This is a genomic window from Neoalteromonas arenosi (assembly GCF_030362855.1).
In the GTDB taxonomy this organism is placed as follows: domain Bacteria; phylum Pseudomonadota; class Gammaproteobacteria; order Enterobacterales; family Alteromonadaceae; genus Alteromonas_E; species Alteromonas_E arenosi.
Window position 1 is genome coordinate 807402 of the sequence record NZ_JAUCBP010000007.1, and the last position, 57671, is coordinate 865072.

The following is a 57671-nucleotide window of genomic DNA, read 5'->3' on the forward strand; positions in this document are numbered from 1 at the left end:
AAGACCACATCAGTAGCAGTAAATGCTTCTGCTTCAACAAGCAAAACAGGCTGTTCAACTGGCTTTTTTTCAGGCGCTTGGCGCATGCTCCCCAGGACCACAAACCCGACGGCAGCAACCACTAAAATAATAATCGGAAGTCCAGCTTTTCTAATCGAACTGCTCATATTTATCCTTGCCAGTAACTAAATGTAAGTGTGCAAACGTATTCTATCGCAGGTCGGACGAGAACCTAATCAATAGTTTGTTAAATATTATTTCAAATTGTTTCTGCCCTTTACGTATCAGTAAGCACCTTTGGCCAGAATTATTATTCTGAATTTCAATAAGTTGCTACCAGTTTCACTGAGTAAAAGATGCGCTTTGTTAATACCCTGTTAATTTTAGCCGCAACTTCAAACATATGTGAAATATTGCAACATTTATTTCACATTAAACCCACATAATAATGCTTGATCTGGTTATTTTATCGCCGTATTTTGAAATTTTATTACACCACTTGGGTACACACACATGATCGCGAAAAAACAATTTCTTAAGTCAAAGCCTGTTTGTAAGGTCACTTTCAAACTTTCACCAGAAGAAGCAAAATCAGCTGAAACGGTTCGTTTAGTTGGTGAGTTCAACGATTGGGATACCGCAGTAGCGCCAATGAAAAAACTGAAAGACGGCAGTTTTTCGCAAACGGTTAGCCTTGAAACAGCAAAAAGCCACCAATTCCGCTATTTATTAGACGATAAAGAGTGGGAGAACGATTGGCAGGCAGATGCCTATGTGCCGAGTGAGTTTGGTTACGAAGAGAACTCTGTCGTAGCGCTTTAAGCGGCATACAGGGAGGCGAAGCCTCCCTAGCTTTTGTTTTACAGTGAACTTTCCAGTTCAGGTAAGACTGTAAATAAGTCACCCACTAAGCCGTAATCAGCAACTTGGAAGATAGGCGCTTCTTCGTCTTTGTTGATCGCCACAATGACTTTTGAATCTTTCATACCTGCCAGGTGCTGAATCGCGCCTGAGATACCAACAGCAATGTACAATTGTGGCGCAACGATTTTACCCGTTTGGCCAACTTGCATATCGTTGGGTACAAAGCCGGCATCAACCGCAGCACGCGAAGCACCAATGGCTGCACCTAACTTATCAGCAATACCGTTAAGTAAGGCAAAGTTCTCACCGTTTTGCATTCCTCGGCCACCGGAGATAACAACTTCAGCGGCGGTCAATTCAGGACGCTCTGATTCTGTAAGCTCTTCTTTCACAAATGCCGATTTACCCGCACTTGCACCAACGCTAACAGACTCAACGCTTGCACTCCCTTCTTCACCAGCAGCGTCAAAAGCTGCTGCGCGCACGGTAACAACTTTAATTGCATCACTGCTTTGTACCGTTGCTATCGCATTACCTGCATATATAGGGCGCACAAATGTATCACTGGATTCAATCGCAATTACATCTGAAATCTGCGCAACATCAAGTAACGCAGCCACACGAGGCATAAAGTTTTTACCCGTCGTTGTTGCCGCTGCAACGATATGACTGTAATCACCAGCCATACCAACGACCAAGTCTGCAACATCTTCAGCCAGTTGATGTTCAAGCGATGCATCATCGGCGAGTAATACGTTATTTACTCCAGAAATCTTGGCTGCTTGCTCTGCAACGGCTGCACAATTTGCACCCGCGACCAATACTGTAATGGTGTCACCTAATGAAGCTGCTGCGTGAACTAGCTTATGGGTTTCGGTTTTTAATGCCTGATTATCGTGCTCGGCATAGATTAAAATACTCATGAAATCACCTTTGCTTCATTTTTCAACTTATCAACTAACTCAGCAACGTCAGCCACTTTTACACCACCTTCACGAACGGGTGGCGGCGTTACTTTTAACGTAGTCACATTTGAGGTTAGGTTAACACCCAAATCCGCAGCATTAATCACATCTAGTGGCTTGCGTTTGGCCTTCATGATATTGGGCAACGAGGCATAACGTGGCTCATTTAAACGAAGGTCAGTGGTAACAACCGCTGGTAGTGAAAGCTTAACGGTTTGCAAGCCGCCATCGATTTCACGTGTAACCGCAACACTGTCGCCATCAACAGCAACCTCTGAAGCAAAGGTACCTTGCGGCATCTGCGTCAGGGCCGCTAACATTTGACCGGTTTGGTTGTTGTCTGAATCGATTGATTGTTTGCCTAGAATAACCAATTGCGGCGCTTCCTGTTCTACCACTTTTTGTAGAATTTTAGCCACTTGGAGAGAATCTAAGTTCTCGGCTGTATCGACTTGGATACCGCGATCTGCACCTAAGGCTAATGCAGTACGAATTTGCTCTTGGCACGCCTTGTCACCAATAGAAACAACCACAACCTCTGTTGCTACACCCTTTTCCTTTAGGCGAACCGCCTCTTCAACTGCGATTTCACAGAAAGGGTTGATTGACATTTTAGCGTTAGTTAAGTCAACACCGCTGTTATCGGCCTTTACTCTGACTTTAACGTTGTAATCAATTGCGCGTTTTACCGCTACTAATACTTTCATTTTAACCTCGATGATGGGCTTTTTCGTGCCCTGCTTCGTAACTTTTTAGAGCAGGAATGAAGTTCGCGTCAATGTACTTACAGTTGACGTAAACGTCAACCGCAATTACCCTGCATCACAAGAACTAATTTACCTGTTTTTAATAGGGTAAATTATTTGTTTAATCAATAATTCACTATAACAACCTTGAAGAAATAGGAGCATGTTGTGGAAAGAGAATCGATGGAATTTGACGTTGTAATAGTCGGTGCAGGACCTGCGGGCCTCTCTACTGCATGCAAACTAATGCAACTGGCGCAGGAAAAAGAACAAGAGTTGATGGTCTGCGTCGTTGAAAAAGGCAGTGAAGTCGGTGCGCATATTTTATCGGGTGCGGTTTTTGAAACCAAAGCGATGGACGAATTGTTTCCAGACTGGAAAGAAAAAGGCGCGCCAATCACGACGGCTGTGACCGAAGACCATATTTATTTGCTGAATAGTGAAACTAAAGCGCGCAAGCTACCCAATGCTATCACGCCAAAAACCATGCACAACCAAGGCAATTACATCGTCAGTATGGGTAACGTTACGCGTTGGCTCGCCGAACAGGCAGAACAACTCGGGGTTGAAGTATTCCCAGGCTTTGCTGCAGCCGAAGTTATTTATAATGAAGACGGCAGCGTTGGTGGCGTTATTACTGGCGACATGGGCATCGGCGAGAATGGTGAGCAAAAAGACAGCTACATGCCAGGCATGGAGTTGCGCGCTAAGTACACCGTATTCGCAGAAGGTTGCCGTGGTCACCTCGGTAAAGAGCTGATTAAGAAATTCGAACTCGACAAAGACGCGTCTCCACAACACTACGCCATTGGTTTTAAAGAAATCTGGGATATTGATCCTGCCAAACACCAAGAAGGTTTGGTTGTGCATACCGCAGGTTGGCCGTTAAATGATGCCACGGGTGGGTCATACCTCTATCATGCTGAAAACAATCAAGTATTAGTTGGCCTCATTGTCGATCTTAACTATACAAATCCGCATTTAAGCCCGTTTGATGAGTTTCAACGGTTGAAACACCACCCTGTACTTGCGCAATACTTAGAAGGCGGCAAGCGCGTCTCCTACGGAGCGCGTGCTATTGCTAAAGGTGGTTATAATTCATTACCGAAGATGACCTTTCCCGGCGGTTTATTGGTTGGCTGTGATGCAGGCACTCTGAATTTTGCTAAAATCAAAGGCAATCACACAGCTATGAAAAGCGGCATGCTGGCTGCTGAAGCGTTAATCGAGGCCTTAAGCACTGAACAAGCACATACGGAACTGACTGGTTTCACTGACAAGTTTGAGCAAAGCTGGTTGTTCGACGAGCTTTATCGCTCACGAAACTTCGGTCCTGCAATTCACAATTACGGAACCTTCTGGGGCGGCGTATTTAATACAATCGATCAAAACTTCTTCAACGGTAAGATCTTCATGAACTTGACCGATGAAAGTCTCGATCATGCCAATATGCAGTTGGCTTCAGAAGCCACTAAAATTGATTATCCGAAGCCGGATGGCAAATTGAGCTTCGACAAGTTGTCATCAGTATTTTTATCCAATACCAACCACGAAGAAGATCAACCCTGCCATCTGCAATTACAAGACAAGAGTATCCCGATCGAAGTCAACCTTGCGAAATTTGATGAGCCAGCGCAACGCTATTGCCCTGCGGGTGTGTACGAAGTTGTTGACGGTGAAGACGGTAAGCCGAAATTCCAAATTAATGGTCAAAACTGTGTTCACTGCAAAACTTGCGATATTAAAGATCCCTCTCAAAATATTCGCTGGGTAGTGCCTGAAGGCGCTGGTGGCCCGAATTACCCGAACATGTAGTCACTGCAACATGTTGCATTATGAAGTGCGAAAAACCGCACGAGATTCGGAAGCTAAGCCGTGGTTAGTTTTGATCCACGGCTTATTTGGTAGTTTAGATAACCTCAATGGCATCGCACGCTCGTTAGCTAATGATGTCAACTGTGTGCTGGTTGATTTACCTAATCACGGCCTATCTAAAACAATCGAGTTGATTGACTATCCAGACATTAACCAAGGGTTAGTTAATATGCTTGCTGAGCTAAGATTGGCTCGCGCACATTTCCTCGGTCATTCTCTGGGTGGCAAAGCCGCCATGTATTTTGCTTTGCACAACCAAGCGGCGTGTGAAAGTTTGATTGTCGCAGACATTGCACCGGTTAGTTATCCTCATCGGCATCAGGCGGTTTTTGAAGGTTTACAAAATGTCGACTTGGCGTCTGTTACCAGTCGCCGAGATGCACTAAAGCAACTGAGTGAACATGTAAAAGAGCCTCCCACACAACAGTTTTTACTCAAGAGCTTGTATCAACACGAAGATTCTTGGCAATGGCGGTTTCGCGTTGATGAGATTATCGCTAGCTACCCTGCACTCATTGACTGGCCGAGTATCGATGAACAGTTTACCAACCCTACACTCTTTATTGTCGGAGGTGATTCAGATTACGTCACGCCCGACCACCAAGCGACGATCCGCTCGCTGTTTCCCAACGTAAAAGCTAAAGTTATTCATGGTACAGGACACTGGTTACATGCCGAAAAACCGACGGCGTTTAACAAGATCGTCAAGGACCATATACAAAAACTGTCAGTTTAAGACCGTTTGACGATTTTCCCCGCGAGTACTTCGTGGTATATTCGGCGCCAATTTTTTTAAGGCTGTGTAGTTCAACAACATGATCGCAGACAATTACGAGCAAATAGAAGCAATCGTTCTCAATGTGTCGCTTCTCGCATTGTTCCTCTTGATGGGTTATGCGGTGCATGACGTATTACAGAAGAACGATGTGCCCAAAGTCGGCCGTTATGTGGCCTATGGGGTATTGTTTTTGGGTTCATTAGGATTTATTGCAAAAGGCATAATCCAACTGTTCTTTACCAGTTCAGGCGTTTAACGCAAATCTGTTTAATTGAGGTGGAATAAATGGCAAGTGTTGGCCTATTTTTTGGCAGTGACACTGGCAACACAGAACATGTTGCCAAGATGATTCAAAAAGAGTTGGGCAAGCAGCTCATTGATGTGCACGATATTGCAAAAAGTACCAAAGAACAGATCGCTGAGTTTGATCTGCTCATTTTCGGTATTCCTACGTGGTACTACGGCGAGCCACAGTGTGACTGGGACGATTTTTTCCCAGAGTTAGAAGAAATTGACTTTGAAGATAAGCTGGTTGCTATCTTTGGTTGTGGCGATCAAGAAGACTACGCAGAGTATTTTCTAGATGCCATGGGCATGATCCGCGATATCGTAGAGCCTCGTGGTGCCATTTTGGTTGGTCAATGGCCAATTGAAGGTTATGATTTTGAAGCGTCTAAAGGCATGGCGGATGACGAGCACTTTGTTGGCTTAGGTATCGATGAAGACCGCCAACCGGAATTAACGGAAGAGCGCGTAAAAGCGTGGTGTAAACAAATTCATGAGGAGTTGTGCTTAGCTGAGCTAGCATAGTTCACAACGCCATCATAAAAGCCCGCTATTGCGGGCTTTTTTTCGCGCAGTAAACGGGTGTTTACGTGGATGACAGGGATTACTCGCGTCAAAATTAAACCTTAAACTTATCGACTGCTTGTTTCAAACTCGCCATTTGTTGCTCGATTTCAGCGGTAACTTCCGATGATTTTTGCGTGCTCGAGGCAGTGTTTTCGGCTAACTCTACGATTTGATCCAAGGTTGTTGCGGCTTGATCTAACAGCACATCCTGTTCTTTTGAATCAGCGACTATGCGATCATTAATTTGCGTTAACGCATTGACAATTTGTGTAATTTCACTGACTTGTGCATCCACTTGCTGCGTTACTTCTACGCTTTCCTGAGCTTTCAATTTACCTTCATCAATCGCTTTAACTGCCTGGTTCGCATCTGTCTGTAGCGATGCAATCATTTTTTCGATTTCTTCAGTTGAATCGTGAGTTCGGTTTGCTAGCGTTCTCACTTCATCTGCAACCACAGCAAAGCCACGCCCTTGTTCACCGGCCCGCGCGGCTTCTATTGCTGCGTTTAGGGCTAATAAATTAGTTTGCTCGGCAATCGTTTTAATAACATCCAATATGCTGCCAATATTGCGGCTATTCTCGTCTAGGCGACTAACAATTTGCTCTGACTGTTCAGCTTGTTTTGCTTGTGATTTAACCTGTTGGCGGCTGCGCTCAAGCAGCTTGATCACCTGTTCACTTTGCTCGTTAGCCAACTGCAGTTGCTGAAGAGACTCTTCAACTTGTTGCAGATTACTTTGGCTTTTCATGCGCACTTCGTTGGTATTTTCACTGGTACGCTGAATTTGTACACGCTGCTTATCGACTTGCTCAAGACTCAAACGTGCCATTTCTCCACTGCGCTTAGTAACATCATCAAGAATGTGCTCTTGTTCGAGGATGTTACCTACCAGCGTTCTTAAGCTACCCGAAAGTTCATTCACTTTACGTGCAAGACTAGCAAATTCACAATGCCCATCCTCGTTGAGTCGCGTAGTAAGGTCACCATCAATGAGCTTATTCAGCCCTTTATTTATCCGACCTAATGGTACAGCGATACTGCGAGTGGCAAGAAACGCTAAACCAACAACCGCAGTCAAACCAACAATAGAAATAATCAGGCTTTTCAGAATATTCAAATCAACGTTGTCGAGGATCTCGTTTTGGCCTTCGAGCGTTTGTTGGCTGATTTCGTTGAACAACGCATCAATATTCGCCAACCCTTGATCGAGTTCCTTCCTGGCAGTTTGATAATTGGTGTCAGCTTCTGCGATTGCCGCAAGTTTCTCGCGTTGTGTTGCAAATAAACCGTTAGGGTTTTCCAACGCATTCTTAAGGGCGTCAAACTGCTCATTAAACATTTCAACAATACCTTCATCATCGATAGTTTCTGCCAGCCTATTCGCATAGTCTTTATCGACTTCTATATTGCTAATAGCGTATTGCAAATCATCGAGAATTACGCTGCTGAGTTCTGGATCATCAGAGGCTATCAGTTCCTTTGTCGCTCCAAGCATCGGCGCGAGTTTGTTATCAATACCGGCACCAGCGCCAATCAGGGTTTGCAAACCTGGATCATCGCTACTTAAATACGACAAATCGATCATCAATGCACTGGCTTCATCGGCATAATCGATTACTTCTTGCCCAACAACCTGTGCGTCGGCGCGCAAGGCTAAGTGACGCGCTCGAGCAATATACATTTGCTCGCTGGCTGTCAAAAACGCTTGCATGGGTTGTAATTGTTCGAGTTGATCGGCGTTTATTAAAGTAGAAAGTGCGGCTATCACTTCGTTAAATTGATCGCGGTTAGCATCGAATAGCTGCTTATTTGTAGCAAGCTCCGCGCTGTTTCGCTCGTGAAAACCGTTAGTGGTGATGTTGGCCAGGCGCAATGCACCCGCTTGAATGTCAATGACTTCGGCCTGAACCGGCATTTTTTCTTTAACAACGGACTCAGCGGCTTGGCTAATATCCTTAAGGCCCAGATAACTCAAAAAGCTCGTCAAAAGCAACAATAGACCTAATGCAAGAAAGCCGAGAACTATCTTTTGAATGACCGTCAGTTTCATGCTTAAATTTTCACTACTTTATCATTAGATTTATACACGTTAGCGTTACATATTTTCAACATTGTTTCAATTCTCATCGTACCAGTAAAACTCAATAAAATTCGAGGTTTGCAGCGAAATCCGACGTTACTGATTAAAGATTAGACAAATATTTAACATTTAGCATTATTGATTAACTATTTATCGTCTGAAGCTGTTAAATCTTGATAGTTGCCCTATAATGAGCGCAAACTTTTCGCATAGAAATACCGATGGATCAGAATAGAGAACTCAAAAAAGCTGGCCTCAAGGTCACACTTCCTAGACTCAAAATCCTTGAAATCCTACAAGAGCCTGAAAATCAACATATCAGTGCTGAGGATGTATATAAGATTTTAATTGATCAGGGAGAAGAGATAGGTCTGGCTACGGTTTATCGCGTGCTTAACCAATTTGACGATGCCGGTATCTTAAATAGACATCACTTTGAGGGTGGAAAGTCAGTTTTTGAAATTAGTCACAAGGCGCATCACGATCATTTAGTGTGTTTACGTTGTGGCAAGGTAGTTGAATTTGAAGACGAAATCATTGAAAAGCGTCAGGAAGAGATCGCCAAACAAAACAACATGACACTGACGCATCACAGTCTGTATTTGTATGGCGACTGTACTGTTGCCGATTGCGAAAACAATAAAGAAGACGAATAATTAAAAGCTAAATTTATGAGTATGGTAGCTCTTTGCTACCTGCTCCCAAACCTCACCCACAACGCCATTACCCACAGCCTGGTTATCAATCATCACAACAGGTGCAACTTCCTTACTTGAACTGGTTAGCCAAACCTCATCGGCACCTTTTAATTCTTCGAGTGTGATTTGCCTCTCTACCAGCTGATACTGGCCATCTTTGCGGATACTGTTGATTAATATGTGTCGCGTAATGCCGGGTAATAGTTGGTTGTCGAGTGGCGGTGTCACAATCTCGCCATCAATCACTGCAAAAACGTTACTCACACTGGCTTCAGTTACCATACCGTCTTGATTGTATAGGACGGTTTCATTTATGCCTTTACCAAAGCTGTCTTGAAAATGCATAACATTGCCTAACAGAGAGGTTGATTTAATGTGGCAACGACGCCAACGCAAGTCTTCCTGTGTTTGTACGTGCAGTCCCTTGGCTTGTGTGCGATCGGGTACAGCCGATGGCGCAATGCTGAATGCAAAGGCAAAAACTGTCGGCTTTACTCCTTCAGGGAACGCGTGGAAGCGTTTGGTGTCTGCGCCTCGGCTTACGTGTATGTAGATGCCTACATTTTGGTCGGGCAAATGGTCTAGGTTGCGGGCAAGTAACCCTTCTGCGATTGCTACCCAGTTACTCTCTTCTGCTAAAACCTTAATGCCAATTTCAGACAAACCTCTATTCATACGCTGCGCGTGAAGGTTGCCGGCGACTAATTTCCCAGCATAACTAGGCACCACTTCATATATGCCGTCACCAAAAAGAAATCCGCGATCCATCGGTGAAATCTGTGCTTGCTCAAGAGGCTTAAACTCACCGTTTAAGTATGCGATTGTCATTTTTTGTCCTTTGCTAACGATTAAAGCAACTGTCGATTTGTTGCAGGGTGTGTTGTAACAGAAAACGTGCCTGCGCAGTATCTGATTCGACAAAGCATATGCTCGAATCAATTGGCATGCTAGCGAATAATGGCCAGTCTATGCGGCAAACATTGGCGAGTTTTGGATAGCCTCCCATCGTTTGATGATCGGCATTCATAATAATCGGTTGGCCATTGGGTGGCACTTGTATACTGCCCTGCACTAGTCCTTCAGAACGCATTGACACGGAACGCCTACAAAGAGGTGGGCCAACCAATCGGCTGCCCATGCGCGAATGCTCTGCTGTTAATCTATATTCGCCGCATAACAATGTTGCCCAGGCTTTTCGACCTAAAACGGCTAGCTGATTACCAGCGCTTACACGCAGCGGTCGAGACTGGTACATATACTCGACCAAGGCCATAAGTTTATTAACATTAAAAAGACCGATGGAAATCTGATTTAGTCGCGCGTTTCCCTGCGTTAATATATCGCCACTGCATAGCGGTTGACCTTGATTAGCTAAACCACCAACTTGCTCACGCATTACGGTACAGCGGCTGTCATACGTGGTGGGGGCATCAACTCCATCAGCGATCCCAAAGTATGCAACCTTACCTTCTGATGTTGTTTTGATTGAAACTGTGTCGCCTTTACTAATACTAAAAGGCGCCCATGAACTTTTTTCTTGCCCATTTACACCTACCATAACCCCATAACCGGTAGCTGCGCATGTCATCGAAGTACCTGACTCGAACAACAATTCTCCCTGATGGATTTCAATGCAGGCACTGTCATGTGCGTTTGCCAATAATCGATTATTAATATCGTAGGCAAACCAGTCCATCGGCCCGCTAGGGGTGATACCTTTGTGCATCAATCCTCTCCGACCGGCATCGACAATAAGACTGAGTAAGGATGTCTGTAGCACGCGTAGGCTCATAAGGTTATGACCTTGTGATGGAATGGGTCTTAAACTGGATGCGATCGCCGACGCTTAAATCAATAGCAAGAAAGGCGTTAAGATCAGTGACAGTACCTAACAACTGCCATCCGCCAGGAGAGGATGCAGGATATACTGCCGAGTAATTATCGGCAATAGCGACTGCACCAGCCGGCACAGCGACTCGAGGTTTACTCAAACGAGCAACCTTCAATTGCTCAGGTAACTCTCCCAAATACGCAAAATGCGGCGTAAAACCAATCGCAAATACACGCAGCTGTTGGCGTTGATGCAGGTCAATGACATCCTCAACTGATAGCGCTAACTCGTCACTGACATTGTTCAAATCAAAGGCTGAACTTAACCGATAATCAACCTCTATGTGATACAGCTTACCTTCGTAAGCTATATCTTCACTGTGCCGCAGTTTCGCAAGCCAGCCTAAAACACCATACAAGTCTAGCGAAGCAATATCGTAGACCAGCATAAGGCTATCGAATCCCGGTACCAAGTCCCTCAACCATTCGGGCTTATTAGTGCTTAAAACCTTGCATAAAGAGGACACGTTGCGGTTTTGATCGCGTAAATTTTGCCCTGAAAAATATAAAATCAGCGCTGATTCACCGCATTCTGAATAACTATGTATATTCCATTGCGCCAACGCTTGATTCATTAAACCCTGCTCTTTTCAATGAGTTTTCGGACTTCTTGCGCCAACCCCAAGGCGACTGAATTATCACCGTGTATACATAATGTGGATGCCATGACTGTTAGTGGCTGTCCCGACTGTGTGGTCACCTTTTGCTGCTGAATCAATTGCTGAGCTTGTGTTAATGCCTCCTCAACGGTTAACACTGCACCAGGCACACGCCGGCTGGTTAAATAACCATCATCGGTGTAGCGACGGTCAATAAAAGCTTCAAATTGAAGTTCGATATCGAATTGCTGCGCTTCTTTGATAAACATTTCCTGCCATGGCCCTGCCTGTAGCATTAGTTGCAAGCTGCTAAACTCGGCAATAACAGTCATCACACAGGCTCGAATACTCTCGTTTTTCACTAAATCATTGTACAGCGCACCGTGTGGCTTAACGTAATCTAAATTACTGCCATGCAATTCACACAATCCCTTTAACGCAGAAATCTGATAGCGTAAACACGCCTGTAATTCCGGCGCTGACATGGCAATGTGTCGACGGCCAAAACCAACCAAATCTGGATAACTTGGATGCGCGCCAATACTCACATTATTATCGACGGCATTTTTTATCGCGGTTTCAATTGCTAACGGGTCGCCGCCATGAAAACCACAGGCAATGTTAGCCTGATCAATCACTTCCATGATTGCCGGTTCCACGGACATTTTCCAGGCACCGAAATCTTCTCCTAAATCGCAATTGAGTAGAATATTTTGCATCAAATTGTCTGATACCGTTTTGGCTTTGCTCACAGGTTGCGTATGATATTACGATGTTATCAAAATAAAACTCAAACAATGATTAAAGTTGGCGCAATCAATCGTTTAACGGTCGCTGAAGAATTGCCGTTCGCTTGGCTACTACAAGATACTAAAGGTAATCAAACCGCCCTATTAGCTAATGTTAATGCTCCCAAGGACATTCGACCCGGTATGCAATTAGAGGTCTTTGTTACGTATGACGAAGACGGGCAACTTGCCGCCACCACGCAAACCCCCAAAGCTAAAGTGGGTGATTTAATAAAACTCAAAGCCGTTGGTGTGACCGATTTCGGTGCTTTTTTTGATTGGGGGTTAGAGCGCGATTTACTCGTTCTCAAGCGCGATCAAGAGCGACCGATAGCCGAGGGACTTGAGTATTTCGTGCATATTTATCACGACGAAGAGTCTCAGCGCATCCTTGGGAGTACACGTCTACATTACTTCTACCCAGAAAAGATACAAGCTGAGAAACCATTGGAAGAAAAGCAGCAAGTGTCAGCTAAGGTTTATGCCAAAACCGAACTCGGTCTAAAGGTTATTATCGATGATTACTACCTGGGATTACTGTTTCATTCTGAAGCGCTTACCAAGCTAAAAGTTGGTGATTCGTTTACCGGTAGCGTTAAGCAAATACGCAGTGACGGTAAAATTGACGTCACGATGCATCAGGCGGGTCACGCAGCACGCCGATCGTTAGAAGAGATGATTTTAGATGATTTAGAGGCTCATGGAGGCTTGTCTTCAATCACAGATAAGAGTACCCCAGAAGAGATATACGCTCATTTTAAAGTCAGTAAAGGCGCGTACAAGAAAGCCATTGGCACCTTGTATAAGCAGCATAAGATTGTGCTGAGCAAAACCAGTATAAAGTTAGCGGAGAAGTAAGCATGCAAGCAAAAGTCGAATGGCGTGGTGGATTGTCATTTCATGGTAAAACCGACAGCGGATATGAAGCCACAATGGACGGTGATGGCAAAGCTATCTCACCAATGGAATCGGTATTGGTCGCCGTTGGCGCCTGTTCATCTGTGGATGTTGTTGAGATATTGCGTAAGGCCCGTCAAGATTTGCAAGCCTGTCACTGTGAGTTAAGTGCAGAACGCGCAGCAGAGCCACCACGAGTGTTCACCAAAATTCACGCTCACTATGTGGTTAAAGGTAGTGATATTAAAGAAAAACACTTAGCTCGTGCCGTGCAGTTGTCTGCAGAGAAATACTGTTCAGTCATGTTAATGCTGCATGAAACAGTCGACGTAACAACTAGTTACGCTATTGAATCAGCATAATTTCTATTTGTTACTTTTTAAACAATGGTGGCGAAAACATTCATTAGATAGTCAAATTCGCCACCTTGATTTTTCACCGCAAACTGTGTGAACAACTCGAAATTCCCCTAGACTATTGTTTTAATTAGATTTATTTCATTTTTTGAAAACTGGCACAAGTGATGCTCTAAGTCGCGTATACATACAATAGGGCTAACACTATGACATTCACAAACGCATCAAACAGCTTCAAACCCGCAATTTTACTCTCCACAGTTCTACTTAGCACTGCACTCCTTAGCGGCTGCGGCGAGGCCGACGCAAATGCCGCCGAGCAAGTTACCGAAAAAGAAGAGCAAGTTGTCGCTATTCCTGTTGAAGCGCAATCAGTTCAGTTAGGTGATATCAGCAGTCACTATGCAACGACTGCTGTATTAGAAGCCAAAGAGGAGGCCTTTGTTGTTGCTCGAGCATCAGGCATCATCGACGCAATCTACGTAGAAGAAGGTGATTATGTTGAAAAGGGTCAAGTATTAGCAACCCTTGATGCGCAACGTTATGAACTTAACCTCGAGCGTGCTCGTGCTGAACTTGTAGGATTGGAACAAGAGCTCGCCAAAATTAAACAAGTGCATCAACAAAACGTCGTTAGTGATGACGTTATTGATAAACTTACTGCCCAGTATACAGCGGCAAAAGCGTCGCTTGCGATAGCCGAACTCGATTTAGAGGAAGCCACCATCACCGCGCCAATCAGCGGTTACATTGCCGAACGCAATGCAAAAGTAGGTAACCTTACTGAAAGCTTCCAACGTGAAAGAATGTTCCATATCGTTCAACAAAAAGAGTTGCTCGGTATCGTTCATTTACCTGAAAAAGAGTTAACCAATATTCGCACCAACCAAGTTGCTTCCCTGTCTATCGCAGCAATTGGTGAGCAAACAGTAAACGCCTATGTGGAAAGAATTAGCCCGGTGATTGATTCCAGAACCGGTACGTTTAAAGTGACGTTGCGGGTACCAAACCCAGATAATGTTTTACTCGCGGGTATGTTCGCAGAGGTCGCGCTTGAGTACGCAACTCATGAAAATGCAACTCTATTACCGCGTCGTGCACTTTTATCCATCGATAACACTGATAGCGTGTTTGTGGTTAACGATGGGATCGCCCAAAAAGTAAGTGTTACTACGGGCTTTCAGGATGCTCAGTACGTCGAGATCCTCTCTGGATTAACAGGTTCTGAAACGGTTGTCACAGCTGGTCATCACAACTTAAAAGATCAATCGCCTGTTGAGATCATTGCAGCTCATAACGTCGGCTAACGCCAGTTCCACAAGAGAAGGATTTGAATTATGAAAATCGTGGATTTAGCCGTAAAGCGTCCAGTTGCAATCAGTATGTTTACCTTCGCGATCCTGCTGTTTGGCATGGTTTCACTGTCGCGTTTGTCAATCAGTTTGTTACCAGAACTGTCCTACCCGACGCTCACTATTCGTACTGATTACACTGGTGCTGCACCAGTTGAAGTTGAACAGCTGGTGTCTAAGCCCATTGAAGAAAGTATCGGTGTGGTCAAGGGGATTAGGAAAGTTACGAGTACTTCACGCCCCGAGCAATCGGATGTGGTACTGGAGTTTAGCTGGGGCACAGACATGGATTTTGCCAGTCTAGAAGTGCGTGAAAAACTCGATGTTTTATTTTTACCCTTAGACGTCGATAAGCCCAGACTATTGCGGTTCAACCCAACCCTGGATCCCATTATGCGTTTGGGACTGGGTTTTGCCGAAAACACTGATCAATCATCGGTTACCGCCCTTAAACAACTGCGCTTATATGCTGAAGAACAAATCAAGCGGCGTCTGGAATCAATTGAAGGCGTTGCATCGGTAAGGATCGGTGGTGGTCTTGAAGATCAAATTCAAATTCAAGTGGACCAAGTCCGCGCCAGCCAGCTCAACATTGATGTTGCGACTGTGGTTGCAAGACTAGAGCAAGAAAACGTTAATGCAGCCGGCGGTCGAATAGATGACGGCGCTCAAGCTTTCTTGGTTAGAACAATTAATCAGTTTGGTACGCTAGCCGACATTGAAAATCTGTATATCGCCACACGCGAAGGTCGCAGTATTCGCCTATCAGATATTGCAACGGTCTCGTCAGCCTATAAAGAGCAAGACTCAATGACCCGCTTTGACGGCTTTCAAGGCAGTGAAATTGCGATTTACAAGGAAGGCGATGCCAACAGCGTAACAGTGGCAGAACGCGTACAGCGTGCCCTTCAAGACGTACAAAATCAGTTACCCGCTAGCTATCAATTATCGCTTGTGTATGACCAGAGTGAGTTTATCAGTCAAGCGATAAGCGATGTCCAGTCAGCGGGTATCATTGGCGGTATTTTGGCCATGCTGATCATTTACTTGTTCCTGCGTTCATTTTGGCCAACTCTGATTATTTCGGTATCAATCCCAGTATCGATTATTGCCACATTTAATTTGATGTATGGCAATGATATTTCTTTAAATATCATGAGTCTCGGTGGTATCGCGCTAGCCATTGGTTTGTTGGTAGACAATAGCATCGTGGTGCTTGAGAACATCGACCGTAAGAAACGCGAAGGTGCTGATAATCAAAACGCAGCTGTAGATGGCACCAAGCAAGTTTCAAGTGCTATCTTAGCGTCAACGCTAACGACAATGGCGGTATTCTTTCCGCTGGTATTTGTCGAAGGGATTGCCGGCCAGTTATTCCGCGACCAAGCATTAACCGTAACCTTTGCCCTGCTCGCCTCGCTAATCGTTGCCTTGACGTTAATTCCGATGTTGGCGAGTCGAACCAATAAAAAGCAAATTGCGCATCACGATACTTTTGGCAATGCAGAGAAGGTTCGCATTGCAGAATTAAAAGGCTTCGCTAAGTTCCGCGCCATACTCGCGTGGCCGTTTAGCAAGCTTATGTGGTTATTGTTTATCGCAATCCCTGGGGCACTGATGACCGTGTTGATCTTAATCTGGCGCTTAATCAGCAAAGGTTTACATATTGTATTTAAACCCTTGGTTTGGCTGTTTTCGGTGTCTTTCAACGGCTTACAAAAGTTCTATGCGAGCACTTTGTCGGTGGCCTTGCGCACTCGCGTTGTTACCTTTGCCGTTTTAGTCGCGTTAAGTGTAAGTGCATTGTTACTGCTACCGCGCTTGGGTATGGAGCTTATTCCGCGTATGGCGCAGCAAGAGTTTTATGTAGATGTGAATCTGCCTGCAGGTACACGTTTAGATACTACCGATGCGACGCTGAACCAAATCGCTAATTACGCAAAAACGCTTGATGCTGTTGAGCGCACATACTCGTTAGCCGGGACTGGTAGCCTGGTATCTGCATCCCCTGAACAAGGTGGCGATCATTGGGGTAAAATTAACGTGGTGTTACGCGATGGCGCAGATGAAGATGCAGTAGCGGCAACTCAAGAGCAACTGCGTCAGTTTGTTGCGCGTCTTCCCGGGGTTACTGCCAAGATCGCGTATCCAGAACTCTTCAGTTTTGCGGACCCGATCCAAATAGAGGTGAGTGGCTATGATCTGAATACGTTACAAAGCCAGGGCCAAATCATCGCGGCAGCCTTGGCCGATAACGATCGCTTCACCGATATAAGTACAACGCTGCGTCCAGGAAATCCTGAGCTATCAATAACGTTCAATCACGCTTTGCTAAACCAATTGGGCTTAAACGCTGCGACTGTCTCTCAATTGATTGCAACGAAGATTGGTGGTGATGTGGCAACCCAATACAGTATTGATGACCGTAAAGTTGATGTATTGGTTCGGACCAATGAACGTCAACGCGACACTTTGGCTGATATTGGTAATATTATAGTCAACCCCAATGCCGCTGAGCCGATTCCACTAAGTGCAGTAGCAGAGCTGAATATGGATATTGGCCCTAGTGAAATCACCCGTGTTGGTCAACAGCGCGTTGCAATCGTGACGGCTAACCTAGCGTACGGAGACGTTCAACAAGGCGTTTTAGCGACACAGTCGATACTAGATAAGCATACTTTACCCGTAGGTTTCACTGCGCGTATTGCCGGCCAAAGCGAGGATATGCAAGCCAGCTTTACCAGTTTGCAATTTGCCCTAGCACTTGCAGTTTTCTTGGTGTACTTAGTGATGGCTTGCCAGTTTGAATCACTGTTTCAACCCTTGTTAATTTTAGTTGCTGTTCCACTTGCTGGTGCAGGCTCCATTTATGGACTGTGGTTAACAGGTACCAATGTAAGTGTAGTGGTGTTTATTGGCCTAATAATGTTGGCGGGTATCGTAGTTAACAACGCTATAGTACTCATCGACCGTATTAATCAATTACGCAGCGACGGCATAGCGAAAACCGAAGCGATCCATCAAGCGGCTGTCCAGCGCTTACGTCCTATCGTGATGACAACCCTTACAACGATCTTAGGATTATTACCAATGGCGATGGGATTAGGCGAAGGCGCAGAAGTGCGTACACCGATGGCAATCACCGTTATTTTCGGATTATTGTTCTCGTCAATGCTCACTCTGATTCTACTACCCATTATGTACAGCTTGTTCGAGCGTAAGACTTTTGCCACGCCGCAAACTAACGACAATGTACAAGCAACTACTGGAGAACACGTGTATGGATAAGTTCGGTAGTGCGGGTGCAGCACTTGCGCGGTTTGCAATGCGTAAACCCGTTACAGTATGCATGATATTTCTAAGCTTGATGGTGTTTGGTGTTATCTCTAGTCGGCTTTTGCCGCTGGAGAAGTTTCCTGGCATTGATATTCCAGAAATGATTATCCAAGTTCCCTATCCTAACTCAACACCTGCTGAAACCGAGCGGATGATCACCCGCCCTGTTGAAGAGGCTGTTGCGACAATGTCGGGAATTAAGCGCATGTTTGCCAATAGTTTTGAAGATCGTGCGGAGATTTATATTCAGTTTGCGTGGGATGAAAACATCAAAGCGAAAAGTATTGAAGCGCGGGAAAAGATTGACGCGATTCGTCACTTACTTCCCGATGATGTTGAACGTATATTGGTGTTTAAATTCAATACCAATGACATGCCCATTTTCCAGTTACGTGTGTCAAGTGAACGCGATCTTTCGAATGCTTATGACTTGTTGGATCGCAACCTCAAGCGCCCGATTGAACGCGTTGCAGGTGTTTCCAAAGTTGAACTGTACGGTGTATTGAAAAAAGAAATTGTTATTCGAATCTCTCCCGAACGGATTGCAGCGTTAAATGTTGATGTAAATCGCTTGAGTGCTACTCTGCGTAACGCCAACTTCTCAATGAATGCGGGTCACATCTATGATTTAGGCCAAAAGATTTCACTGATGCCGCAAGGGGATTTCCGTAGTTTAGATGACATACGCAATCTGATCATTCGCAATGGGGTTGTGTTGTCAGATATTGCGGAAGTGAACTATGAAACGCCAGAACGCAATGAAGGTCGTCATCTAGACCAAACCTATGCCGTTGGTTTCAATATCTATCGCGAATCTGGCAGTAACTTAGTGGAAGTATCTCAGCGTGTGATGCGAGTGATCGACCAAGCGAAAACAGATCCCGCATTTGATGGTATCAGCTTATTTGTAATGGACGATACAGCCACGTCTGTTACTGATTCACTAAGCGACCTTATTGCCGCGGGACTGCTCGGTGCTGCACTTTCGATTGCGATTCTATTTGTATTTCTGCGCCAACTAACCACTACCTTGGTGGTCGTGTTGTCTGTGCCCTTTTCGATTTGTATTACCCTGGGCATGATGTACTTGTTTGGTTATTCATTAAATATTTTATCGTTGATGGGGTTGATGTTAGCGGTAGGTATGTTGGTCGATAACGCTGTTGTTGTGACTGAAAGCATATTCCAGGAAAAACAAAGCGAAGCTGATGCAGTTGCTGCAACCGAAAAAGGTGTCAGTAAAGTGAGTTTAGCAGTGATTGCTGGTACAACGACTACGGCAATTGTTTTCTTACCTAATATTGTCGGTGTTAAAATTGACGTTACCGTGTTCCTTGAACACGTTGCGATCGCGATTTGTATTTCGTTGTTTGCATCACTGTTAATCGCGCAAACCCTTATCCCACTGCTTGCCAGTAAAATCAAACCACCCAAGCCCCGCAGCAACAATACGCAATCAGGACAATGGTTACAGCGTTACAGAGACATTCTGCGTTGGACCATGAATAAGCCCGGCAGAGCGTCTTTAATTGCTGTGCTTATACTGGTCAGCACTGCGATCCCCATGCAGTTTGTTACCCAAAATGGTGATGGCAACAACAACGACGAACGCATCTGGTTGAACTATCACATGCAAACTAACTACACCTTGGAAGAAGTTGAGAAAACCGTTACCAAAATGGAAGAGTACTTATATGCCAATCAAGAGCGCTTCCACATTAAACAGGTATATACCTATTTCAACCCGGGTTTTGCGGTATCTGGCATAACACTAAACGACGATCTTCCTATTCCCGTAGGTGAGCTGAAAGAAATGATCCGTGATGAAATGCCGCAGTTTGTGCGCGCACGTCCGTCGTTCCAATGGGATACCGGTAATGGTGGTGGCGTGAAAATCACATTACTCGGTGAATCATCCGATCGCCTATTGAACTTATCCGAGCAAATAGTGCCGATCTTAGCCAATATCGACGGCCTTTCTGACGTACGTGCTGATACTGGAGCGATGCGTGAAGAACTGCAAATCCGAGTTGACCGTGATAAAGCCTTTCAGTACGGATTGAATACGTCAGAGATCGCTAATATCGTCAGTACCGCATTGCGCGGCTCCAATTTGCGGACATTCAGACACGACCCATCGGGTGAAATCGATATTCGTTTAATGTATGGCCGCGATCTGCAATCGTCATTGAGTAAGCTCAAGGGCCTCGTGTTGCGTCGCAATGGCTTACAGCAAGTGACTCTCGACCAAGTTGCCGATATTCAAGTTACCCAACAACTATCACAAATAGGCCGCAGTTATCGTCAGACAGCATTGAGTATCGGGGCTAATTTGGATGAAGGGTTCACCATCGAACAGGCGCGTGACCAAATACAACGCACATTGGATTTGATTGAACTACCAACCGGCTATCGGTGGACCTTTGACGGCAGTTTTCAACGTCAGGATGAGGCAAGTGCAGTGATGCAAATGAATATGTTGTTAGCTATCTGCATGATTTATGTCGTTATGGCGGCGTTATTTGAGTCTCTGTTATTACCTACGGCAGTTATTACTTCTCTGTTGTTCTCATTTACTGGCGTATTTTGGGCATTCTTTGTAACAGGCACCCCCATGTCAGTTATGGGCATGATAGGCATGTTGATATTAATGGGTATCGTCGTAAATAACGGGATTGTGCTGGTAGATAGAATTAATCAGTTGATCAATCAAGGTATGTCGCTATTTGATGCCGTGATTGAAGGGTGTAGCAGCCGTGTACGACCAATACTAATGACCGTAGCAACTACCGTTCTAGGACTTGTACCACTAGCGATGGGTGCGACTCGTATTGGTGGTGACGGCCCGCCTTATTCACCAATGGCAATTGCCATAATCGGTGGCTTGGTCTTCTCCACGTTAACGAGCTTAGTTTTAGTCCCCCTCGCCTACGTACTGCTACTGAAAATGCGTTATCGTTACACCACGCTGTGGCGCCAATGCAAAGGCTATATTGGCAAATACGTGTCAGCCTAACCTAACAAAAAAAGCCCGCGATCGCGGGCTTTTTAATATCCTGACTGGTTTTATTAATCCTATTCGTATTTGCGCTCGCGTTTTATTTCGATTGCATCGATGTACGCATGCCAGCTGGCGTAGCCAATCAACGGCATTAAGAAAATAAACCCTACAAAACCGGTGACAAAGCCCAATGCAACGGACGTGAAAATGATTCCACCCCAAATAAACATTGGCACTTTGTTGACCCACACAGCGTTCACACTGGTTAAAACCGCAGTCGCGATATCAACTTTACGCTCCATAAGAATGGGTTGTGTGAATGCGCTTATGAAAAATACCAGCATAGTAAATCCAGCGCCTACAACCGTACCCAGCGCCAAAAATGGCAGCAAATTCTCAAGCGTTGGGTCTAGGTACTGTGGATATAATGCATGAATCAATGATGCGACGCGAAGCCAGAAAATCATAAGTATCATCAGCATTAGGCCAAACCCCCACTCGTTAACTGCGTTGCGTGTTATCGCCCGCAATGAGTGTCGAAGACTCGGCTTATGGCCTTTTTCTAGTTCCCAGCTCACATCGTACAAGCCTGCTGCTAAGAACGGTCCGATCAACATAAAGCACACGATCGCCGGTAAGATAACTAAGTGCCAACCGGTTAACTGCACCAAGTAGGCGATAGTCCAGGGAATGATTGCAAAAATAACCCCATAGAAAACGCTAAGACCAGGTGTGCGAAAGAAATCACGCAAACCTAAAGACAACCATTTTATCGGGTCACCAACGTCTAATTCTTTGCAAGGAATAACGCGCGCTATTTTACTTTCAGTGATGGCGTTTTGTGGCGTTTCTTTGAAATGTTGCGACATAGCAATTTCCTTATGATTCCAGCTTCGGACAACCGGATATACACCGGTTTTAAACAGTTACGTATACTTGCATACGTGAACATCAACTAAATTAGTTCACACTTTATTAACAAAGTATAGTGGAAAGCGCGGGAAATTCTAAAATCGTATAAAAATCTAGGCGTTAATAATGGGTTGCCAGTAGATCTTAGTGTTGAACGTGGCACACATTGTCGCATTCAATTCAGCAAATCTTGTGATTTGGCGATCAACACCGGTCACACAGTGCATGGTAAATCGATGACAATTATTACTGAGCAGGTCATATTCACTGTATTCAAATAAACGAGACGACGCGACTGCAGCAGTATCTGGCTTAACCAACGGTTGTCGATGTTTGTCACATGCAACAAAAATAGTATTACCGCTGCGTTCGGTTAAAAAGCGTTCGGGGGAAATACCGCGGATCAAACCATTACCGCGCAATTCGATGATGTTGTTATCAACCCAAATACCGGTATGTTGGAAGACTTCATAAATACCACAACACACAACTGCACCGTCAATCGGCTGCACGGCGCGCTTGCACTCCCCAGGGAAGTGATTGATATAACCTTGCGATTTTTGTATTTCGCGCGTTAATTTGGTACCAGCGAATAACGCCGCTGCACCTGCACCTAACCAAACTAAAGGTAACGGCATGACAGCCTCCTGAACATCTCGGTTCGAGTGTAATTCTGTTGATTTTTTATACAAGCAATAAGTTGTAACGGATTTTTACAGCCATTTCGTAATAAGTGCTTAACAGCGACAGCCTACGTGTATTACTCTGTTTCTGATAGCCAAGGAAGTACAACTATGATCACCGTTACAAAGTCCCGCAAACTCGATAACGTTTGTTATGACATCCGTGGACCAATTGCAGCACGCGCCCGCAAACTGGAAGACGAAGGTCATCGAATTTTAAAACTTAATATTGGTAATCCCGCTCCGTTTGGTTTTGAGGCACCCGATGACATCCTCAAAGATGTGATCCGCAACCTGCCAAACGCGCAAGGGTATTCGGATTCAACTGGGATATATGCGGCTCGGGTAGCGGTCATGCAGTACTACCAATCAAAAGGTGTGCGTAATACAGCTATAGAGGACGTATTTATCGGCAATGGCGTCAGTGAAATGATCATGATGTCGATGCAAGCACTACTCAACACGGGTGACGAAGTATTATTGCCTGCACCAGATTACCCATTGTGGACAGCGGCTGTTAGTTTGTCTTCTGGATCACCCATTCATTATCGCTGTGATGAACAAAATGGTTGGTTTCCCGATATTGACGATATTCGCAGTAAGATCACCGATAAAACCAGAGCGATCGTACTGATTAACCCCAATAACCCAACCGGCGCAGTCTACGATAAAGCCTTGTTACAGCAAGTTATTGAGCTTGCCCGAGAGTTTAAGCTAGTAATATTCAGTGATGAGATTTACGACAAGATAGTATATGACGATGCGCAACATCACTGTATTGCCTCTATGGCTGAAGATTTAGTGATTTGTACCTTTAGTGGGTTATCAAAAAACTATCGCGTAGCCGGTTTCCGCGCGGGTTGGATGATGGTCAGTGGTAATAAGCTGGCCGCAAAGGAATACATTGAAGGGCTTACAATTCTGTCATCGATGCGAATGTGCGCCAATGTGCCCTGCCAACATGCAATTCAAACGGCCTTGGGCGGTTATCAAAGTATTAATGAGCTTATCCACGACACGGGCCGATTAAAAATTCAACGCGATATAGCAGAGCAAAAGCTCAACGCGATTGATGGCATAACCTGTGTAGTTCCCAAGGGAGCAATGTATTGTTTTGCGAAGGTTGATCACGACAAGTTCAATATTAAAGACGATGAACAGATGATTATGGATTTACTTGAAAACGAGAAGATCCTATTGGTTCACGGTAGCGCATTTAATCTTAAAGACGGCGTTTACTTTAGATTGGTGTTTTTACCGCATATCGATGAACTCAGCGCCGCTCTTGACCGTATCGCCAACTTTTTCAGCTATTACCGCCAGAGTTAAGGTTATGAAACAAAGTACATTTTTAGCCTGGATCTTGCGTATGCCGTTGATCAAGCGCTGGGCTTTAATGCACTCAGTAAAGAATGAAAACGTTGCTGAACACAGTCATCAAGTCGCTGTGATCACGCACCTTTTAGCAGTGATCAAAAACCACTATTTTGCAGGCACGATAAGTCCGGAGCGCGCAGTGACTGTCGCGTTGTATCATGAAATATCAGAAACAAAGCTACAAGATATTAACCATGTAACGAAGTACCACAATCCTGAGTTAACGAAAGAATTTAAAAAGCTCGAAGAAATTGCTGAATTGGAGTGCTTAGAAACACTACCTGAAGAGCTTCAAGAGCAATTCAAGCCCCTTATAGTGCAATCTGCAGTAGACCCTGAATACAAGAAGATTGTTAAGGCAGCGGATCTGATCGCAGCCTATTTAAAAGCTTGTGACGAGATTGCGTTTGGTAATCGCGAGTTTCATCACGTTAAGGTTAGGCTTGAAAATATGTTATCAAATTACGTTGAAACCATGCCTGAAGTCGAATTTTTCTTAGCGACCTTTAAAGACAAGTGTTTAGTTAGCGTCGATGAATTATCCGAGTAGTGATCCCTGCCCCTGCGGCTCGGGCAAACCTTTCAAGCTCTGCTGTCTTGGTGTGATTGAAAATGATTCGGCCACCACGCCAGAGATGCTGATGCGAAGCCGGTACAGTGCTTATGCCACAGCGAATTATCAATACATTCTAGATACTTACACGGCGTCTACGAGACCGACGGTAGATGCTGATCGATTGGCTGAAGACAATCAATATACCCGGTGGTTAGCGCTCAGAGTGCTCAATGCAACCTGTGAACCCAACACTGGTACCGTCGACTTTATTGCTTATTTCGCCGAAAACAAACAATTACAGCAACTGTCTGAGCACTCGCGCTTTGTAAAGGACAATGGTCGTTGGCGCTATATTGATGGTGATATCAACGCGCATGGCGTTTTCAAGATAGGTCGCAATGAAACCTGTTTCTGCGGTTCAGGTAACAAATTTAAGCGCTGCTGTAGTCCTTTGATTACTGCCGGTTAACCATTGCTCAGGCACGCAGAGTCCTTTATTCTCTTAAATGTTCATAAAGCAACCCAAATAGGCAGTACCGTGCAGCAGGATGTCAGTGCGTCGTCAGTGTGGAGTGAGCGGCGTTTGCCGCGAGTCGAAAATCGCGATGGTGACCATCGAAGTCCCTATCAAAGGGACAAGGCACGCATACTTCATTCCGCCGCATTTCGGCGTTTACAAGCCAAAACTCAAGTACTTGGGGTTGGTCTGAGCGATTTTTATCGCACCCGCTTAACTCACTCTTTAGAAGCCGCACAAATAGGCGTTGGTATATGTGCCCAACTGAGTGTTAAGTATCCTCAGGAGACTTCCCATCTTGCGTTAGATAGCAACTTGGTTGAAGCGCTTTGCTTAGCCCATGACATTGGTCATCCTCCCTTCGGTCATGGTGGTGAAATAGCATTAAATTATATGATGAGTGATGCGGGTGGCTTTGAAGGCAACGGCCAGACCTTTCGTATTGTGACCAAATTGGAGCCTTACACCAAAGAGCATGGTATGAACCTTTCAAGGCGAGCGATTTTGGGCTTAGTGAAGTATCCCAACTTCATTTCAAGGTTACGCGGCACCAATAGCGAAACCGCTACAAAGCCCGATAAACTAAGGGTTGTTAAGGCTCATGACTGGTTACCCCCGAAGGGGCTTTTTGATTGTGATGCGAGTATCTTTGACTGGCTAACAGCCCCGTTTTCGACTGCAGATAAAGATTTATATATGGCTTTGAAGCCGGGAAAAAGCTCGCTAGGACATTCCAAAACCCAACATAAGTCGGTCGACTGTTCAATTATGGAACTTGCCGACGATATTGCTTACGGTGTGCACGATTTAGAAGATGCAATAGTGATGGGCATGATTAACCAAGCCGAGTTTGACGACTTCATGCAGGCTCGTATTAGTGATTTGCAGGTAGAAGGGTTATCGAACAACTTCAGCCAGTTAAGTCAGCGTTTGTTTAATCAAGAGCACTATGAGCGCAAAAACGCAATTGGCGCATTGGTTAATTTGTTCATCACTGCCATCGAATTAGTACCTCTGAATAAATTTGAGAGCCCCTTACTCGATTTCCAAGCTCAAATGCCAGAGCAATACGGACAAGCATTGGATTTATTTAAGCAGTTTGTGTATTTAAAGGTCATTCAAAAGCCGGAGATCCAGTTACTCGAATATAAGGGACAGCAAACCGTTATGGAACTGTTTGAAGCCTTCGCGTCCGATCCGGAGCGTTTACTTCCGTTAAATACGCGTATGCGTTGGCAAAACGCACTAGAGCAGAATTTAGGCATGCGGGTCATAGCCGATTATATCAGTGGAATGACTGATGAGTTTGCTTCGCGCTTGTATTCAAATATGTTTGTGCCTAAGCGTGGCGGCACACACGATACATTGTCGTTGTAATTTACACACACCGTTAAATTACTGAAATTTAACCAATCAATTTTCGGTCTTGGTACGTAATAAGACTAAAATTGTGCGGTATCCACTATGCTAATTCGAAGTAATAAAACCTCAGATCTGACTGAGAACGATGTAACTGATGAAAAGGTCTATCGTGATCGACGTAACATTCTCAAAGGTCTTGGATTTATAGGCGCTGGTAGTTTGCTAACACAACCAGCCCATGCTTTTAATTGGTTCGGCAGTGATGATGAAGATTTATTCCAAACCAATGAGTTGACGTTCAGTCAGCCACGTGCATTTCAGTCGGATGAGGCATTAACCCCAGAAGATAAGGTCACTCAGTATAATAATTTCTATGAGTTTGGCACGGGCAAGGATGACCCTTATGCGAATGCACAAGACTTCAAAGTTGATCCTTGGACGTTAACGGTCGATGGCTTAGTTGAAAATCCGATAACCCTCAGTTTCGATGATTTGTTTAAGCGCTATGGGTTAGAAGAACGCATCTATCGATTGCGTTGCGTCGAAGCGTGGTCGATGGTCATTCCTTGGATCGGTTTTGAGTTAGGTAAGTTGCTCAAAGATGCAAAACCCCTAAGCGGTGCTCGGTTTGTTGCTTTTGAAACACTCTTCGATCCTGAGCAGATGCCAGGACAACGGAGTCGCTTTGTCGGTGGAGGCATTGATTATCCATACGTAGAAGGATTGCGTCTGGACGAGGCGATGCACCCTCTCACGCTCATGTCTGTCGGTCTTTACGGTAAAACGCTCCCTCCTCAAAACGGTGCGCCGATTCGATTGGTAGTACCGTGGAAGTATGGGTTTAAGAGTATTAAGTCTGTTGTAAGGATTAAACTTACCAATCTTATGCCTCCAACTACTTGGAATATTTTAGCCCCTCACGAATATGGATTTTACGCGAATGTAAACCCCACGGTTGATCATCCCCGCTGGAGTCAAGCGCGCGAACGCCGCATTACAACGGGCGGCTTACTAGCGCGCAATCGCATCGAAACACAAATGTTTAACGGTTATGAAGAAGTAGCACCTTTATACAAAGATTTAGATTTGCGTAAATTTTATTAAGCTTGCATGAGAGTTAAACCTATCAAATCCTTGGTGCAAAAGCCGGTTCGCATTCCCACGCACCTTTTAACAACCGTAAAATCGGCTATTCACCTTATCAGCTTAAGTTGGGTAGCTTATATGCTTTATCTGACCATCAGTGACGCGATCCCCGGTGATCCGGTCGATGCACTGCTCCATTTTACGGGTATGGGCGCCGTTAATTTGCTGTTGCTGAGTTTAACCGTTACGCCCTTAGCGATGTTGTTTAAGGCCGGGAGCCTTATTAACCTGAGACGCTTACTTGGCCTTTATGCTTTCCTGTATGCCAGTTTACATATACTGACTTACGTATTGTTTGAATTACAATTGGAATGGACATTAATTGGCGCGGAGATCATTAAGCGGCCATTTATTACCGTTGGCTTCGTTGCCTTTATAATTCTTCTGCTACTAAGCGCAACATCAACAAGTGCGTTAAAAAAGCGCATGGGATCTGGATGGCAACGGTTGCACAATTGGATTTACGTTGCCGCTCCCCTTGCAGTCATCCACTTTTATTGGTCAGTGAAAACCGCTGAGCTTGAGCCAATTATCTATATATTGGTTTTAGTCCTGCTGTTTTGGTTGCGACGCGATAAAATAGCCCGATTTATTGCGCGATCGCGTTAGTTAATCTCCTGTACAAACACATTTGAAAATGTGCCATCACGCCACTCGACTTTGAAAAACAAACGTTCAAGTGGAAATGTGTAACTGATGATTACTGCTTCGCGTTTGTTTTCTATAGAGCGCCAATCATCACTGGTTTTAAACACTTGCTCATCGGTCAAACGCTCGACTAAAGGGATTCCTCTATCAAGGTTGACTGGCGTACCAAATCCCAAGTTACTGGTTTGTTCTGTGTCATTGGCAATGCGCTGTTTTTCTGCCGCCAACTTTTCCAGTCGCACACTATTGATCGCACGATTTAGCAATGACAAATCACCCTCTTCAACGGAAACCAACTCAGTCGCAGACAGACCTACCCAGATATCTGCGACCCGATCTATATCTGCTTGAGTAGTGCTCAACCAACCAAAACTGCATTGAGCTTGGCCACATCCCAAAAGGCTTTTCACTTGTTTTTTTGCGTTGTCGAGATCAAGATCAGCAACGGCACTAGCTATCGAATTTTTGTACTCATAGGTCGTTGACTCGCCATCTATCGAGACAACCAAATTGATAGTCCCAATGGACATTAAATCATTCAGCACAAGCCCCGTTTTACTGCGCATATTGCCATTGGCTTGCATCGCCTCATTAACACCCACGTACAGCGCGTATTGCACATCAGTTGCAGCATTAATATACGGTACAACAAGCGCCGCCTGATTCAAATTAGTAGAAACCGACAACAGCAAATCTGGCGCTTGCCGCTGCTCGGCAGCGAGCAACACCACTGAGTTTCCTTGGGTCATACCGGTTGTTCTTAGCTGGCTTACAGTGCTTGTGGTTCCATCCGTAAATCCGATTTGTAGATACATTTCATCCGTATACATCGGCACTATTACATCAATGTTGTCCTGCACTAGCGACAAGCTGAAACCACCTGAACTCCATTTGTTCTTATCTGCTAAAACAAGCTTGTGTTGTAAGTCGGATGTATTATTACCGATTGCAACATAGTCCATGACTTTTTGCAGTTGGGAATATTTCACAGCCATCCCCATCGAGCCAAATTTACACCCCTGTACTCGAGTGACAAAGCCGTCCACGGCGAAACAGTGATGATTGGCACTCGCAAGTTGCTGGATTAAACGCTGCGCCGCCTTTGTGATTGCCGTTTCTTCTCCAACGCTGATGATCGCCGAGAGTTGGGGTAAGTCATAGGTTAATGACACACTTTGATCATTGGTAAAGTCCGACAGCGTCAGTGTAACCGACGCGGGTAAGCTATCCATCTCAGGTAATTCAAAGCGAATATTTGCCAATGATACGACCTGTTGAAGGCTCACGCCGTTATCGAAATCAGCGTGCGCCTGATATTGGCCTGTTAGTAGTTCAGTAGCCCCGTACAGTTCTGTGGCAACTGGTTGGAACTGCAAATACAATTTTCCGCTTCCCGCATAAGCCTCTTTCACGGAAACACTCAAATCGTCTGCTTGTACTTCTGACAACTCAGTATAGAAATCGGGCATTGGCACTGGCGAGTACATGGATGCAAAGAACGCCACCATGCCAAGTAAAATCACCAGTATGGCAATACTAATCACATTTTTCTTAGCCACTCTGGCTAGTTTTGTCAGAGCTGAAGTATTGATTGGCTCGAAAGAGACCGATTGCTTGTTTTTCAGCCCGGATACTATTTGCTCTAGCCGCTCGGGATAATCCATCTCCCATGCATCCACCCAATGATTGGAGCTTAAAATTAACTCCATACTCTTGGGTAACGGCACATCCTCAAATCGAATGGTAAAAATCATTTTGCCATAGGATTTGGCACGCTCGACTTCATTTAGTACAAATTCTGAGTGCTGAGTATTTTCAGTAAGCACCAACAACAAGGCAGTAGAGCCCTCAATACCACGCAATATTTCTTCAGGGTAACTGTTGCCGGCAATCACGTTTCGCGGTGCTATCCAACACACCAAACCTTTATTTTCTAATGTTCGACAGATGTCTTTGGCAAGTTCTTTGTCTTTACCAGCGTGACTGACAAATACGTCAAACTTATCGGTTTGTGTGTACTCTGACATAAAGATTCCCTGTCTGATTAAATGAGCGATGAGTTCACCTATTGGATGCTGTCCTCATAGGCTGGTCATAAATTAACCATACGACAGGAAATCAACAAAATAAAGTGTTTAGACTAGTGAATCAGCCTGTATAACAATCGTCAATCTGCATGTTATGCTAGTTCTAAACCTAACCATAAATGAGAATGTTTCTCTATGAAATTACGTTTGCTTTTACTGACGCTTACAACCGTATTGTTCACCACTAGCGCAACTGCACAACTCGAAGCGTTAACCACCAGTGAAGACGGCTTAGTCTACAGTAATGATAAATTTGGTGTGACTATCACCAAGCCAGAGAGTTGGTATGCACAAGAAATTGCAGAAATCATTGCAACACAACAAATGGGCGCTGATTTGATGGCCGGTGATGATGAAAACATGCAAGCTATTTTAGATAATTCGCTAGATACTACGTTACCTTTATTTGGTTTCTTTGAAAGCGCGCCGGGAGCACCGGTGTCGAGTAACGCGTCTCTTATTGGTGTCGCGGAGAATATTTCAATGGCTCCTGGATTAGAATCAGCGTGCGATTACCTCTACCACGCGCGTCAATTAATGGCTAGAAGTCAAATAAGAACGGAAATGCAAGATGAATGTTTGACGTACGAAGTTGATGGGTCAACCCTACACTACTTCAACGCTGTGATGGATTTTGGTGCTTACAAGGTGCACCAGAAATATCTTGCATGTTTATCTGGCGACCACGCACTCGCCTTTGTTTATTCAATGATGAATACTGACAATGTACCCGCGCTAGATAATATGGTGAAAAACTTACAGGTTAAGTGCGACTAGATTTGTTGTTCAATTGCAATGGTGGTCTAACGCGCCACTGCTGCAATGTTAAGTATATTTTTACATACCAATGTATCACCTTCGGGATTTTTTTCTTTAATTGCCTCGGGTTTAATTGAAACCGTTCAAACACAAACACTGATTAACAAACGAGGAATTAACCATGTTGAAAGTAGTTAAAACTTCTATCGCAATCGCAGCAACAACTCTTTTAGTAAATGCTCCAGCTCAGGCTAGCGTAAACGAAGCACTGCAAAACATCTGCACAATTGTACAAGCTGATGACAAAGGGCAATTGCGCAAGAAAATGAAGAAAGTCCAATCTGATTTTAATCTGCGCTTACAAGATTACTACGATGGCGTAAGCTGTGGCGGCAATAGCTTGATCCGCACAGCGATGTTAAACAACGCAGTTGAAGCTGGCACATTGTTGGTTAAAAAGATGCCAAAAAAGCATTTAGCAGCACCCGAGCAGGATGGCAAAACACTTCAGGCGTGGGTCGTTGAGCAAGGCTTAGCTGACAACGAAGTTGCACAGGTTTTAGCAGAACGCATCTAATTCAGTGGCGCAAGCCACACCATGTTTCAACATGGTCGGCAGAGTGATCTGCTTCCTCGAAAGGCCGCTTTTTTAAAGCGGCCTTTTTTATTCCCTACTGAAAAATAATTGGGTTATCAAGTAACTTGCTTTGCCTTGCACTGGGAAGACTATCCGGCTGCACAAACGCAGTTAATTCCGGTTTATCATCACAATATAAAATATCTAACGCATATCTACCATTGCCATACAATCCTCGATGCAACATATTGGCTGAGAATATTAATAAATCCCCAGCATCTAGCGGAACGGCTTGGCTATTTGGCAACATATCAGACTTAACCCTACCCCCTTGCTCTAACCTAACTGCCAACTCTGTATCAGTATCCCAGCGTTTATGTGTACCGGGGATAACTTCTATCCCCTTTTCTTGCAGTAGTGCAATGCGGCAATGTACTACCTGTTGATCGATTAGCGCTTGTTTTTGTTGTTCCAAATCGAGGTGGTACTGACCATCGCGATGCCAATAATTGGCTTGTTGAACATCATAAGGGTCAAAAAATAGCTGTGTTCCCATAAATCGCGGACGAGTGTTTAACAGAGGCTGCACCAACGAAACTAGCGAATCACTGCTGATCAGTTTGAATAAAACGAGGCGCTGTTCGTCATCGAGCACATTGCCCTTAGTTAGATTTGAAGAATTAATGACGCCTTGATGGAAATATTGCAAGTTTTCTTCCATCCACAAAGAATGGAATCGATGCACCACTTTCAGTAGACGTTGGCACTCTTTTGGATTCAAAAATCCAGGGATTTTAACGAAACCGGACTCAGCGAATGTGGATGTAGTAATCACCTACGATACTCAACAAACATTGCAATATTGTTCAATTTTACTGCGGTTTAAACCTGTTTATTTCTTAGAAACAATCCACAACGCGTGGATGATCCCAGGAATATAACCAATTACGCACAATAAAATATTAATCAAAAAATCTTTGCCTAAACCCTTTTCAATGAGTACAGCAATAAATGGAAGGAATATTGCCAAGATGATTTTTAAAAGTTGACTCATACATTAGCCTTTGTGTTGATTGTAGTTATTATTGAACGTGCAGTTTATGCTTTTTAAAAACGTACATGCAAACTAACCCACGTCCAGCGAAGACAACTTTTTTGCCAGCCATTCTGTGCATAATACGGAGAGTAAACCAACAATGCACAATGAAATGGCGGCCAATAAGTAATTATCACCATATAATTCCGTCGCCCTAAATGGACTGATATTGACTTCTATATTGTGTTTATCAGTAAGTGCCTGAACGCTTTCTTTCCAAGGCCAAACGCGATTTAGAGAGCCAAACAGGAATCCTATCAGTAAGGCGACCAGCAAATCGTGATAATGCTGAAACAACCACGAGAGCACACGTGAGAAAGCCGCTAAACCAACGATACACCCGCCGGCGAAAACTAAGATAATAGGCAGTACGTCAAGCATGCCCTGCAAGTTTGCGGAAATAGCGGCTTCGCCTGCAGATTTTACCGTTCTTAACACAAGCTCATAACTACCGAGTAACAACAAAATAAAGCTACCCGAGATGCCGGGTAATATCATGGCACATATCGCTATCATTCCGCACAGGAAGATATAGTATAAGCTAGCATTCTCGTCAGCCACTGAGGTGATCCCAGTGATAAAGTATGCAATAAGTCCCCCAGCGATAAGCGCAACCATCGCGCTTGAGTTCCATGTCTTTACGGTCTTAATCATCAGCAAGGCTGAAGCGATAATCAATCCAAAAAAGAATGACCAAATTTGCACTGGATGATTCTCAAGTAAATAAATAATTAGCTTCGCAAGAGAAAAAAGTGCAACACCGATCCCACCGAATAAAACCAGTAAAAAGGTGCCATTGATGTGCTGCCAAAACAACTTGAACTTGCCACTAAAAAACAACTTAAACGCTGTTACATCAACCGATTTAATTGAATTTAATAGCTCTTCATAGATACCGGTAATAAAGGCTATGGTACCGCCTGAGACGCCGGGAACAACATCCGCAGCGCCCATACCAAACCCCTTTAAAAACAGCATTAATTTACTTTTCATTTACCCTGTACTTCTCTTTTACTTTCTATTTTCTGCGTTGCGAGTTGCGCACACATTACCTCAGCACTTTACTCTTTAATAAACGCCAAAAACGCTTGCCAGCTATCCGTGTCGGCCTGTTCATCATAGGCAAGCGGCAATTCAAATTTTTTGCCCTTTTCAGTCGCTTCGGGGTTAGTAAAACTGTGCATAGCCTGCGGATAATTTAAAAATTGTAGATCGACATCTAGGCTTAGCATTTCTTGCATAAACGCCGTGACTTGATCATCAGGAACTAGCGGATCTGCCCCACCATGAGCGACTAGTACTTTAGCCGTTATGTCACCAGGCTTAGCTTCAACTGCGGCACCTAAACTACCGTGAAAACTTGCAACGCCCGCAAGATCATTGCCCATCCGAGCCTGATTGAGTACTACGGCGCCGCCAAAACAATACCCCATGGCGTACACTTTCTCTGGGTTCACATTGGTTTGTTGACGCAAGATGTCCTTCGCGGCGTTAAAACGAGCATTGACTTTTTCGGGCTCAGCTATTGCGGCTTGCATGAAGCCTTGTGCATCTGAAGGGTGGTCAGCAACCTTACCGTGACCATACATGTCAACAGCAATAGCGGTATAGCCTTCTTCAGCTAGCATTTTAGCTCGATCTTTAGCGTACTGATTTAATCCCCACCATTCGTGAATAACAATCACTCCGGGCCTTTTCTCAGTTTGTGTAGGATCAGAGTACATAGTCGCAGTTCCCAACCCATTAGGCAGAGACACAGAAGTCTCAGTAATTTCGGCGTTAACATTTGCAGCATTGAGTATTGCAAACACAGACATTATTAAGGTGATAGCTAATCTTTTCATTTTGCGGCCTTTTATCGAACAAGAATCCATAGTCAATACAGTAATGACGTTTGCTAGGTACCAATCCTATATAGGGATTGTATGTAAATATTAATCACTAGTTGTTCCGATTTCACTTCGCGGCATGACGGAAAATGAAATTTCTACACGCACAGGCTGCCGCTCTACATTATTTTTAGACGCTTGATATTGCTTAGTGGGCATATGATCAACATGCTTTTGGGTAAGCCAACCTTCTGGAATGGAGCTGACCAACTCTTTTTTAACTACCAATCCGTTAGAGTCAATAGTGATCGCATAAACACCTGATCCGCGACCGTCCGGAATGAATTTTGGACGCCCTTTGTGGTATTTTATCGGCTCCGGTATTTCAACCCAGTAATCGTCCAAACTTTCAAATTCAACATTTATAGTTTCAGCGTTAAATTGGGGTTCTGCAGTCGCCTGGCAACCGACCAAAGCAACGAATAGAAACATTGCCAACATGCTATACTTTGACATATTAATCCTTAATTTACATATAGTTACATAAATAGCAGATTGCAAACCACTAAAACATTGTAAGTTATACAATCGTCTGTTGCTCCGCTTCGCACCTACTCTTTAGTGCTTTCATGTTTCTTTGTAACTGCGTTTTCACTACTGCGTTGAATGTTTTCCCGTGCAGCATCTAAAAAGTCCGCGACAGGAGTTTCGTCGCGCAACATATATTGCGGCGGTAAACTAGCTGTTTCCAACGGAACATTGGCGACCCATACGGGTTCTTGAAAACGCGGTAATAAATAGTTAGTTAACAAATAAAGACCTACAGCCACGCAAGCCACCCCTAATCGCGTTCGCGCTCTGGCATTCGCGGTAATAACTAAGGCAAAGTACATCCAAATAAACACCACTAACGCCGTGTTTGAAGCATCGTAAAGATCGGTAATCCACGCACTCAGCGTGTTAAACACAATCACATTACCGAGCTGCCCGAGTACGCCACTAATGATCATGACGCAACTGGCTAATGCCAGATGAGCAAAAAAGTTCATATGATGCTTAATCAGCTTGCTAATTCCCCCCCACACTAGCGCCCATACCACTAAGGTCATTGATGAGGAGATTAAGCTCTGAAGCTGAATATTCCACTCAAACTTAATGCCCCCCTCAATAAAATCGAAATACTCACCCAATGAGATTGCACATAGCGCTAGTAGACATGCATAAACCGGCCGCCCTAGTGTTTTGGTTAACTTTTCGCTACTCGAATGTAGTTTTGTTGGTGCAACCGTATCTGACTGACGGTGGATCTTAAAATTTGTTTCACCCAGCGTAATTTTTTCCGCGAACTCTATCGTTTGAGAGTCAGAAACTCTCTTTCCTTTATAAACTGAACCATTTGAGCTATTTAAATCTGTAAACCGCAATTGCTGTGCTTGCTCGTCATAATCAATGATGCCGTGATAAGCATCGATTTCAGCATCCGTTAGCACTAGATCGTTATCCCACGCGCGCCCTACCCTGATTTGCGGTTGAGTAAACTTTAGTATTTGGCTCGCCTTGCGACCGGGCTCAAGAATTTCTATGACTATTTCCATTGCACCTCTTCCATAAAGCGCTGAGTAAACGCCAAGGCGATTTCATCGCTTACGCCAGCTAGCGTAAAGTGAGACGTTAGTGAACGCGTGTCTTCAGAAACTGTTTTATAAAACAAAATATCGTACATACCTTCTATATCGACGTACGCACGACTGCAAAAGCCAGTTTGCGCGAAGCTATTGCCCAGTTCGTCCGTTTCCAGATATTTCTGAGTACATTCAAATTGCGTAACATCATCATTCGATGCACTGTTATCAGGGTAATATCCCCCACCACTGATGAGCTTGTGAAATCGGTAAGGACTCAGGTCAATAGCGCTATTAAATTCATAGGAATAATGGAGCACTCCAGTGTTTAATCTAGGCTGTAAATAGATGCTATTAGAGTTATTACAGACCAGCCGTAATATCTCAATATTCCGATCTTCATCATCTTCGTTTGTGCTACCCCAGCAATTGGTATCTAGGCCCATCTCGCCCGGCACACGTACTGATTCACCCAGTGTTTCCAGCTCCCAATCTAAGGCTAATAGTTGAGAGAAATAAGCGTCTTGAAATTGATTTACCTGAGAACTAATGTGCTTAGTATACCCTTCGGCGGCTAGTGGTTCGGCGGCATGCTCTAAAAGGTCATAAACTTTACTTACCGGCACCAGAAAGCTTAATTGACTGCCGGCCGTCGCAACGTTTACACCAACAACTTGGCCATACTTGTTAACCGTAGGCCCTCCACTCATACCAGGGTTGAGTGAACCACTAAATAATATTTGGTCTGTATAGCTGTAGTCGGCTAGGCCATTATATGCCCCAGAAACCATAAGCATGCCAACATCTCTTGGATTACCAAGGGCGTAAATACTCTCACCTAACGATGGAATGTCTGTAGCTAGGGGTAAATGTTCTACCGGCGGTTCGTCACGTTGGAGCACTGCGAGATCATTGATCACATCAAAATATATCAGCGATAATTCACCTTTTTCGCCGTCATATTGAACATATTCAATTGCGTGGTGTTCAGGCTCGAAAACAAAGTTCGAAATTACGTGATAATTGGTTATCACTAGGCCATCTGCAGATATTTGAAAACCTGAACCTAGTGCAGATTTGTTCTTTGTTTCAGTTTCAATTACGACGATTTGGTAAACTAAATCGTAAAGCGCCGACAAATCTGATTCAGACGAAGAAGTTTGGGCTGGGCTTTGAGTATGAAAAAATAAACACAATGCGGCAAAAATACCCGCCAGTTTTCGTGTTTTAAAAAACAATGAGCGACTCCCTAAACAATGTTCGCATGCAAACCGCCGCAAACCTTTCCTAGCACCAAGCATAAACAGTGTAAGTAGTTCATGCAAATAGGTTTTGCTTTTAATAATGAAAACGCTAAAGACGATTATCAGGAAGAAATGAGGTTAATATATCGCTGACTATTCCCAATCCGCGACAACACGGTTGCGCCCAGCTTTCTTTGCGTTGTATAAGGCCTTATCGGCGCGTTTTATCCAACTAGTAACCCCCTCCTTGGTTAATTCGCTTATACCGAAACTACAGGTTATCGAAATCTCGCCGAATGGTTGTTGTTCTATTGCAGTGCGAAGCTTTTCCGCAAGTGCTGTGGCCTCCTTAATAGCAACGCCGGAAGCGATGATAATAAACTCTTCGCCTCCCCAGCGCCCTACACTATCATCACTGCGAACACCGTCTTGAAGACGTTCGGCAAACTCGATTAAAACACTGTCCCCCACATCATGACCATGGGTGTCATTAATCTGCTTAAAGTGGTCAATATCCAACAAAATAGCGCAGCTAGGGCAACTAGATTGTTTATACATATCAATGCAGCGATTGAAATCATCTCGCAAGCCCGCCCGATTCTTCACATTCGTCAATGAATCGGTCTTGGCCATAGTTTCAAATTTATCGCGCTCAATATTTAAAATGGTATTAAGGCGTGATAACGAATCTGCTTTTGCACGAATTCTTTGAGATTCGCGAATTTTAATTTTGATAAATAATAAGACGTGAAGGGTACACACAACTGCCCATGCTGATAATAAAATAAGGCGCAATGAGTCTTGGTTGATCCATTTACCGACCAAAACCACGCGAGAAATCGAGATAGCCTCCTGCCGATCTTGATTGGCATCCCCCGTGGCAACTGTAATTTTAGTTACTGCATCATATCTTGACGCCCCACCGTAGTAATCTTTAGCATTTAACAAAAGCCACCAAGACGGCACTGTGAAAGAATCAATTGGCAGGCTAAAAGTTTCTTCATTATCTACATAAACGGTGCGAAGATTAGAACGTTCTCCCCATTGAACAGTGGAGTCACTTTCTTGGTTAATCAGGTAAATTAATGTTGTATCGGGAACGCTAGACTCTCTATCGATCGTTATATTCACATGGGTGAAAGTGTTGAGATCGACAGGCTTTCCATCGTTAACGGGAATTTCTATAGCGCAGAACGGATGAGTATAACCTGGATTTTTTAAATCACATGTAAAACTAATTAAATCTGCACTAACTTCCAGTTCAATTTCAGAGTAGCCGTCATACACGCTATCGGTAACTGTTGTTATATTGGGGTTTGAGTTCGGGAATATAACGACCGTACGATTCATACCAAATTCGTTCCACAACACGAGCGAGACACTTGTAATACCCATGATCAAGTACAACGTGGTTAGCGATAATTTGACCTTTCCCCGAGATTAATACCAATCTCTCGATGAGAATTTTTATATTATGCTGCCTGTTTTGCATACTCAACAGGCGGCAAATAATTCAGTGAACTATGTGGTCGAACATGGTTGTAGTGCTCACGCCACAGGTCAATTTCATACTTGGCTTCATCAAGCGTTCTGAACCTGTGTTGGTTCAGACATTCGTTTCTGAATTTGCCATTGAGACTTTCTACAAAAGCATTTTGAGTAGGTTTACCAGGTTGGATAAATCCTAGTTCTACACCTGACTCTTTGCTCCAGAAGAACATAGCTTTGCTGGTGAACTCTGTGCCATTGTCGCAAATCACTTTCTTGGGCTTACCTCGATGCTCAACGAGCTGACTGAGGAAGCGTGCGACTTGGCGGCCACTTATTGAGACTGACACAAGCTGTCCCACCATCTCTCGAGAGTAATCATCAACGACATTGAGCACACGGAATCGTCTTCCGTTACTTAGTTGATCGGATACAAAATCCATCGACCAACGCTCATTCGGTACGGTTGGTACCTCCATTGGCTGCCTAGGACGCGTCAGTTTCTTGCGCTTCTTGGTTCTGACTTGCAACGCCTCCTCGATATATAACCGATAGGTGCGTTTACGATTGACGACTAGACATTCACCTTTGAGCAGGCCATGTAACATCAGATAGCCATAACGTGGATATTGAGCTGCAAGCTCCTTGAGCCTCGTTCTGACAGGTGAATCACCCTTGTCCTTACGTTGGTAACGAAACGCTGTCCTGCTCACGCCAGCTAGCCTGCATGCTACCCGCTCACTCAATTTGAATGTCTCCATCAGCTGGCGAGCAACAGGCTTTCTTGCTGCTGGCTTTACCACTTTTTTGAAAGTACATCCTTCATAGCTTCGACTTCCAATAACTTGTCAGCCAGTAGCTTCTTGAGCTTGTTGTTCTCAGCCTCTAGCTCCTTTAGTCGCTTAGCCTCGTTGACTTCAAGTCCCGCATATTTACTTCGCCAGTTGTAGAACGTGCCAGTAGATATGCCCATATCTCGGCAAATATCATCGACCTTGGCTCCAGCTTCATGCTGCTTGATGGCTTTAATAATTTGTTCTTCGCTGTAACGCTTTTTCATTTTGAGATCTCCATTGTCTCCAGTTTATTGGAAATCTCATCAAAGTCATGGTGTTAAATTTGGGGGAGAGGTCAAATTCAGTAACTGAAAATATTTTCATGACTTTTGATATAACTGCCTACTGTCAATTCTGATAACGTAAGTTTGAAAACGTGTCTTGTGAATTGTAGAACACATAATAATATGTGTTGGTTTCTTAAAGAGTATTCAACTCAGTGAACAACTTAACATCACTATTTTTCTGTTCCCTCTTAATTGTGATTTCGGCGTGTAAATCAAATTTAGCTGTTAGAGACCTTTTAAACAATCGAGATATGTATGATGCGCAAAGCGTGCAAATTACGGGCTTTACTTTTATCGCAAAGGCAACAAGAACAAACGAAAGCGCCTCATTTAAGCAGCCACTTTCATAACGGATTTACTTTGTCGCGTTAATTTTTAGCAGTATTTGAGTTAGCTGTTTTTGCTCAATGGGTTTGCCTAAAAGTAGATTTATACCTGCCGTTGTTACCATCTCGGCATCTTGCGCCTCTATGTGAGCAGACATAGCAACAATGAAACTAGTAACATTCAGAGCACAAGTCTCACGGATTTTTTGACTAGCTTCAATCCCATTAAGCGTCGGCATTTGACAATCCATAAAGATCAAATCAAAGGCTTGTTCCATGCAAGCAGACACCGCTTCCTCGCCATTTACCACTATATGCGGCTTGACCCCAAGGTTGTTAAAGTACGCTTCTAACACCAACCGACTTAAGGGTTCATCCTCTGCAACTAAGACCCGCAAATGACTCACATCTGCATTAAGAGGTTCACTTGCATTTGGGCGATCAGGCGATGTTGATTCTTGAACGTGGGCACTGAATTCGACCGAAAACTCACTGCCCTCGCCGACTTTACTTTTAACCGTAATCTTTGCGCCGATAACGCGACTAAGCTCAGCAGAAATCGCCAACCCCAGACCGGAGCCTCCCTTTTCACGCCCCTCTGACAATTGTGTAAAGCGTTCAAATATGTGAGGAATATCTGCTTCGTCGATACCTACGCCAGTATCGCTGACAGTAATGATAAAGCGATCCGAATGTGCGGTAACTCGTCGCAACGAGAGTTCAATCTTACCCTTTTTCGTAAACTTTATTGCATTAGACAAAAAGTTTAATACGATTTGCGAAAGCCTGTTTTTATCCACTTGCACGTGTCTGGGTAACGCGCCTTCGGTGTGCATGGATACACTCAATCCTTTAGCTTCAGCGGTTATGGCCACTAAATCAATAAGTTCTTGGCAAAGTGAACTTAAGTTGCAAGGCTCAGTGCTTTGAGATTGCATCTTTGCTTCTGTTCGGCTGAGCTCTAGAATTCCGTTAAGCAAGTTTAATAACGTGGCTCCTGCCGCCTGAGCGATTTGTAATGTTTTGGTTATCCTTGGACTCGCCGATTGCTGCTTGGCTAACTCAATTGAACCAAGCAAGCCTTGCATGGGGGTACGCAATTCATGGCTCATGTCTGCGATGAACTTAGATTGTGCTAAATTGGTTTGCAACGCTTGGTCGCGCGACAAAGAAAGCTCTTGATTGGAGCGCTCCAATTCTACGTTCAACCCTTGATTCTTTAGCGCTAACTCAAAATTGCTCTGAATAGTCGAATTGAGTGATTTGAAATTGCTCCACAATAGAAATAGGTGCACCACTGCAAGAATCGCAATCACGTAATTAAGTTGACCGCCCACAAGCAACAACCAAAAAATCATGACGCAGAACAGAGGCAGCACAAAGCAAATGAAAGAAACTTTTATAGCAGATTGTACGCCAACACTCTCCATGCTAATTGCGATCAGTATTACTAACACCAAAAGTTCATATTCAATTGGTAAATACATCACAAACAGCGCACACATGCCTGCGGTTAGGCCGTTACAGACGTCAACAACTAACAGTGCCTTAAGCCACTGTTGATAATCTTTACCCGCTTGATTCTTGAGACGATAGCGTCGCAACACACTGAAGCGCAAGGCGCTACAAAGAATAACGGCTAACCACCAACCAAACAGTTGCATCGTTGGCACTTGAGAATAGAAAACCGCAACTAAAACACTGGCGGTAATAGGGAAAACGTAGGTAACCTTGGACGTCGAGCGTACGAGCAAATCCAATTGTTGCCCTTGAATTGAAGTTGTACTTATGTCAGATCCCATATCACCCGCTATGTAACGTCACTCAGTAGACACTTTTCTTGTTGTTTTTGTGCATTGAACTGTGTTTTGCGCAAAAGTGATGGCAATTATGCTCGTTAAACAGCTGATGATCATATCAAATACAGTCCAAAGCTCGTACCAATAATCGCATTAAAAGAACCGACCAAGTAGTTTGATGACCTACTGATCACTGCGAGTTAGTCACACCCACTCGCATCAGAAAGGCGTTATCGACGACAATATTTCTACTCAAGTTCAATAGTTTATGTAGACCGTAGAACGTAACCACTAAACTTTACGCTTCAATTAAATTAAAAATAGGATGCCTTGTTAAATCAAGAAACTATGGTTGTCGTGGCTGTAGTGGTAGTCAAGACTACAACTAATGCCACTGTAATCTCTTCTACGGTTTGCTTTATCGCTTTGCTGATTTTATCACCCTGCGCCAATTCGGTAATAAACTGTTTAGCAACCGTTTGCTCACTGCGTTCGAAAACCTCAGGCGTAAGCCCGCATGCTTGCACCAGACTTAATAATGCAACGTCTTCATCACTAGGCGCTGCCCCCTGCAACACTATACGTTTAAGATGGTTACGGATATCAGTCTCGGGCTTAGGATCTTCCGTTGGGAATCGCTCATACTTTATCAACCATAGAAAGCGTTGCTCTTGCTTCTCTAATATTTTTTTGGCAACTAAACGCTCAGCTAATCGCGCTTGGATTTTATCAACCTTAGCGCGTACTTTGTTCAGCCAATAATTAGCATCTCTTGGCTTGTCCGAGGCCACAATTAAAGCCAACGCTTCATCGAGTAATGTATTTTGAGTGGTTGTTGGGTCTAGGACGATAATCTTTTTATCCTCAAAACCTATCCGCTTGGCTAAATGCAGCTCGAGCAACAAAGCGCCAGCCAAGCCGTAATCAAGCGATATAGAAGCAGAAAAAACCACACTGCCTTTTTCATCGTTTAAGCCTAGTAATAATAACTTCTCACTCAGCGTTAGCATGGTTGTCTCCTAAAACAATACGATCCTTGTCTGAAAATTTAGCATAGCAGGCGTTATACGCCGTTAACCCGTATATGTTGCGGATTAATAGTGTAACGCTTGGCCTAGAGGCTTAAAGCCTTCATGGGATGGACTAAAATATGCCCTTCTACGCTTTTTTACCCTTAATCACGATATATATGCCACCCAAAGTTAAAACACTTGCAGCAATAAGCGTAAGTGTTATTGATTCACTGATAAATACAACCCCACCCAGCGCCGTGATAAGCGGCACAGTTAATTGACTGGTAGCGGCAGTCGCAGCTTGTAAATGAGGTAAAACCTTGTACCAAATCGCATAGCCAATTGCAGATGCCAAGCCGCCAGAGCCCATGGCAAGCAATACACCTTTTTGCGTAATTGTTGCGTTATCAAACGTGAAGATTAACAAAAGCGAAACGAAAGGCAGAGTACGACAAAAGTTAGCGCCCGTGCTGAGCAGTGGCGCTTGACTCGTTTGCCCTAATAATGAATAAACGCCCCAAGCAAAGCCTGATAACGTCATTAACACAAAACCAAGCAAAGATGGCGCAGCAACATCGGGGATTAACAGTACCATCAACCCCATAAAGGCGGTAATTAATCCCGACCATTGCATAATCGATAATGTAGTACCGCGATAAACACTGATGCCAAACATACAAATTTGTACCGAACCAAATAGGACCAACGCGCCAGTCGCCGCAGTTAAATGTACATAGGCAAATGAAAAGGCCGCAGCATAGATGAATAGCATCAAGGCACCCAGCCAACTCCCTGATGATAAAAGTTTACTTGGCCTAGCGTTTGCTAACGCCACCAGCACAACCAATATCACAGTGCCTGATAACAAACGGATCGCAGTAAAAGACGCGGGATCAATACTTGCCTCGCCCAACGCCCAACGACAAAATACCGAATTAGCAGCGAAAGCCAATAATGCTAAAAGTGCGAAGACTACGGTTTTTAACGGTGAGATAACAGTTCCCTTAAATCCAAATTTGGTCGCCTATGACAACTGTTTGCGCTGAATGTACAGTAACCGAATGAGCAGTTGTTTTTGCTTCGAACAGCATAATCCAAACTTCTCATCCAGCACTATTGGGTGTTGCATATATACAGCGAACCCTTTATTCAGCGGCTTTGCGCTTAAATAGCGCGCGTTTTTCAGCGTCACTTAAAAAGGCGGCTTCAACACCATTGCGCTGCATCTGGTCACACTCTTCGGCACTGAAACCTACCACGTCTTGTGCCACCTTGTATTCGTGCGCTATATCAATCGCTGACACACCCGGATCATCGGTATTTAGCGTAACGCACATACCGGCAGCTAAAAACTCGCGCATCGGGTGTTCGGCAAGATTTGCCACCGTTGCCGTTTGATAGTTAGACGTTGGGCAAGACTCTATAGGTACGCGTTTTTCCGCCAGTTCAGCCATCAGAGCTCTATCTTGAATCGCAGCTACACCATGCCCGATGCGCTGTGCGCCTAATACATTCATAGCGCGGCGAATACTGCTGGGTCCGTCTGCTTCACCCGCGTGTACCGTATATTGCCAGTCGGTTTTACGCGCTTTGGCGAAGTGCTCTTCAAATAGCTCGGCTGGGTAACCAAGCTCATCTCCGGCAAGGTCGAGTGCGGTAATATCATGTTTATGGGCAAGCAAACCATCGAGCTCCTGCATGCACACGTCAGCACCAAAGGTGCGGCTTAAAATACCGATTAAATTCGCTTGCACACCCGTTTCTTTAATACCGTCACGTACGCCCTGCACTACCGCTTCTACCACGTCTCCCGGCGCTAGCTTGTGATTCATACCCATGTAATAAGGCGAAAAACGCAATTCGATGTAATCAATGCCTTCATTTTTAGCATCAAGCATATTTTCGTAGGCAACTCGATGACACGCATCAAGGTCTGCCAAAACGGCAACGCCGTAATCAAGGCGCTGCAAAAACTCCAGAAGGTCACTGGTTTTATCAATAATTTGAACATGCGGAATAAGCGCTTCGATATTATCAGCGGGTAATTGAATATTGTGCTGCTGCGCTAGAGATAAAATAGTTGCTGGTTTGATATTGCCATCGAGGTGTCGATGTAAATCAACTAGGGGTATATTCTTATTAAACACGTACTTTTTCCACTCTTGAACTTCTGATTAACCTATCACTCATCGTGGATTTTGCATAGAGAGTTTGGTTGTAAGACAAAAACACGTAGAATATCGCTGTTTTTAAAACGAGTAGTAATTGGCACCATGCAAAATACCGACACCATCTTTGCTCAACCACTGAATGAAGTGAAAGACTTCCGCTTTGACGAACAAGTGGCTGACGTGTTCCCCGATATGATTTCTCGCTCTGTTCCAGGCTACCAATCGATCTTGAACGCGATAGAGTTTCTTGCCAACCGCTATGCTCAGCCAAATAAACGCATCTATGATTTGGGTTGCTCGTTGGGCGCTGCAAGCCTCGCTGCGGCGCACGGTGCACAACACGAAAACCCCATTTATGCGATTGACAACTCGCAAGCGATGCTAGCACGATGCGGCCGCTATATCCGCCAGTTTCAACATGCTAACAACATTCAGTTGTTTGAGAATGATATAACGCAAATCGAGATAAGCGATGCGTGTATGGTGATCATGAATTTCACTTTACAATTTGTAGATCCAGCCAAGCGCGATGCGATGATCAAAACGATTTATAACGGTTTGGAACCCGGTGGTGTCTTGATATTAGCTGAAAAGATTCGTCACGAAGATCCCCAAGCCGATGAGTTACTGGTGGACTTGCATCACGATTTTAAACGGCAAAATGGGTATTCTGAGTTAGAAATAAGTCAAAAGCGTGTAGCACTAGAAAACGTGATGCAATTGGATTCTTTTGAGACACACAGAAAGCGGATGCTTAACGCTGGTTTTTCTTCTGTCGCGTTGATTCAACAACAATTTAATTTTTGTGCCATGGTGGCAATGAAGTAATGGAAAAATTACACAACTGGTTTAAACCCTGCTTACACGATTTACTCGACAGCCCATCAGTACAATGGTTAGACACCCTGCCCGGAGCACTGAGTCATTGGTATCAATCTGCTGCCGCCTCAGACTGCTTAAAATACGCACGCATGATAGAGCAATTACCTGCGCTGCAGACAGATGATATCGATTTATCAAGCGCTGTTCGCATAGGAACGCCGGGACAAATGTCTGATGCCGACCAGGCCAGAACCACATCATTGCTTAAAAAGCTTATGCCTTGGCGCAAAGGCCCCTTTAGTCTTTACAGCGTCAATATCGATACTGAATGGCGCTCTGACTGGAAGTGGGATCGCGTACTACCGCATATTCAATCGCTCAAAGGTAAGCAAGTTTTAGATGTTGGTTGCGGAAGTGGCTATCACTTATGGCGAATGTACGGTGAACAGGCTGAAATGGTAATTGGCATCGACCCAACGCCATTGTTTGTCGCCCAATTTCAGGCCATAAAATACTTTCATGGGCCTGCTCCAGTTCATGTCCTGCCACTAGGTATCGAGCAAATGCCAGTACTGAACAGTTTTGATACCGTGTTTTCGATGGGCGTGCTCTACCATCGCCGCGACCCGATACAGTTTCTCACTGAGCTAAAAAACCAACTGGTCAAAGGCGGTCAGCTGGTACTCGAAACTCTGGTGGTTGATGGCGATGAGAAAACCGTATTAATGCCCACAGATCGCTACGCGCAAATGCGTAATGTATGGTTTCTGCCAAGTTGCGATGCGTTGTGTTTGTGGTTGTCGCGTTTAGGTTTTACCGAGATTAAAGTGGTTGATGTAGATATCACTTCTCTGGAGGAACAGCGCCAAACGGAATGGATGACAAACCAGTCACTCAAAGATTTCTTAGATCCGGACGATATTAGTCGCACTGTTGAAGGATACCCCAGCCCTAAACGTGCAGTGATCACCGCGCTGAAAAAATAACTAAGCAGAAATTTCACTAAATCGCTGCGTAAGTCCACCCTGCCATATTATTGGCACGGTAGTTGAACCTTATCTATTATCAAGTGGATATCAGATAAGGCTAATAAGCTTAGTATTTATGGACTACCAAGCGTTTCTAACCGACCAACAGCTCGATTCGGAATATTTAGTCACTGCACTAAAGTGGTTCAAGCCTTTGGGTGACGAAATTGCAGTGCACCATAATGGTGCAAGCAACCCGTTTTATGTTGGCATAAATGGTGCGCAAGGTTCGGGTAAATCGACCCTTGCTGCATTTTTAGATTTCTATCTCAGCCAAGTGAAAGGGCTTAATGTTGTGCGTCTGAGCTTGGACGACTTTTACTTATCACAGTCCGACCGGTTAGCTTTATCCGTGAAAATCCACCCATTGTTGAAAACGCGTGGAGTCCCAGGGACCCACAACATGCCGCTGATGAATAAAACACTTGAACGCCTTAAGGAGTACGGCACGGTCTCTATTCCACGCTTTAATAAAGCAACGGATAACCCCTATCCAGTGTTGGAGTGGCCTATCGTAAACTCACCGGTTGACATCGTGATCTTTGAGGGCTGGTGTTGGGGCACGCGTGCGCAGGCTAACGCCCAACTGAACACGCCAATTAACACGTTAGAAGCAGAAGAAGATGCCTTAGGGGTATGGCGAAACTATATCAATGAACAACTCGCAGAGGCCTATGAACCTATATATGCTTTGATGGATTATTGGGTTATGTTGCGCGCGCCGAGTTTTAACTGCGTGGAAGGCTGGCGCATTGAGCAAGAGCACAAGCTTGCTGCCCGCACTGCGGGTGTTGAACAGTCTGCGATCATGACCGATCAGCAGGTCAAAGCATTTGTAAGCTACTTTCAACGCTTAACCGAACATACATTGGCGACCTTGCCCGAGCATATGAATTGCGTTTACCAGCTCAATGAGCAGCGCCAAATTACCTCCACTCAGGCGGAGTTTTTATGATATCGATGCCGGTGATTGTTTTTAGCGATTTAGATGGCACCTTGCTAGATCATTACAGTTACGACTTCTCTCCTGCCAAGAGCACCCTTGCTGCGCTTAGAGCGATAAATGTTCCGGTAGTGTTAAATACCAGTAAAACGCTCGCAGAAGTTATTGATATTGCAGCAGAGATGCAGCTTAACGGGCCGATGATAGTTGAAAATGGTGCAGCGATTTATTTGCCTGAAAGCGATAGCCAAGTACCACCGCTTGCAGAATCTGACGTGCGAGGTTTCAGCCGACAAACATTCACCAAGCCTCATGCCTATTGGTCAAGCCTACTTACCGAGGCTCCTGAAGAATTTCAGCCGTTGTTTACCAGCTTTACTGAGCTGGGGATCGAAGGTATCAAACAACGTACCGGACTGAGCACCGAGCAAGCGAGTAAAGCCGCTAGCCGTGAATTTGGTGAACCGGTTGTATGGCATGGAAACGATACACAAAAACAGGCCTTCATGGCGTATTTGCGTGAACGTGGCGCTGCCCCCATCGAAGGTGGCCGGTTCATGCACGTGTGTGGCGAGTGCTCAAAAGGCGATGCCATGCTGTGGTTATGCGACTACTACGCAAAACAGGTTTACAACAATAACAAGGTAACTTCGATTGCGTTAGGCGACGGTAACAACGACGTCCCAATGCTAGAAGTAGCCGATTACGCGGTACGGGTTAAATCCCCCGTGCACGCTCCCCCTACGCTTCAACGTGATGGAAATATCATAACAACCGAACAAGCCGGTCCTGCCGGTTGGGCGCAAGCCCTGACATCACTTATTTTGCCTAACTAAAATTGGAGTCATTATGGCGGACTTTTATCAAAATGGGATAGTTACAACGTTACACAACCTTTCTGAACGGCCGATTGAATCCTTGGAAGCCGAACTTGTTGAATTTAGTAAGAAACGGCCAATGGCACTCATTTTGCCTTCATTGTTTTCCGAGCTAGAAGGTGAAGCTCTACCAAATATCATTGAGCATATTGCCGAAGTACCCTATCTCAACGAAATTGTTATTGGTTTGGATCGCGCCGATGAAGACCAGTTTCGACACGCACTCGACTTTTTCGGCAAGTTGCCGCAGCACCATCGTGTGTTATGGAACGATGGGCCACGACTAAAAGCCCTTGACGATGAACTCACACAGCTCGGCTTAGCGCCAAAAGAAATGGGTAAGGGTCGCAACGTTTGGTATTGCATGGGTTACATTCTGGCGTCAGGCAAATCAGAAAGTGTGGCGCTACACGACTGCGATATTTTAACCTATGACCGTACACTACTCGCTAAACTGATTTATCCTGTTGCTAATCCGCAATTCAACTACGAATTTTGTAAAGGCTATTATGCGCGTGTTGCCAATGGCAAAATCAATGGCCGCGTATCACGCCTATTAGTCACTCCGCTCATCCGCGCTCTCCAGCGTACTTGCGGGTTTAATGAATACCTGCAATTTATGGACAGTTTCCGTTATCCATTAGCCGGTGAGTTTTCTTTCCGTCGCGATGTGCTTAATGATATTCGCATACCCAGTGATTGGGGTTTAGAAATTGGCGTCCTGTCAGAAATGCACCGCAACTATAACCACAACCGCTTGTGCCAAGCTGACATCGCTCGTGTATACGATCACAAACACCAAGACTTAAGCTTACACGATGACCAAGGTGGATTGTCGAAGATGTCTATTGATATCACGAAAGCCCTGTTTAGGAAGTTGGCAACACAAGGGCATACGTTCAGTACTGAAATGTTCCGTTCTATCAAGGCGACTTATTTCCGCATTGCACTCGACTTTATCGAGACCTATCATAATGATGCCGTAATGAATGGTTTAAAACTGGATATTCACAATGAGGAAAAGGCCGTAGAAATGTTTGCACAAAACATTATGAAAGCAGGTCAAAACTTCTTAGAAAACCCAATGGAAACGCCGTTCATTCCAAGCTGGAACCGCGTTAATAGTGCTATGCCAGACGTGTTCGCGCGTTTAAAAGACGCCGTTGAAGAAGATGCCAAGGAGTTTGGAGCCTAGACCATGACTCAGCCACTTGATCAGATCAAAGAGAAAGTTGAACACCACTTGGCGTTTATTTACGACCAAGTCGAAGACGTTAACGATTACAGTGCTATAAGCGAACGCTTATTGGCCGCGATAGGATTAAGTGCTGAAAACCCACCGATCATCCCAGAGAGTTACCGCAACCTCTGGGATGAGTCAGATATTATGATGATCACCTATGGCGATAGTGTGATCCGCGAGAACGAGAAGCCGTTGGAAAGCCTTCGGTATTTTCTCGAAAAATACTGCGTTAATACGATCAATAAAGTGCATATTTTGCCTTTCTACCCGTATAGCTCAGACGATGGCTTTTCTGTAATTGATTATTCTACGGTAAATCAATCTCTGGGGGATTGGAGCGACATCAACGCCCTAGCCGATGAGTATGGCCTGATGTTCGATTTAGTCATCAATCATTGCTCCGCTCGGAGCCAATGGTTTCAAAACTTCATCAATGGTTCCGGTACCGGTAGTGACTATTTCTTTACCGCCAAACTGGATGATGATTTATCTAAAGTTGTACGCCCTAGAACCTCGCCGCTATTAAAAGAAACCAAGACTGCAGGCGGTTTAGAGCATGTATGGTGCACATTTTCACACGACCAAGTAGACTTTGATTTTCGCAATCCCGAAGTATTAATAGCCTTTGTAAAGATTATTCGTGATTACCTTGACCAAGGCGCGACAATTTTTCGCCTCGATGCGGTCGCTTTTTTGTGGAAGGTAGTTGGCAGTACATGTATCAACCTACCAGAAACGCATGAGACCATTCGGTTACTGCGTACATTGATCGAAAATGTCGCGCCCGATGCAATCATCATTACCGAGACCAATATACCTAACCGTGAAAATCTGACCTATTTTGGTAATGCCAACGAAGCGCACGCGATCTACAACTTCTCATTGCCTCCATTATTGGTTAATACGCTAGTCACGGGTGATTGTCGCTATTTGAAAGGCTGGCTGATGAGTATGCCGCCAGCGCAAAATGGTACGACATATTTTAACTTCATTGCCTCGCACGACGGTATTGGTCTGCGGCCTGCCGAAGGCTTGTTAACCGACAATGAAATTGCTTCGCTGGTACAGGCCATGCAAAACTTCGGTGGCCGCGTGAGCTGGCGCACATCGGATATGGGGCAACAAAAACCCTACGAGATAAACATTACTCTATTTGATGCCTTGCAAGGCACGATCAAAGGTCCGGACAAATATCAAATTGATCGCTTTATTTGTGCCCATGCGATTATGCTCGGCCTGGAAGGGATCCCCGGCATCTATATTCATAGTCTACTGGCGACTTCAAACGACTATGAAAAAGTAGAAAATACTGGACAAAACCGTTCGATCAACCGCCACCGTTGGGATCTTGAAAAGTTAGAAAAACAGCTGGATGATCCCACGAGTCAACACCACAAAGTACTTACTCGATTATCGCAGCTCATCCGTGTACGCAAGGCGCAACCGGCATTTCATCCCAATGCCACACAGTTTACGTTGCAACTGGGGGATTCACTGTTCGGGTATTGGCGCCAAAGCGCTGACCGCCAGCAAAGCATTTTCTGTATCTCGAATGTCGCAGATGAGGCTCAAACAATTACGTTGTCTGACATCAACCTTATTGGCACAGATTGCTGGCTGGATTTAATCACCGGTGAGCAAATCAACGTTGCCGACGTGGTTCTAAATTTAGCACCGTATCAAACAGTTTGGATCAGTAATCGCGAGGAATAGCGACTGACGTTATCCACGCACACTCAACTGGCTACGCACTTCCATTAAAGCGAAACCAAGAAGATTTTCACCTTTCCAACGATTGGGATTTTCTGCATGTGGATCATCTGCAGACAACCCAATTCCCCAAATTTTATCTACTGGACTGGCCTCAACAATTACTCGGTCTCTAGTATTTAATAAAAAACGCTTGAGTTCTTCGTTTTGGCCAAACTTTGCAAAGTTTGCGCGAACGACAATATCAAATCGGTGCTCAACCCATTTTTCATGATCAAACCCTTTAACCTCTCGTCCAAACGCCTTAGCCTGCCCTGGATTGTTAGCTGCTAATATGGCCATTTCAGCGTTTGTGTCTCGAAACAATCTTGCCTTTTCTGCCATCATGAAGTGTTCCGCTGTGGTATAGCGTACTCGCTCGATCTTAAATGCGCTTTCATACCACTGAGAGAAACACGTTTTTGATACACCACTCTTAGGCTTCTTGTGGCCCCAAAAGAATACAAATTTGGGTTGATTGCCATTGTTCACGTAGTCTTGTAGCTCTTTTCTCGTGCGAACCGTCATTTTTATTCCTTACGCCCTGCTAGCCGATAGACTAAGGACTTGAAAATGAAATGTCTGGACAAATACTTTCACTTTAATCCAAACGAAGTCAAAAGCGTCTTGAGAACTCTATATATCATTATCCTTGCACTATTTTTAAGTAGTATTCATCATCAGCCAGCCCGGGCAAATACACCGGAGCTACACTTAGAGCACAGTGAAGTCTTAGAAATCGTTCAAGGTATTTCTCTTGCCTTCGACACCCATTATATCGAACCTGATAAGGCCAAAAACGTAAAACAAACACTTCAAAGTATGCTTGTCACAGGAGATTTCGATCAGGCATTTGAGTTCTATAGGCTCAAGACTTTACTCGAATCAACCGTCATCAAGATCACAAGCGATAGTAATTTCAAGCTGGTGCGCAGAACCAACCTTTCACAACAAAACGCGATTGATAGCGAAGAGCATTTGAGCAACGCACAAACACAGGTTCTAGAGCCAAACATTGGATACATAGCGTTAAGTGGTGACTTTGTGCACGATGCACGTGAAGAGTTAGTTGCCGCGCTTAATCAAATGTCCGATACCGATGCATTGATCATAGACATTCGAGATGCAGGCCTTGGCTCCGTGGATTTGAGTCAATTGATAATCAGTTACTTTAACGAGCCAAATACGCTGTTAGGACACATTTACGCTGGGCGCAAAACGCCAGTCCCACTGGTTTCGTATGACATTTCAGAGTTGCAATTCCAAATGCCTGTTTTTATCCTAACCTCCTCCTTTGTTGCAGGCCCTTGGGAGTTTCTTGCCTACACCCTCAAGCATCTTGAGAAAGCTACCATAGTGGGTGAAGACACTATCGGTTTAGGTATGTTAACCAGTCCAATACCCGTTAGTAAGCACGCAAGTGTGCTTATCTCTACTGGTATAATTAAACTCAACGCAACAGATGATAGCTGGCACCGTTCGGGTGTCATTGCAGACTACCAGACGTCAGCAGATGCTAGCTTTGAACACGCTTATCAACTCGCCCAAAAGCTTGATTGAATTAACTGTCACAACGTTAACTGCGTTTTTTATTGATTTTAAAACTCTGTACTAGGTTGAGCTAAACCTATTTTGTCGATAGGCTAATGACAGGTCAATTAATGCTATGGATGGTTGATGATTCTACGTCTTTTACCACACTGTATTTGCTGCACATACATTCTGTTGTCTTCCCTTTCCTCAGTCGCTGAATGTCTGATCTTGCAAGACGTTGCTGCGATAACCATAGCTTTTCATGCAACTGCTGATGATTTTTAACATTTCACTTAAAAAGCTCGTAACAGACCATGCTGAAGCGATTGGCTTTATTGCAATTGTTATCGCTTATTTTGCATACTCGCAGTATCAACAAACGCTAAAATATGAAGTTTTTGACAACCCGCGTAAAAGTGACTTTTATTATGTCGATTACTTAGCAATAGACAAATCATCAGATCGTCGTTTTAGGTATATTCCGCTGAAAGTATTATCTGTTGAGCCCAATGGCATCAGGTTTAAAGTCGGAAACATTGCGCATACAACCCCAGTTTCACCTCGCGAACATGCCAAGTTAGACAGAGCGGTATTGCTTAGAAATTACTTCAAGCAGCACGAATTGTTTTTAAGTTTTACCGACATTGAACATTTAATCAGTTCAAACGCAATTTATGATGCAAGGCGGCCCGAAAATATCTACATCGATGGTTGGATAGTTTTGCATAAGCACGAAATGTACATTGACGGGTAATTGGGAACGGATCTTCATTGGCAAATCTCGACCTCCCCTGCACTTTCAGTTAGACTGCGCGGCCTTGAACTTTGGTACGAGCATTGTCGGTGACTACGGTAAACAACACGTCTTTTAGAGGTGAATTGCACCAGCTAACTAGCTTGGCGTGGCCGCTATTGATCGCCCAGTTAACCCAAATGCTAATGGGCGTTTCCGACACCATCATGGCTGGACGCTATTCTGCAACCGATATGGCGGCGGTAGCCGTTGGCTTTAGTATTACCACACCGATCTTGATGTTTATTCAGGGCATCGCATTGGCAATTCCGCCTATTGTTTCGCGCTTACTCGGCGCTGGTGATACCGGTAAAATCGCCAAGGCTACACAGCAAGCGATGTGGACCCTACTCGCTTTCAGTGGCTTGGTTTACTTATTCTTGTTGGTACTTGATCCGTTTTTACAGTGGTTCCCAATGGCACCTGAGTTGCGGTCAATTACCACTGAATACATCACCTTCGTACTCTATGCTGCGCCAGCGTTCGCTTTGTATCAAGGCGCGCGGAACTTCTGTGAGGGTATGAACCAAACCCGGCCAACTATGCTAATTACCTTCTTCGGTTTGGCTGTGAATATTCCTGCCAACTATGTATTTATTTATGGTGAATTTGGTGTACCCGCAATGGGTGGTGCCGGCTGTGGTGTTGCCACAGCGTTGGTATTTGTAATGATGAGCATTGCGACATTGTGTTATGCCAACTTTGCTCCTTCACTGCGCAAGCTCGGACTTTTTGCTCAGCTTTGTCTTCCTGAATGGCAAGCGATCAAAACCACCTTGCACTTGGGCTTACCTATCGCAATGACGATTCTTTTCGAGGTCACTTTATTCTCGGCTGTCGCTCTGCTACTTGCCCAGTTTGGCGCTATTCCAGTCGCAGCCCATCAGATCGCACTTAACTTCAGTTCACTGATGTTTATGTTTCCGTTGAGTATCGGTATGGCAGTAGCTATTCGGATATCATTTTTGATCGGCCAGCAACGACCTGATGCTGCACAACTAGCTTTGCGCTCAGCATTGTTTTTGGGGTTGTCGATTGCGGCTATCACAGCAACAGCCACTATCTTAGCAAGAAGCCTTATCCCCGCGCTTTACACCACTGACATCAGCGTAGTTGATTACGCGATCGAACTGCTATTTTTAGCTGCACTGTTTCAGTTTTCTGATGCGGTTCAGGCGATTTCCGCCAATGCATTACGCGGTTATAAAGACACCACAGCAATGTTTTTAATCACCTTTACCGCGTATTGGCTGATTGGATTACCGACCGGCATAATGCTGGCGATGACAGACTGGTTAGTCCCAGCCATGGAGGCTCGCGGATTTTGGGTTGGCTTTATAGTTGGTTTAAGCGCGGCAGCTGTAATGCTGGGGATCCGCGTGCGAATTATCCAGCGCCGGATCCGCGCGCAACTTTAGTTGAATTCGCTACCGCTCGATTGAGTTCGGTTAACTCTTCGGTTGTTAGGTGTCGCCATTTTCCCGGTGCTAAGCCTTTTAAACCAATATGCATAATGCGCTTGCGTACCAGTTTGGTAACCTCATAACCTAAGTACTCACACATTCGGCGAATTTGACGGTTTAGGCCCTGGGTTAGCACGATCTCAAAGGTAAATTGACTCACACCAGTGACCTTACAGGGCTTGGTTACCGTGTTAAGGATCGGCACACCACCTGCCATGCGCTTGATAAAGCGCGGATTAATGGGTTTATTCACGGTAACTCGATACAACTTTTCATGTGCATTTTCCGCGCGTAAGATCTTATTCACTATATCACCATCACTGGTGAGTAATATCAGGCCTTCTGAAGGTTTATCGAGCCGCCCGATTGGGAAAATACGCTGTTTGTATTTGATAGCATCAATAATATTGCCGCGAACCTTGCGCTCGGTGGTACAGGTAATGCCAACGGGCTTATGGTAGGCAATATACACCCGATCGCTCTTGTCTTGCTTAACTGCCGCGATGGGTTTGCCATCAACAGTGACTTGATCTCCTTCGCCGACTTTACTACCCAGCTCTGGAACCTTACCGTTTAACCGAACACGACCGGCATCGATCAATGCATCGGCTTCACGACGAGAGCAGAATCCCGAATCACTTATAAACTTATTGAGGCGCTTAGCAGTCAATGCAAAACCTAAGGTGCAAATACAATTGGGTGCGATTTTGCGCGACACTCGGCGATTGGTCAAATGCATTATGTATTAGCGATCACTTTCACTCGCTGCTAGACTTAACGCATACATTTTTATAAATGCATCCATTTATGTCTATTTCGACAGAACCACTCGCCCTCTCTTTAGCGATATTCTATAGCTTCGTGGCTTTTTACTATGCGGTTTTTATTGGCCGCCACCAGCGCAAATACGGCGAGTGTTCAGCGGTGCATATGGGGACAAAGTTCTCGTTACACTGGTGGAATCACCTAACCTTTAGAGTATTTAGAATAATAATCTGGAGCGTTTGTGTATTGCGCTTGTTTGTTCCATCCGTTGATAATTATCTTGGGCTATTCACCTGGACAGCCCCAGGTGTTGCTTGGGTTGGTTTTGCCATGCTGAGCTTGGGCTTCGCATTAGCCATAGCCACGCATCACCAAATGCTAGAGCACTGGCGCAGCGGTATCGATAGTGATTATCGCGGGGAGTTAGTCACTCAAGGCCTGTTTGCCTTTACTCGAAATCCTGCATTTATCGGTGTGGCTATTGCTCAGATCGGCTTTTTCTTGGCGCTGCCTAGCGTTTTCTCCTTTATTTGTATGCTAGTAGGCTTAACCGCATTGCGCATTCAAACCTACTTGGAAGAGAACCATTTGAACTTAAAATTTGGCAACGAATACACGTTGTACTGTCAATCTGTGCCTCGTTGGTTGTAGCTCGATAAGGGTCGACCATCTACCGATACTACTACAGACTGTTTTACCTCTTGGTTTTCTTGCTCACGCTGCGAATCTAACTTCCACGCATCGCCTATACGCTCAATATCTGGATCAACGAAATCTTGCTGCTCCCACACGTAGGGTTTTTCCACCAACTTAGGATCGCGTTTGTGCCACAATACTGCCGCCAACACGCCAGCCATGCCGCCAAAGAAATGATACTCATAGGAAATCCCCGGCTCGCGCGGAAATATCGTCATGATCATGCCGCCATACATAAAAAACGCAATCATCATAAGCACCACAGAGCGCTTATCACGCCGGAATATACTCACCGTAAACAAAAAGAAAAATAGCCCGTGGGTTAAACCACTTGCACCAAGGT

Annotated in this window: 56 protein-coding genes (2 of these 56 cut by a window edge); 29 read left to right on the forward strand and 27 right to left on the reverse strand. The window is 44.6% G+C overall.

The window, feature by feature from the left end; all coding sequences use genetic code 11:
- A protein-coding gene (locus QTP81_RS09930; protein WP_289365199.1) for an efflux RND transporter periplasmic adaptor subunit crosses the window boundary here: on the reverse strand, positions 1-167 show its start. 1054 nt of this gene lie to the left of the window's left edge; 167 of the gene's 1221 nt are visible here — the first part of the coding sequence; the start codon lies at positions 165-167; its stop codon lies beyond the left edge, outside the window.
- Positions 168-513: 346 nt separating this feature from the next.
- Between QTP81_RS09930 and QTP81_RS09935 the strand changes: the two genes are divergently transcribed.
- Positions 514-822: an isoamylase early set domain-containing protein gene (locus QTP81_RS09935; protein WP_289365200.1), complete on the forward strand. Its 309-nt coding sequence runs from the start codon at positions 514-516 to the stop codon at positions 820-822.
- A 38-nt stretch (positions 823-860) separates the two neighbouring features.
- Here QTP81_RS09935 and QTP81_RS09940 read toward each other — a convergent pair whose 3' ends face one another.
- The gene (locus QTP81_RS09940; RefSeq protein WP_289365201.1) at positions 861-1787 is read right to left on the reverse strand and encodes an electron transfer flavoprotein subunit alpha/FixB family protein; all 927 of its coding nucleotides are present in this window, start codon (positions 1785-1787) and stop codon (positions 861-863) included.
- The gene (locus QTP81_RS09945) at positions 1784-2536 is read right to left on the reverse strand and encodes an electron transfer flavoprotein subunit beta/FixA family protein (RefSeq protein WP_289365202.1); all 753 of its coding nucleotides are present in this window, start codon (positions 2534-2536) and stop codon (positions 1784-1786) included. The genes QTP81_RS09940 and QTP81_RS09945 overlap by 4 nt, the downstream gene beginning before the upstream one ends.
- Before the next feature lie 222 nt (positions 2537-2758).
- Here QTP81_RS09945 and QTP81_RS09950 point away from each other — a divergent pair, with 222 nt between their 5' ends.
- From QTP81_RS09950 to fldA, 4 genes are all read left to right on the forward strand, one after another.
- Positions 2759-4390 (forward strand): electron transfer flavoprotein-ubiquinone oxidoreductase, encoded by a 1632-nt coding sequence (locus tag QTP81_RS09950; RefSeq protein WP_434532978.1) that lies wholly within the window; start codon positions 2759-2761, stop codon positions 4388-4390.
- A 10-nt stretch (positions 4391-4400) separates the two neighbouring features.
- Complete coding sequence (locus QTP81_RS09955; RefSeq protein WP_289365204.1) at positions 4401-5186, forward strand: alpha/beta fold hydrolase; 786 nt, start codon at positions 4401-4403, stop codon at positions 5184-5186.
- A gap of 79 nt (positions 5187-5265) precedes the next feature.
- On the forward strand, positions 5266-5484 hold the full coding sequence (locus QTP81_RS09960; protein WP_289365205.1) for a DUF2788 domain-containing protein: 219 nt from the start codon (positions 5266-5268) through the stop codon (positions 5482-5484).
- 29 nt (positions 5485-5513) lie between these two features.
- Positions 5514-6038, forward strand: a complete 525-nt coding sequence (gene fldA / locus QTP81_RS09965) for a flavodoxin FldA (protein ID WP_289365206.1) — start codon at positions 5514-5516, stop codon at positions 6036-6038.
- Between the two features lie 94 nt (positions 6039-6132).
- On the opposite strand, the gene QTP81_RS09970 is transcribed toward fldA, so the two are convergent.
- Positions 6133-8133 carry a methyl-accepting chemotaxis protein gene (locus QTP81_RS09970; RefSeq protein WP_289365207.1) on the reverse strand — a complete coding sequence of 667 codons (2001 nt, stop codon included), beginning with the start codon at positions 8131-8133 and terminating at the stop codon, positions 6133-6135.
- Positions 8134-8384: 251 nt separating this feature from the next.
- Here QTP81_RS09970 and fur point away from each other — a divergent pair, with 251 nt between their 5' ends.
- Positions 8385-8819 (forward strand): ferric iron uptake transcriptional regulator, encoded by a 435-nt coding sequence (gene fur, locus QTP81_RS09975; protein ID WP_289365208.1) that lies wholly within the window; start codon positions 8385-8387, stop codon positions 8817-8819.
- Here fur and QTP81_RS09980 read toward each other — a convergent pair whose 3' ends face one another.
- From QTP81_RS09980 to QTP81_RS09995, 4 genes are read right to left on the reverse strand one after another with little or no spacing between them, the layout of a single operon-like run.
- Positions 8820-9689, reverse strand: a complete 870-nt coding sequence (locus QTP81_RS09980; protein WP_289365209.1) for an aminotransferase class IV — start codon at positions 9687-9689, stop codon at positions 8820-8822.
- A 13-nt stretch (positions 9690-9702) separates the two neighbouring features.
- Positions 9703-10653 carry a 5-oxoprolinase subunit C family protein gene (locus QTP81_RS09985; RefSeq protein WP_289365210.1) on the reverse strand — a complete coding sequence of 317 codons (951 nt, stop codon included), beginning with the start codon at positions 10651-10653 and terminating at the stop codon, positions 9703-9705.
- Positions 10654-10657: 4 nt separating this feature from the next.
- Positions 10658-11326, reverse strand: coding sequence for a 5-oxoprolinase subunit B family protein (locus QTP81_RS09990; protein WP_289365211.1), 669 nt, complete (start codon positions 11324-11326; stop codon positions 10658-10660).
- Positions 11326-12102, reverse strand: coding sequence for a 5-oxoprolinase subunit PxpA (locus QTP81_RS09995; protein ID WP_353059724.1), 777 nt, complete (start codon positions 12100-12102; stop codon positions 11326-11328). The genes QTP81_RS09990 and QTP81_RS09995 overlap by 1 nt, the downstream gene beginning before the upstream one ends.
- A gap of 45 nt (positions 12103-12147) precedes the next feature.
- Here QTP81_RS09995 and QTP81_RS10000 point away from each other — a divergent pair, with 45 nt between their 5' ends.
- From QTP81_RS10000 to QTP81_RS10020, 5 genes are all read left to right on the forward strand, one after another.
- A complete protein-coding gene (locus QTP81_RS10000) occupies positions 12148-12996 on the forward strand; it encodes a CvfB family protein (RefSeq protein WP_289365212.1) in 849 nt (282 codons plus the stop codon).
- Between the two features lie 2 nt (positions 12997-12998).
- Positions 12999-13397: an OsmC family protein gene (locus QTP81_RS10005; RefSeq protein ID WP_289365213.1), complete on the forward strand. Its 399-nt coding sequence runs from the start codon at positions 12999-13001 to the stop codon at positions 13395-13397.
- 200 nt (positions 13398-13597) lie between these two features.
- Positions 13598-14698 carry an efflux RND transporter periplasmic adaptor subunit gene (locus QTP81_RS10010; RefSeq protein ID WP_289365214.1) on the forward strand — a complete coding sequence of 367 codons (1101 nt, stop codon included), beginning with the start codon at positions 13598-13600 and terminating at the stop codon, positions 14696-14698.
- 30 nt (positions 14699-14728) lie between these two features.
- Positions 14729-18031, forward strand: coding sequence for an efflux RND transporter permease subunit (locus QTP81_RS10015; protein WP_289365215.1), 3303 nt, complete (start codon positions 14729-14731; stop codon positions 18029-18031).
- Positions 18024-21095, forward strand: a complete 3072-nt coding sequence (locus QTP81_RS10020; protein ID WP_289365216.1) for an efflux RND transporter permease subunit — start codon at positions 18024-18026, stop codon at positions 21093-21095. The genes QTP81_RS10015 and QTP81_RS10020 overlap by 8 nt, the downstream gene beginning before the upstream one ends.
- A 59-nt stretch (positions 21096-21154) precedes the next feature.
- On the opposite strand, the gene QTP81_RS10025 is transcribed toward QTP81_RS10020, so the two are convergent.
- Together QTP81_RS10025 and QTP81_RS10030 are read right to left on the reverse strand one after the other, a co-directional pair.
- Positions 21155-21949 (reverse strand): DUF2189 domain-containing protein, encoded by a 795-nt coding sequence (locus tag QTP81_RS10025; protein WP_289365217.1) that lies wholly within the window; start codon positions 21947-21949, stop codon positions 21155-21157.
- Between the two features lie 156 nt (positions 21950-22105).
- Positions 22106-22630, reverse strand: coding sequence for a hypothetical protein (locus tag QTP81_RS10030; RefSeq protein ID WP_289365218.1), 525 nt, complete (start codon positions 22628-22630; stop codon positions 22106-22108).
- Positions 22631-22786: 156 nt separating this feature from the next.
- Between QTP81_RS10030 and QTP81_RS10035 the strand changes: the two genes are divergently transcribed.
- The 6 genes from QTP81_RS10035 (at position 22787) to msrQ (ending at position 28242) form a co-directional block, all read left to right on the forward strand.
- Positions 22787-24004, forward strand: coding sequence for a pyridoxal phosphate-dependent aminotransferase (locus QTP81_RS10035; protein WP_289365219.1), 1218 nt, complete (start codon positions 22787-22789; stop codon positions 24002-24004).
- Between the two features lie 4 nt (positions 24005-24008).
- Entirely contained in the window at positions 24009-24602 is a 594-nt protein-coding gene (gene yfbR / locus QTP81_RS10040; RefSeq protein WP_289365220.1) for a 5'-deoxynucleotidase, read from the forward strand.
- Positions 24586-25077, forward strand: a complete 492-nt coding sequence (locus tag QTP81_RS10045; RefSeq protein WP_289365221.1) for a YchJ family protein — start codon at positions 24586-24588, stop codon at positions 25075-25077. Before yfbR ends, QTP81_RS10045 begins: the two co-directional genes overlap by 17 nt.
- A 69-nt stretch (positions 25078-25146) precedes the next feature.
- Entirely contained in the window at positions 25147-26502 is a 1356-nt protein-coding gene (locus tag QTP81_RS10050; RefSeq protein WP_434532974.1) for an anti-phage deoxyguanosine triphosphatase, read from the forward strand.
- An 87-nt stretch (positions 26503-26589) separates the two neighbouring features.
- Positions 26590-27591: a protein-methionine-sulfoxide reductase catalytic subunit MsrP gene (gene msrP, locus QTP81_RS10055; RefSeq protein ID WP_289365222.1), complete on the forward strand. Its 1002-nt coding sequence runs from the start codon at positions 26590-26592 to the stop codon at positions 27589-27591.
- A gap of 6 nt (positions 27592-27597) precedes the next feature.
- The gene (msrQ, locus tag QTP81_RS10060) at positions 27598-28242 is read left to right on the forward strand and encodes a protein-methionine-sulfoxide reductase heme-binding subunit MsrQ (protein ID WP_289365223.1); all 645 of its coding nucleotides are present in this window, start codon (positions 27598-27600) and stop codon (positions 28240-28242) included.
- On the opposite strand, the gene QTP81_RS10065 is transcribed toward msrQ, so the two are convergent.
- The gene (locus QTP81_RS10065; protein ID WP_289365224.1) at positions 28239-30308 is read right to left on the reverse strand and encodes a toll/interleukin-1 receptor domain-containing protein; all 2070 of its coding nucleotides are present in this window, start codon (positions 30306-30308) and stop codon (positions 28239-28241) included. The genes msrQ and QTP81_RS10065 overlap by 4 nt on opposite strands.
- Before the next feature lie 195 nt (positions 30309-30503).
- Here QTP81_RS10065 and QTP81_RS10070 point away from each other — a divergent pair, with 195 nt between their 5' ends.
- Positions 30504-31145, forward strand: coding sequence for a hypothetical protein (locus tag QTP81_RS10070; RefSeq protein WP_289365225.1), 642 nt, complete (start codon positions 30504-30506; stop codon positions 31143-31145).
- A 163-nt stretch (positions 31146-31308) separates the two neighbouring features.
- Positions 31309-31704, forward strand: a complete 396-nt coding sequence (locus QTP81_RS10075) for a DUF3718 domain-containing protein (RefSeq protein ID WP_289365226.1) — start codon at positions 31309-31311, stop codon at positions 31702-31704.
- Between the two features lie 94 nt (positions 31705-31798).
- On the opposite strand, the gene QTP81_RS10080 is transcribed toward QTP81_RS10075, so the two are convergent.
- The 13 genes from QTP81_RS10080 to add all read right to left on the reverse strand — a co-directional run bounded on the left by QTP81_RS10080 (position 31799) and on the right by add (position 45391).
- Positions 31799-32539, reverse strand: coding sequence for a phytanoyl-CoA dioxygenase family protein (locus QTP81_RS10080; RefSeq protein ID WP_289365227.1), 741 nt, complete (start codon positions 32537-32539; stop codon positions 31799-31801).
- 57 nt (positions 32540-32596) lie between these two features.
- Positions 32597-32758, reverse strand: coding sequence for a YqaE/Pmp3 family membrane protein (locus tag QTP81_RS10085; RefSeq protein WP_289365228.1), 162 nt, complete (start codon positions 32756-32758; stop codon positions 32597-32599).
- Between the two features lie 72 nt (positions 32759-32830).
- Positions 32831-33793, reverse strand: coding sequence for a DUF368 domain-containing protein (locus QTP81_RS10090; protein ID WP_289365229.1), 963 nt, complete (start codon positions 33791-33793; stop codon positions 32831-32833).
- Positions 33794-33861: 68 nt separating this feature from the next.
- Positions 33862-34644, reverse strand: a complete 783-nt coding sequence (locus QTP81_RS10095; RefSeq protein WP_289365230.1) for a dienelactone hydrolase family protein — start codon at positions 34642-34644, stop codon at positions 33862-33864.
- Between the two features lie 90 nt (positions 34645-34734).
- Positions 34735-35145: a hypothetical protein gene (locus QTP81_RS10100; RefSeq protein WP_289365232.1), complete on the reverse strand. Its 411-nt coding sequence runs from the start codon at positions 35143-35145 to the stop codon at positions 34735-34737.
- A gap of 95 nt (positions 35146-35240) precedes the next feature.
- Entirely contained in the window at positions 35241-36224 is a 984-nt protein-coding gene (locus QTP81_RS10105) for an FHA domain-containing protein (RefSeq protein WP_289365233.1), read from the reverse strand.
- On the reverse strand, positions 36215-37489 hold the full coding sequence (locus tag QTP81_RS10110) for a S1C family serine protease (RefSeq protein WP_289365234.1): 1275 nt from the start codon (positions 37487-37489) through the stop codon (positions 36215-36217). The genes QTP81_RS10105 and QTP81_RS10110 overlap by 10 nt, the downstream gene beginning before the upstream one ends.
- A gap of 159 nt (positions 37490-37648) precedes the next feature.
- Positions 37649-38845, reverse strand: coding sequence for a GGDEF domain-containing protein (locus QTP81_RS10115; protein ID WP_289365236.1), 1197 nt, complete (start codon positions 38843-38845; stop codon positions 37649-37651).
- 122 nt (positions 38846-38967) lie between these two features.
- Positions 38968-40043, reverse strand: a protein-coding gene (locus tag QTP81_RS10120; RefSeq protein WP_289365237.1) for an IS3 family transposase whose coding sequence is annotated in 2 segments (ribosomal slippage) — positions 38968-39794 and positions 39794-40043 — 1077 coding nt in all. Because the reading frame shifts where the segments join, the coding sequence is not laid out codon by codon here.
- Between the two features lie 418 nt (positions 40044-40461).
- Positions 40462-42234 (reverse strand): ATP-binding protein, encoded by a 1773-nt coding sequence (locus QTP81_RS10125; protein ID WP_289365238.1) that lies wholly within the window; start codon positions 42232-42234, stop codon positions 40462-40464.
- Positions 42235-42569: 335 nt separating this feature from the next.
- Entirely contained in the window at positions 42570-43241 is a 672-nt protein-coding gene (locus QTP81_RS10130) for a GOLPH3/VPS74 family protein (protein WP_289365239.1), read from the reverse strand.
- 148 nt (positions 43242-43389) lie between these two features.
- On the reverse strand, positions 43390-44196 hold the full coding sequence (locus QTP81_RS10135) for a DMT family transporter (RefSeq protein WP_289365240.1): 807 nt from the start codon (positions 44194-44196) through the stop codon (positions 43390-43392).
- Positions 44197-44389: 193 nt separating this feature from the next.
- Positions 44390-45391, reverse strand: a complete 1002-nt coding sequence (gene add / locus QTP81_RS10140; RefSeq protein WP_289365241.1) for an adenosine deaminase — start codon at positions 45389-45391, stop codon at positions 44390-44392.
- A 126-nt stretch (positions 45392-45517) separates the two neighbouring features.
- Here add and cmoA point away from each other — a divergent pair, with 126 nt between their 5' ends.
- From cmoA to QTP81_RS10170, 6 genes are all read left to right on the forward strand, one after another.
- The gene (gene cmoA / locus QTP81_RS10145) at positions 45518-46243 is read left to right on the forward strand and encodes a carboxy-S-adenosyl-L-methionine synthase CmoA (RefSeq protein ID WP_289365243.1); all 726 of its coding nucleotides are present in this window, start codon (positions 45518-45520) and stop codon (positions 46241-46243) included.
- Positions 46243-47223, forward strand: coding sequence for a tRNA 5-methoxyuridine(34)/uridine 5-oxyacetic acid(34) synthase CmoB (gene cmoB / locus QTP81_RS10150; protein ID WP_289365244.1), 981 nt, complete (start codon positions 46243-46245; stop codon positions 47221-47223). Before cmoA ends, cmoB begins: the two co-directional genes overlap by 1 nt.
- A 118-nt stretch (positions 47224-47341) precedes the next feature.
- Positions 47342-48220 carry a kinase gene (locus QTP81_RS10155; RefSeq protein ID WP_289365245.1) on the forward strand — a complete coding sequence of 293 codons (879 nt, stop codon included), beginning with the start codon at positions 47342-47344 and terminating at the stop codon, positions 48218-48220.
- Entirely contained in the window at positions 48217-49044 is an 828-nt protein-coding gene (locus QTP81_RS10160) for an HAD-IIB family hydrolase (RefSeq protein ID WP_289365247.1), read from the forward strand. The genes QTP81_RS10155 and QTP81_RS10160 overlap by 4 nt, the downstream gene beginning before the upstream one ends.
- Before the next feature lie 13 nt (positions 49045-49057).
- Positions 49058-50281, forward strand: a complete 1224-nt coding sequence (locus QTP81_RS10165) for a glycosyltransferase family protein (RefSeq protein ID WP_289365248.1) — start codon at positions 49058-49060, stop codon at positions 50279-50281.
- Positions 50282-50284: 3 nt separating this feature from the next.
- Entirely contained in the window at positions 50285-52042 is a 1758-nt protein-coding gene (locus tag QTP81_RS10170) for a sugar phosphorylase (protein ID WP_289365249.1), read from the forward strand.
- Positions 52043-52051: 9 nt separating this feature from the next.
- On the opposite strand, the gene ybiA is transcribed toward QTP81_RS10170, so the two are convergent.
- On the reverse strand, positions 52052-52606 hold the full coding sequence (gene ybiA, locus QTP81_RS10175; RefSeq protein ID WP_289365251.1) for a riboflavin biosynthesis intermediates N-glycosidase: 555 nt from the start codon (positions 52604-52606) through the stop codon (positions 52052-52054).
- A gap of 45 nt (positions 52607-52651) precedes the next feature.
- Here ybiA and QTP81_RS10180 point away from each other — a divergent pair, with 45 nt between their 5' ends.
- The 3 genes from QTP81_RS10180 to QTP81_RS10190 all read left to right on the forward strand — a co-directional run bounded on the left by QTP81_RS10180 (position 52652) and on the right by QTP81_RS10190 (position 55822).
- Entirely contained in the window at positions 52652-53638 is a 987-nt protein-coding gene (locus tag QTP81_RS10180) for a S41 family peptidase (protein WP_289365252.1), read from the forward strand.
- A 247-nt stretch (positions 53639-53885) separates the two neighbouring features.
- Entirely contained in the window at positions 53886-54365 is a 480-nt protein-coding gene (locus QTP81_RS10185; RefSeq protein WP_289365253.1) for a hypothetical protein, read from the forward strand.
- Positions 54366-54454: 89 nt separating this feature from the next.
- A complete protein-coding gene (locus QTP81_RS10190) occupies positions 54455-55822 on the forward strand; it encodes an MATE family efflux transporter (RefSeq protein ID WP_289365254.1) in 1368 nt (455 codons plus the stop codon).
- On the opposite strand, the gene rluF is transcribed toward QTP81_RS10190, so the two are convergent.
- Complete coding sequence (rluF, locus tag QTP81_RS10195; RefSeq protein ID WP_289365255.1) at positions 55791-56537, reverse strand: 23S rRNA pseudouridine(2604) synthase RluF; 747 nt, start codon at positions 56535-56537, stop codon at positions 55791-55793. The genes QTP81_RS10190 and rluF overlap by 32 nt on opposite strands.
- A 137-nt stretch (positions 56538-56674) precedes the next feature.
- Between rluF and QTP81_RS10200 the strand changes: the two genes are divergently transcribed.
- Positions 56675-57283, forward strand: coding sequence for a methyltransferase family protein (locus QTP81_RS10200; protein ID WP_289365256.1), 609 nt, complete (start codon positions 56675-56677; stop codon positions 57281-57283).
- Here the strand turns inward: QTP81_RS10200 and QTP81_RS10205 are convergent.
- Positions 57259-57671 carry the 3' portion of a rhomboid family intramembrane serine protease gene (locus tag QTP81_RS10205; protein ID WP_289365258.1) on the reverse strand. It continues 310 nt past the right edge of the window, so 413 of the gene's 723 nt are visible here — the last part of the coding sequence; its start codon lies beyond the right edge, outside the window; the stop codon is at positions 57259-57261. The two genes, QTP81_RS10200 and QTP81_RS10205, sit on opposite strands and share 25 nt — an antisense overlap.

What these genes read in the sequence shown, in the direction of transcription:
- QTP81_RS09935 (WP_289365200.1), top strand. Translation starts at nt 514, where the DNA reads ATGATCGCGAAAAAACAATTTCTTAAGTCAAAGCCTGTTTGTAAGGTC.
- QTP81_RS09940 (WP_289365201.1), bottom strand. Translation starts at nt 1,787, where the DNA reads ATGAGTATTTTAATCTATGCCGAGCACGATAATCAGGCATTAAAAACC.
- QTP81_RS09945 (WP_289365202.1), bottom strand. Translation starts at nt 2,536, where the DNA reads ATGAAAGTATTAGTAGCGGTAAAACGCGCAATTGATTACAACGTTAAA.
- QTP81_RS09950 (WP_434532978.1), top strand. Translation starts at nt 2,759, where the DNA reads ATGGAATTTGACGTTGTAATAGTCGGTGCAGGACCTGCGGGCCTCTCT.
- QTP81_RS09955 (WP_289365204.1), top strand. Translation starts at nt 4,401, where the DNA reads ATGTTGCATTATGAAGTGCGAAAAACCGCACGAGATTCGGAAGCTAAG.
- QTP81_RS09960 (WP_289365205.1), top strand. Translation starts at nt 5,266, where the DNA reads ATGATCGCAGACAATTACGAGCAAATAGAAGCAATCGTTCTCAATGTG.
- fldA (WP_289365206.1), top strand. Translation starts at nt 5,514, where the DNA reads ATGGCAAGTGTTGGCCTATTTTTTGGCAGTGACACTGGCAACACAGAA.
- QTP81_RS09970 (WP_289365207.1), bottom strand. Translation starts at nt 8,133, where the DNA reads ATGAAACTGACGGTCATTCAAAAGATAGTTCTCGGCTTTCTTGCATTA.
- fur (WP_289365208.1), top strand. Translation starts at nt 8,385, where the DNA reads ATGGATCAGAATAGAGAACTCAAAAAAGCTGGCCTCAAGGTCACACTT.
- QTP81_RS09980 (WP_289365209.1), bottom strand. Translation starts at nt 9,689, where the DNA reads ATGACAATCGCATACTTAAACGGTGAGTTTAAGCCTCTTGAGCAAGCA.
- QTP81_RS09985 (WP_289365210.1), bottom strand. Translation starts at nt 10,653, where the DNA reads ATGAGCCTACGCGTGCTACAGACATCCTTACTCAGTCTTATTGTCGAT.
- QTP81_RS09990 (WP_289365211.1), bottom strand. Translation starts at nt 11,326, where the DNA reads ATGAATCAAGCGTTGGCGCAATGGAATATACATAGTTATTCAGAATGC.
- QTP81_RS10000 (WP_289365212.1), top strand. Translation starts at nt 12,148, where the DNA reads ATGATTAAAGTTGGCGCAATCAATCGTTTAACGGTCGCTGAAGAATTG.
- QTP81_RS10005 (WP_289365213.1), top strand. Translation starts at nt 12,999, where the DNA reads ATGCAAGCAAAAGTCGAATGGCGTGGTGGATTGTCATTTCATGGTAAA.
- QTP81_RS10010 (WP_289365214.1), top strand. Translation starts at nt 13,598, where the DNA reads ATGACATTCACAAACGCATCAAACAGCTTCAAACCCGCAATTTTACTC.
- QTP81_RS10015 (WP_289365215.1), top strand. Translation starts at nt 14,729, where the DNA reads ATGAAAATCGTGGATTTAGCCGTAAAGCGTCCAGTTGCAATCAGTATG.
- QTP81_RS10020 (WP_289365216.1), top strand. Translation starts at nt 18,024, where the DNA reads ATGGATAAGTTCGGTAGTGCGGGTGCAGCACTTGCGCGGTTTGCAATG.
- QTP81_RS10025 (WP_289365217.1), bottom strand. Translation starts at nt 21,949, where the DNA reads ATGTCGCAACATTTCAAAGAAACGCCACAAAACGCCATCACTGAAAGT.
- QTP81_RS10030 (WP_289365218.1), bottom strand. Translation starts at nt 22,630, where the DNA reads ATGCCGTTACCTTTAGTTTGGTTAGGTGCAGGTGCAGCGGCGTTATTC.
- QTP81_RS10035 (WP_289365219.1), top strand. Translation starts at nt 22,787, where the DNA reads ATGATCACCGTTACAAAGTCCCGCAAACTCGATAACGTTTGTTATGAC.
- yfbR (WP_289365220.1), top strand. Translation starts at nt 24,009, where the DNA reads ATGAAACAAAGTACATTTTTAGCCTGGATCTTGCGTATGCCGTTGATC.
- QTP81_RS10045 (WP_289365221.1), top strand. Translation starts at nt 24,586, where the DNA reads ATGAATTATCCGAGTAGTGATCCCTGCCCCTGCGGCTCGGGCAAACCT.
- msrP (WP_289365222.1), top strand. Translation starts at nt 26,590, where the DNA reads ATGCTAATTCGAAGTAATAAAACCTCAGATCTGACTGAGAACGATGTA.
- msrQ (WP_289365223.1), top strand. Translation starts at nt 27,598, where the DNA reads ATGAGAGTTAAACCTATCAAATCCTTGGTGCAAAAGCCGGTTCGCATT.
- QTP81_RS10065 (WP_289365224.1), bottom strand. Translation starts at nt 30,308, where the DNA reads ATGTCAGAGTACACACAAACCGATAAGTTTGACGTATTTGTCAGTCAC.
- QTP81_RS10070 (WP_289365225.1), top strand. Translation starts at nt 30,504, where the DNA reads ATGAAATTACGTTTGCTTTTACTGACGCTTACAACCGTATTGTTCACC.
- QTP81_RS10075 (WP_289365226.1), top strand. Translation starts at nt 31,309, where the DNA reads ATGTTGAAAGTAGTTAAAACTTCTATCGCAATCGCAGCAACAACTCTT.
- QTP81_RS10085 (WP_289365228.1), bottom strand. Translation starts at nt 32,758, where the DNA reads ATGAGTCAACTTTTAAAAATCATCTTGGCAATATTCCTTCCATTTATT.
- QTP81_RS10090 (WP_289365229.1), bottom strand. Translation starts at nt 33,793, where the DNA reads ATGAAAAGTAAATTAATGCTGTTTTTAAAGGGGTTTGGTATGGGCGCT.
- QTP81_RS10095 (WP_289365230.1), bottom strand. Translation starts at nt 34,644, where the DNA reads ATGAAAAGATTAGCTATCACCTTAATAATGTCTGTGTTTGCAATACTC.
- QTP81_RS10100 (WP_289365232.1), bottom strand. Translation starts at nt 35,145, where the DNA reads ATGTCAAAGTATAGCATGTTGGCAATGTTTCTATTCGTTGCTTTGGTC.
- QTP81_RS10105 (WP_289365233.1), bottom strand. Translation starts at nt 36,224, where the DNA reads ATGGAAATAGTCATAGAAATTCTTGAGCCCGGTCGCAAGGCGAGCCAA.
- QTP81_RS10115 (WP_289365236.1), bottom strand. Translation starts at nt 38,845, where the DNA reads ATGAATCGTACGGTCGTTATATTCCCGAACTCAAACCCCAATATAACA.
- QTP81_RS10125 (WP_289365238.1), bottom strand. Translation starts at nt 42,234, where the DNA reads ATGGGATCTGACATAAGTACAACTTCAATTCAAGGGCAACAATTGGAT.
- QTP81_RS10130 (WP_289365239.1), bottom strand. Translation starts at nt 43,241, where the DNA reads ATGCTAACGCTGAGTGAGAAGTTATTATTACTAGGCTTAAACGATGAA.
- cmoA (WP_289365243.1), top strand. Translation starts at nt 45,518, where the DNA reads ATGCAAAATACCGACACCATCTTTGCTCAACCACTGAATGAAGTGAAA.
- cmoB (WP_289365244.1), top strand. Translation starts at nt 46,243, where the DNA reads ATGGAAAAATTACACAACTGGTTTAAACCCTGCTTACACGATTTACTC.
- QTP81_RS10155 (WP_289365245.1), top strand. Translation starts at nt 47,342, where the DNA reads ATGGACTACCAAGCGTTTCTAACCGACCAACAGCTCGATTCGGAATAT.
- QTP81_RS10160 (WP_289365247.1), top strand. Translation starts at nt 48,217, where the DNA reads ATGATATCGATGCCGGTGATTGTTTTTAGCGATTTAGATGGCACCTTG.
- QTP81_RS10165 (WP_289365248.1), top strand. Translation starts at nt 49,058, where the DNA reads ATGGCGGACTTTTATCAAAATGGGATAGTTACAACGTTACACAACCTT.
- QTP81_RS10170 (WP_289365249.1), top strand. Translation starts at nt 50,285, where the DNA reads ATGACTCAGCCACTTGATCAGATCAAAGAGAAAGTTGAACACCACTTG.
- ybiA (WP_289365251.1), bottom strand. Translation starts at nt 52,606, where the DNA reads ATGACGGTTCGCACGAGAAAAGAGCTACAAGACTACGTGAACAATGGC.
- QTP81_RS10180 (WP_289365252.1), top strand. Translation starts at nt 52,652, where the DNA reads ATGAAATGTCTGGACAAATACTTTCACTTTAATCCAAACGAAGTCAAA.
- QTP81_RS10185 (WP_289365253.1), top strand. Translation starts at nt 53,886, where the DNA reads ATGATTTTTAACATTTCACTTAAAAAGCTCGTAACAGACCATGCTGAA.
- QTP81_RS10200 (WP_289365256.1), top strand. Translation starts at nt 56,675, where the DNA reads ATGTCTATTTCGACAGAACCACTCGCCCTCTCTTTAGCGATATTCTAT.